At 60.7% G+C, this 57,671-nt stretch carries 50 protein-coding genes and 8 pseudogenes (1 of these 58 running past the window's edge); 27 read left to right on the forward strand and 31 right to left on the reverse strand.

The window, feature by feature from the left end; all coding sequences use genetic code 11:
- Positions 1-364: pseudogene (locus X738_RS89305) on the reverse strand (TCP-1/cpn60 chaperonin family protein); the annotation flags it as partial.
- Positions 365-426: 62 nt separating this feature from the next.
- Positions 427-723, reverse strand: coding sequence for a co-chaperone GroES (gene groES, locus X738_RS73400; RefSeq protein ID WP_023802596.1), 297 nt, complete (start codon positions 721-723; stop codon positions 427-429).
- A gap of 546 nt (positions 724-1,269) precedes the next feature.
- Between groES and X738_RS83475 the strand changes: the two are divergent.
- Together X738_RS83475 and X738_RS73405 are read left to right on the forward strand one after the other, a co-directional pair.
- Positions 1,270-1,396 (forward strand): annotated as a pseudogene (locus X738_RS83475) (transposase); the annotation flags it as partial.
- A gap of 321 nt (positions 1,397-1,717) precedes the next feature.
- Positions 1,718-3,358: an MFS transporter gene (locus X738_RS73405; protein ID WP_023802598.1), complete on the forward strand. Its 1,641-nt coding sequence runs from the start codon at positions 1,718-1,720 to the stop codon at positions 3,356-3,358.
- Positions 3,359-3,401: 43 nt separating this feature from the next.
- On the opposite strand, the gene X738_RS85330 is transcribed toward X738_RS73405, so the two are convergent.
- The 8 genes and pseudogenes from X738_RS85330 to X738_RS73440 form a co-directional block, all read right to left on the reverse strand.
- Entirely contained in the window at positions 3,402-4,241 is an 840-nt protein-coding gene (locus X738_RS85330) for an ISKra4 family transposase (protein ID WP_245277803.1), read from the reverse strand.
- Positions 4,133-4,795 carry a hypothetical protein gene (locus tag X738_RS87595; protein WP_245277804.1) on the reverse strand — a complete coding sequence of 221 codons (663 nt, stop codon included), beginning with the start codon at positions 4,793-4,795 and terminating at the stop codon, positions 4,133-4,135. The genes X738_RS85330 and X738_RS87595 overlap by 109 nt, the downstream gene beginning before the upstream one ends.
- A gap of 168 nt (positions 4,796-4,963) precedes the next feature.
- A pseudogene (locus X738_RS87600) lies at positions 4,964-5,683 on the reverse strand (plasmid pRiA4b ORF-3 family protein).
- Positions 5,684-5,779: 96 nt separating this feature from the next.
- Positions 5,780-6,793 (reverse strand): zinc-binding dehydrogenase, encoded by a 1,014-nt coding sequence (locus tag X738_RS73420; RefSeq protein WP_023802603.1) that lies wholly within the window; start codon positions 6,791-6,793, stop codon positions 5,780-5,782.
- A 13-nt stretch (positions 6,794-6,806) separates the two neighbouring features.
- Positions 6,807-7,880, reverse strand: a complete 1,074-nt coding sequence (locus X738_RS73425) for an ABC transporter ATP-binding protein (RefSeq protein ID WP_023802604.1) — start codon at positions 7,878-7,880, stop codon at positions 6,807-6,809.
- A gap of 10 nt (positions 7,881-7,890) precedes the next feature.
- On the reverse strand, positions 7,891-8,715 hold the full coding sequence (locus tag X738_RS73430; protein ID WP_023802605.1) for a carbohydrate ABC transporter permease: 825 nt from the start codon (positions 8,713-8,715) through the stop codon (positions 7,891-7,893).
- Positions 8,716-8,719: 4 nt separating this feature from the next.
- A complete protein-coding gene (locus X738_RS73435; protein WP_023802606.1) occupies positions 8,720-9,610 on the reverse strand; it encodes a carbohydrate ABC transporter permease in 891 nt (296 codons plus the stop codon).
- Between the two features lie 66 nt (positions 9,611-9,676).
- The gene (locus X738_RS73440; protein WP_245277805.1) at positions 9,677-10,909 is read right to left on the reverse strand and encodes an extracellular solute-binding protein; all 1,233 of its coding nucleotides are present in this window, start codon (positions 10,907-10,909) and stop codon (positions 9,677-9,679) included.
- Between X738_RS73440 and X738_RS87605 the strand changes: the two genes are divergently transcribed.
- Positions 10,896-11,108 (forward strand): hypothetical protein, encoded by a 213-nt coding sequence (locus tag X738_RS87605; RefSeq protein WP_245277806.1) that lies wholly within the window; start codon positions 10,896-10,898, stop codon positions 11,106-11,108. The two genes, X738_RS73440 and X738_RS87605, sit on opposite strands and share 14 nt — an antisense overlap.
- A gap of 51 nt (positions 11,109-11,159) precedes the next feature.
- Here the strand turns inward: X738_RS87605 and X738_RS73445 are convergent, their stop codons facing one another.
- Positions 11,160-11,678: a VOC family protein gene (locus tag X738_RS73445; protein WP_023802608.1), complete on the reverse strand. Its 519-nt coding sequence runs from the start codon at positions 11,676-11,678 to the stop codon at positions 11,160-11,162.
- A 24-nt stretch (positions 11,679-11,702) separates the two neighbouring features.
- Positions 11,703-13,328 carry a GMC family oxidoreductase gene (locus X738_RS73450; protein ID WP_023802609.1) on the reverse strand — a complete coding sequence of 542 codons (1,626 nt, stop codon included), beginning with the start codon at positions 13,326-13,328 and terminating at the stop codon, positions 11,703-11,705.
- Positions 13,329-13,676: 348 nt separating this feature from the next.
- On the opposite strand from X738_RS73450, the gene X738_RS89810 reads away from it, so the two are divergent.
- On the forward strand, positions 13,677-14,048 hold the full coding sequence (locus X738_RS89810) for a hypothetical protein (RefSeq protein WP_023802610.1): 372 nt from the start codon (positions 13,677-13,679) through the stop codon (positions 14,046-14,048).
- A 76-nt stretch (positions 14,049-14,124) separates the two neighbouring features.
- Here X738_RS89810 and X738_RS73455 read toward each other — a convergent pair whose 3' ends face one another.
- Positions 14,125-14,778: a TetR family transcriptional regulator gene (locus X738_RS73455; RefSeq protein WP_023802611.1), complete on the reverse strand. Its 654-nt coding sequence runs from the start codon at positions 14,776-14,778 to the stop codon at positions 14,125-14,127.
- Positions 14,779-15,047: 269 nt separating this feature from the next.
- Between X738_RS73455 and X738_RS73460 the strand changes: the two genes are divergently transcribed.
- The 7 genes from X738_RS73460 (at position 15,048) to X738_RS73490 (ending at position 23,880) form a co-directional block, all read left to right on the forward strand.
- Positions 15,048-16,163 (forward strand): sugar ABC transporter substrate-binding protein, encoded by a 1,116-nt coding sequence (locus X738_RS73460; protein ID WP_023802612.1) that lies wholly within the window; start codon positions 15,048-15,050, stop codon positions 16,161-16,163.
- Between the two features lie 71 nt (positions 16,164-16,234).
- The gene (locus tag X738_RS73465; RefSeq protein ID WP_023802613.1) at positions 16,235-17,200 is read left to right on the forward strand and encodes an ABC transporter permease; all 966 of its coding nucleotides are present in this window, start codon (positions 16,235-16,237) and stop codon (positions 17,198-17,200) included.
- 8 nt (positions 17,201-17,208) lie between these two features.
- Complete coding sequence (locus X738_RS73470) at positions 17,209-18,714, forward strand: sugar ABC transporter ATP-binding protein (protein WP_023802614.1); 1,506 nt, start codon at positions 17,209-17,211, stop codon at positions 18,712-18,714.
- Positions 18,715-18,722: 8 nt separating this feature from the next.
- Positions 18,723-19,664 carry an ABC transporter permease gene (locus tag X738_RS73475; RefSeq protein ID WP_023802615.1) on the forward strand — a complete coding sequence of 314 codons (942 nt, stop codon included), beginning with the start codon at positions 18,723-18,725 and terminating at the stop codon, positions 19,662-19,664.
- Between the two features lie 9 nt (positions 19,665-19,673).
- Entirely contained in the window at positions 19,674-20,708 is a 1,035-nt protein-coding gene (locus X738_RS73480; protein ID WP_023802616.1) for a zinc-dependent alcohol dehydrogenase, read from the forward strand.
- A 23-nt stretch (positions 20,709-20,731) separates the two neighbouring features.
- The gene (locus X738_RS73485; protein ID WP_023802617.1) at positions 20,732-22,228 is read left to right on the forward strand and encodes an aldehyde dehydrogenase family protein; all 1,497 of its coding nucleotides are present in this window, start codon (positions 20,732-20,734) and stop codon (positions 22,226-22,228) included.
- Entirely contained in the window at positions 22,228-23,880 is a 1,653-nt protein-coding gene (locus X738_RS73490) for a GMC family oxidoreductase (protein WP_031256402.1), read from the forward strand. Before X738_RS73485 ends, X738_RS73490 begins: the two co-directional genes overlap by 1 nt.
- Positions 23,881-23,931: 51 nt before the next feature.
- Here the strand turns inward: X738_RS73490 and X738_RS73495 are convergent, their stop codons facing one another.
- Positions 23,932-24,750 carry an aldo/keto reductase gene (locus X738_RS73495; protein WP_023802619.1) on the reverse strand — a complete coding sequence of 273 codons (819 nt, stop codon included), beginning with the start codon at positions 24,748-24,750 and terminating at the stop codon, positions 23,932-23,934.
- Between the two features lie 140 nt (positions 24,751-24,890).
- On the opposite strand from X738_RS73495, the gene X738_RS73500 reads away from it, so the two are divergent.
- Genes X738_RS73500 through X738_RS73510 form a run of 3 tightly spaced genes read left to right on the forward strand, consistent with a single transcriptional unit; the run spans position 24,891 to position 28,529 of the window.
- A complete protein-coding gene (locus tag X738_RS73500) occupies positions 24,891-26,462 on the forward strand; it encodes an acyl CoA:acetate/3-ketoacid CoA transferase (RefSeq protein WP_023802620.1) in 1,572 nt (523 codons plus the stop codon).
- Positions 26,459-27,232 carry an enoyl-CoA hydratase/isomerase family protein gene (locus X738_RS73505; RefSeq protein ID WP_023802621.1) on the forward strand — a complete coding sequence of 258 codons (774 nt, stop codon included), beginning with the start codon at positions 26,459-26,461 and terminating at the stop codon, positions 27,230-27,232. The genes X738_RS73500 and X738_RS73505 overlap by 4 nt, the downstream gene beginning before the upstream one ends.
- Positions 27,233-27,269: 37 nt before the next feature.
- Positions 27,270-28,529, forward strand: a complete 1,260-nt coding sequence (locus tag X738_RS73510; RefSeq protein WP_023802622.1) for a glycerate kinase type-2 family protein — start codon at positions 27,270-27,272, stop codon at positions 28,527-28,529.
- Between the two features lie 42 nt (positions 28,530-28,571).
- Here the strand turns inward: X738_RS73510 and X738_RS73515 are convergent, their stop codons facing one another.
- Positions 28,572-29,588 (reverse strand): aldo/keto reductase, encoded by a 1,017-nt coding sequence (locus X738_RS73515; protein ID WP_023802623.1) that lies wholly within the window; start codon positions 29,586-29,588, stop codon positions 28,572-28,574.
- 156 nt (positions 29,589-29,744) lie between these two features.
- On the opposite strand from X738_RS73515, the gene X738_RS73520 reads away from it, so the two are divergent.
- The 11 genes and pseudogenes from X738_RS73520 to X738_RS89315 all read left to right on the forward strand — a co-directional run bounded on the left by X738_RS73520 (position 29,745) and on the right by X738_RS89315 (position 39,879).
- A complete protein-coding gene (locus X738_RS73520; RefSeq protein ID WP_023802624.1) occupies positions 29,745-30,887 on the forward strand; it encodes an acyl-CoA dehydrogenase family protein in 1,143 nt (380 codons plus the stop codon).
- On the forward strand, positions 30,884-31,663 hold the full coding sequence (locus X738_RS73525) for a 3-ketoacyl-ACP reductase (protein ID WP_023802625.1): 780 nt from the start codon (positions 30,884-30,886) through the stop codon (positions 31,661-31,663). The genes X738_RS73520 and X738_RS73525 overlap by 4 nt, the downstream gene beginning before the upstream one ends.
- 11 nt (positions 31,664-31,674) lie before the next feature.
- Entirely contained in the window at positions 31,675-32,823 is a 1,149-nt protein-coding gene (locus X738_RS73530; RefSeq protein WP_023802626.1) for a dihydrodipicolinate synthase family protein, read from the forward strand.
- A 2-nt stretch (positions 32,824-32,825) separates the two neighbouring features.
- Complete coding sequence (locus X738_RS73535) at positions 32,826-33,683, forward strand: sugar phosphate isomerase/epimerase family protein (RefSeq protein WP_031256405.1); 858 nt, start codon at positions 32,826-32,828, stop codon at positions 33,681-33,683.
- Positions 33,684-33,703: 20 nt separating this feature from the next.
- Positions 33,704-34,453, forward strand: coding sequence for an electron transfer flavoprotein subunit beta/FixA family protein (locus X738_RS73540; RefSeq protein ID WP_023802628.1), 750 nt, complete (start codon positions 33,704-33,706; stop codon positions 34,451-34,453).
- Between the two features lie 23 nt (positions 34,454-34,476).
- Complete coding sequence (locus X738_RS73545; protein ID WP_023802629.1) at positions 34,477-35,406, forward strand: electron transfer flavoprotein subunit alpha/FixB family protein; 930 nt, start codon at positions 34,477-34,479, stop codon at positions 35,404-35,406.
- A 5-nt stretch (positions 35,407-35,411) separates the two neighbouring features.
- A pseudogene (locus X738_RS83490) lies at positions 35,412-35,948 on the forward strand (NAD(P)/FAD-dependent oxidoreductase); the annotation flags it as partial.
- A gap of 581 nt (positions 35,949-36,529) precedes the next feature.
- Complete coding sequence (gene wecB / locus X738_RS0143575) at positions 36,530-37,672, forward strand: non-hydrolyzing UDP-N-acetylglucosamine 2-epimerase (protein ID WP_051407947.1); 1,143 nt, start codon at positions 36,530-36,532, stop codon at positions 37,670-37,672.
- A 131-nt stretch (positions 37,673-37,803) separates the two neighbouring features.
- Positions 37,804-38,535: a hypothetical protein gene (locus X738_RS73555; RefSeq protein WP_023802632.1), complete on the forward strand. Its 732-nt coding sequence runs from the start codon at positions 37,804-37,806 to the stop codon at positions 38,533-38,535.
- A gap of 183 nt (positions 38,536-38,718) precedes the next feature.
- Positions 38,719-39,537: an aldo/keto reductase gene (locus X738_RS73560; RefSeq protein ID WP_023802633.1), complete on the forward strand. Its 819-nt coding sequence runs from the start codon at positions 38,719-38,721 to the stop codon at positions 39,535-39,537.
- A gap of 135 nt (positions 39,538-39,672) precedes the next feature.
- Positions 39,673-39,879 carry an oxidoreductase gene (locus X738_RS89315; RefSeq protein WP_373420482.1) on the forward strand — a complete coding sequence of 69 codons (207 nt, stop codon included), beginning with the start codon at positions 39,673-39,675 and terminating at the stop codon, positions 39,877-39,879.
- A 230-nt stretch (positions 39,880-40,109) separates the two neighbouring features.
- On the opposite strand, the pseudogene X738_RS73565 reads toward X738_RS89315, so the two are convergent.
- Positions 40,110-40,510 (reverse strand): annotated as a pseudogene (locus tag X738_RS73565) (aspartate 1-decarboxylase); the annotation flags it as partial.
- A 1-nt stretch (position 40,511) separates the two neighbouring features.
- Between X738_RS73565 and X738_RS0143590 the strand changes: the two are divergent.
- Positions 40,512-40,787 (forward strand): annotated as a pseudogene (locus X738_RS0143590) (integrase core domain-containing protein); the annotation flags it as partial.
- A gap of 33 nt (positions 40,788-40,820) precedes the next feature.
- On the opposite strand, the pseudogene X738_RS73570 reads toward X738_RS0143590, so the two are convergent.
- The 6 genes and pseudogenes from X738_RS73570 to X738_RS73595 form a co-directional block, all read right to left on the reverse strand.
- A pseudogene (locus tag X738_RS73570) lies at positions 40,821-41,689 on the reverse strand (IS3 family transposase); the annotation flags it as partial.
- Between the two features lie 333 nt (positions 41,690-42,022).
- Positions 42,023-42,538, reverse strand: a complete 516-nt coding sequence (locus X738_RS73580) for a hypothetical protein (protein WP_023802638.1) — start codon at positions 42,536-42,538, stop codon at positions 42,023-42,025.
- Positions 42,535-43,215 carry a methyltransferase gene (locus tag X738_RS73585; protein ID WP_023802639.1) on the reverse strand — a complete coding sequence of 227 codons (681 nt, stop codon included), beginning with the start codon at positions 43,213-43,215 and terminating at the stop codon, positions 42,535-42,537. The genes X738_RS73580 and X738_RS73585 overlap by 4 nt, the downstream gene beginning before the upstream one ends.
- Positions 43,212-44,795: an amino acid kinase family protein gene (locus X738_RS87615; RefSeq protein ID WP_023802640.1), complete on the reverse strand. Its 1,584-nt coding sequence runs from the start codon at positions 44,793-44,795 to the stop codon at positions 43,212-43,214. Before X738_RS87615 ends, X738_RS73585 begins: the two co-directional genes overlap by 4 nt.
- A gap of 35 nt (positions 44,796-44,830) precedes the next feature.
- A complete protein-coding gene (locus X738_RS73590) occupies positions 44,831-46,099 on the reverse strand; it encodes a DegT/DnrJ/EryC1/StrS family aminotransferase (RefSeq protein ID WP_023802641.1) in 1,269 nt (422 codons plus the stop codon).
- 1,414 nt (positions 46,100-47,513) lie between these two features.
- Positions 47,514-48,231, reverse strand: a pseudogene (locus tag X738_RS73595) (IS3 family transposase); the annotation flags it as partial.
- Positions 48,232-48,863: 632 nt separating this feature from the next.
- Between X738_RS73595 and X738_RS73600 the strand changes: the two are divergent.
- Positions 48,864-49,721 carry a sulfotransferase domain-containing protein gene (locus X738_RS73600; RefSeq protein ID WP_023802644.1) on the forward strand — a complete coding sequence of 286 codons (858 nt, stop codon included), beginning with the start codon at positions 48,864-48,866 and terminating at the stop codon, positions 49,719-49,721.
- 584 nt (positions 49,722-50,305) lie between these two features.
- On the opposite strand, the gene X738_RS73605 is transcribed toward X738_RS73600, so the two are convergent.
- From X738_RS73605 to X738_RS0143620, 9 genes are all read right to left on the reverse strand, one after another.
- A complete protein-coding gene (locus X738_RS73605) occupies positions 50,306-51,124 on the reverse strand; it encodes an HAD family hydrolase (RefSeq protein WP_023802646.1) in 819 nt (272 codons plus the stop codon).
- Positions 51,121-51,576, reverse strand: coding sequence for a hypothetical protein (locus X738_RS87620; RefSeq protein ID WP_245277808.1), 456 nt, complete (start codon positions 51,574-51,576; stop codon positions 51,121-51,123). Before X738_RS87620 ends, X738_RS73605 begins: the two co-directional genes overlap by 4 nt.
- Positions 51,549-51,926 (reverse strand): metallophosphoesterase, encoded by a 378-nt coding sequence (locus tag X738_RS87625; RefSeq protein ID WP_023802648.1) that lies wholly within the window; start codon positions 51,924-51,926, stop codon positions 51,549-51,551. Before X738_RS87625 ends, X738_RS87620 begins: the two co-directional genes overlap by 28 nt.
- A gap of 59 nt (positions 51,927-51,985) precedes the next feature.
- Entirely contained in the window at positions 51,986-53,242 is a 1,257-nt protein-coding gene (locus X738_RS73615) for an ABC transporter substrate-binding protein (protein WP_031256416.1), read from the reverse strand.
- 38 nt (positions 53,243-53,280) lie between these two features.
- Positions 53,281-54,063: a carbohydrate ABC transporter permease gene (locus tag X738_RS73620; protein WP_245277809.1), complete on the reverse strand. Its 783-nt coding sequence runs from the start codon at positions 54,061-54,063 to the stop codon at positions 53,281-53,283.
- Positions 54,064-54,110: 47 nt separating this feature from the next.
- Positions 54,111-55,064 (reverse strand): carbohydrate ABC transporter permease, encoded by a 954-nt coding sequence (locus X738_RS73625; RefSeq protein WP_023802651.1) that lies wholly within the window; start codon positions 55,062-55,064, stop codon positions 54,111-54,113.
- A gap of 1 nt (position 55,065) precedes the next feature.
- Positions 55,066-56,214 carry an ABC transporter ATP-binding protein gene (locus tag X738_RS73630; protein ID WP_023802652.1) on the reverse strand — a complete coding sequence of 383 codons (1,149 nt, stop codon included), beginning with the start codon at positions 56,212-56,214 and terminating at the stop codon, positions 55,066-55,068.
- A 30-nt stretch (positions 56,215-56,244) separates the two neighbouring features.
- On the reverse strand, positions 56,245-57,111 hold the full coding sequence (locus X738_RS73635; RefSeq protein ID WP_051407949.1) for a MurR/RpiR family transcriptional regulator: 867 nt from the start codon (positions 57,109-57,111) through the stop codon (positions 56,245-56,247).
- 346 nt (positions 57,112-57,457) lie between these two features.
- Positions 57,458-57,671, reverse strand: partial view of a sulfatase family protein gene (locus X738_RS0143620; RefSeq protein WP_063830569.1) — the 3' portion only. 1,265 nt of this gene lie beyond the right edge of the window; only the last 214 of its 1,479 coding nucleotides appear in the window; its start codon lies off the right edge, out of view; its stop codon occupies positions 57,458-57,460.

The following is a 57,671-nucleotide window of genomic DNA, read 5'->3' on the forward strand; positions in this document are numbered from 1 at the left end:
CGCCAGAACGGTCGCGGTCGTGGTGCCGTCGCCGGCGATGTCGTTGGTCTTCGAAGCAACTTCGCGGACCATCTGCGCGCCCATGTTCTCGAACTTGTCTTCAAGCTCGATTTCCTTGGCGACGGTGACGCCGTCCTTGGTGATGCGCGGGGCGCCGAACGACTTGTCGATGACCNTCAAGCTCGATTTCCTTGGCGACGGTGACGCCGTCCTTGGTGATGCGCGGGGCGCCGAACGACTTGTCGATGACCACGTTGCGGCCCTTGGGGCCGAGCGTGACCTTCACTGCGTCGGCGAGGATGTTGACGCCGCGCAGCATGCGCTCACGGGCATCGCGGGAAAATTTTACGTCTTTGGCAGCCATTTTTAGCTCCTGGCAGGGGCTTGAATTGAGCCCGAAGATTTAAGTGACGGTGAGGCCGATATTCAGCCGATGATGCCCATGATGTCGGATTCCTTCATGATCAGAAGGTCTTCGCCATTGAGCTTGACTTCGGTGCCCGACCACTTGCCGAACAGGATGCGGTCGCCGGCCTTGACGTCCAGCGGGACGAGCTTGCCGGCTTCGTCGCGGGCGCCGGAACCAACGGCGATGATCTCGCCTTCCTGCGGCTTTTCCTTCGCCGTATCGGGGATGATGATTCCGCCGGCGGTCTTCGCTTCGGACTCGACGCGGCGAACGACCACGCGGTCATGCAGCGGCCGGAAATTCGACTTTGCCATTTTTGGATTTCCCTGGTGCGGATGTTGAACGGTTCTCCGTTGCCGGAGCGTGGTTAGCACTCACCAGAAGCGAGTGCTAACGCGGCAGTGAGATAGGCCGTAGGCTCCTGCTAGTCAAGACGGANGTGGTTAGCACTCACCAGAAGCGAGTGCTAACGCGGCAGTGAGATAGGCCGTAGGCTCCTGCTAGTCAAGACGGAGGAGGGCGGGCGAAGAGCAAGATTTTAGAATCGGCGCGGAAGCACCGAGCTCCTTCACGTGAGGAGAAAGCACTTTCTGCATCTGTGCTGCCACTCGCTCGTCCCCTCCGGCTCAAGACATCTCCGGCAGCGGCGCCTGCCTGGTGTGGCCGGAGGGGTGTGGCCGGAGGGGAAGGGCCTGAATGGCAGTTCGCCCGTGACTTTTCGGCGAAGAGCGCCGCGCGGATATCCTCCGGGTCGGCGCGCATCAGGAAGCAAATCGTGCTGCTCTGACCTGTGAAAACTGGACTGTTCGAAAGTGGAGCTTTCCGCGGTAACGTCCCTTGGCTGGGAGGAGCGGAGAACGATGAAGGCATCGAAGTTTTCGGACGCGCAGAAGGCGTTTATTTTGAAGTAGGGGAGCGGACGGGATTCCTGTCGCGGAGATCTGTCGGCGGGCGGGAATCAGCCAGGCGACCTACTTCAACTGGCGAGGTTGGCCGGACACGCCGCAGCCGGGGCGCGCGGCCGCAAAGGAGGCAGGAAATTCGCGCTCACCAAGACGGAGATTCACCTGCGCCGTCCGTTTAGCTCGATCCGACACTGCCGGTCCGAGTTCCTGGCTGAAGAACTCAGGATTGAGCGGGTCACCGGTAACCGATATGTCGACACCAAAGGATGACCTTGGAGCATGCGGAAGCGGGGTGCTGGGTCATGCCCTGGAAGTACTGACCGATTACACATCATCGTAAAGACAAAAAGTCAGTCGTGGCAGCCGTGAAATAGAGAATCGGCTCCTCGAAGGTAAAAAACGTATGCAGCACGAACATCCTCACCCGTCCGTCCTAACGACGTTTGCCCCGCTTCGGAACCAGATGTTTCGTTCGATCTGGATATCTACACAGATATCCAGCCTGGGATGGCTCGTGCAAACAGTCGCCATCAGTTGGCTCATGGTCACCATTTCGGCTTCGGATCTGATGGTCGCGCTCGTGCAGGCCGCATCCACATTACCGGTATTCTTCCTCTCAATCCTCGCGGGAGCCATCGCCGACAACTTCAGCCGCCGATGGGTGATGTTTGCGGGGCACTGCTTGATAGCATTGGCATCAACGACGCTGATGGTTTCAGTGGGTCTGGGATTTGTCCATCCTTGGCTGATACTCGGATTGGGTTTCCTGGCTGGCTGCGGCTTCGCGCTAACTGATCCGGCCTGGCATGCGTCCGTGGGCGATATCCTCCACAAGCGCGACATTCCGGCTGCGGTGACGCTTATGTCGGTCGGATACAACATCGTGCGCAGCGTTGGCCCGGCTTTGGGCGGCGTGATCATGGCATTCTTTGGGCCGCTGGCCGCTTTCGCCTTGGCCGCGCTGAGTGATCTAGCGCCTCTAAGCGCAATATGGCGCACCAAATGGAAAGTTCGCTCTTCGCCTCTTCCCCGTGAGAGAATGACGATGGCGATTCATGACGGAGTGCGCTTCACGGTGATCTCCCTGGAGATCAGGTCGGCGATCGCCCGTGCAACCCTTTTCGGGTTGGCAAGCATCTCCATCCTCGCGCTGCTGCCTCTCGTCGTCCGGGACAAGCTGGCAAGCGGGCCGATCGTCTACGGTATTCTGTTGGCCGGCTTCGGCATAGGCGCTTTCATCGCGGGCATGAGCAACGGCTTCCTGAGGCGGATCACGTCTCAAAACAGGCTGGTGGCCTTCGCCTCTGTCGCTTGCGCAGCATGTTGCCTTTCACTGGCACTGACCTCGTCGGTCGCTGTGGCAGCAATTTTTATGGCGCTCGGGGGCGCGGGTTGGCTGATCACCTGGACGGGCATTGACGTGTCGGTGCAGCTGGCAAGCCCAAGGTGGGTAGTCGGCCGCACGCTCTCGATCTACTACGCCTTGAGCGCTGGCGGTATGGCCGCGGGCAGCTGGATCTGGGGGTCCGTCGCGCAGAACTACTCCTTGACCTGGGCTTTGGAGGGTGCCGCGGGGGCTCTGGTGCTGGTTGCAGCAGCGGGGATACTGTTGCCGATACGTCCATGGGAAGAAACGCATCAGGAAAGTTCGGATTTTCCCGCCCCGGAGCTGGCACTCGACCTGAAGCCCAGGAGTGGCCCGATCGTTGCCAAGGTCGACTATTCCATATCCGAGAAGAATATCGACGCCTTTCTCGGCTGTATGCGCGCAAAGCGGCACGCTCTTAGCCGTGCCGGTGCACGAAACTGGACGCTCCAACGGAACCTTCAAACGCCTTCGGTTTGGACAGAGACATTCCGCACGCCAACCTGGATGGACTTTCTGCGTCTCAACCATCGGCTCACGGCCGCGGATAAGGAAGCAGACGAACATCTTCTCGCGCTGCATGATGGCGAACTTCCTCCACGCACTGTGCTTTCGATCGAGCGAACGACCGAGGCAGCTCGTACCCGCTCAACAGTCTTTTCTCGTCCTCCGAGGTGACGTCGTGATGAGCTGTTAGGGAAGCATAACATTTGTGGGGCAGTCATGCTGCGTGCGGATGATTGCCGCGCTCGGTGTTGTCGTTTGCCATGCCGGGATACCAGGTCTCGAAGGTGTCGCACAGTGTGCCGTCGAGGGCTTGTGCGCGCATTTGCAGAAGCAGGTGAGCGCCGCGCGGGCTCCACTGCATTTGCTGCTTCTTGGCGAAGCGCTTGCTGATGACGGCGTTCACGGTCGCTTCGGCGAAGGCCGATGAAATCCGCTCGCCACAACGGTAGCGTTCCCCGTAATTGATCAGGCTGGCTTCATTGCTGGCGATATAGAATTGGAACTCACTGACAACGGTCACGAACTTGCGCATGTTGGGATAGCCCGTATCCAGCGCCTCGACATCGAAATTCAGGTCGTCGATTACCTCGCGCGCCCGAAAGCTGTTGCCGTGCCAGAGCAGCCATTTGATCCGGCCGAGATTGTCGAGTATTTCCGTTCCGGCTTCCCTGTCGTGATGCACCAGTCCTTGGGGGTATTGGCGCAGGACAGTGACACGCATAGTGATGTGGAACCAGTCGAGCACATGTTCGCTGCACGGGCTGATCAATTCAGCGAGCGAGCGCACTTCTTCGCCGCCATCGGTGATGAAGGTCAAATCCTGATTGGCCTGCATGCCCTGGCGTTTGAGGTGATCGACAATGCGGCGTTGTGGCTTGCGATCGTAGCCATGAACGAAGCCGATATAGCTTGGATTGCCATCTTCGGGCAGGGAGCGGCCGACGATCAGCTCGAAATTCCGTTTCTTTTCCCGCCAGTCACGGACATAGCCGCCGTCCAGCGCCAAGACGATGCGGCCGTCAGGACCGGCAAGGCTTCCCAGTCGCGCGGGCACGGATTCTCCATGAATGAAATACGCTCTTCGGCCAGTTCGCTTTCGACGCGATTGGCGACCTCCAAAGTATGCCGACGCAGTGTCATGGCATTGGCGCCGTCATCAACGGGAAGCACATCGGCCAGGAGTTCGGCGGCCGCGGCATAGGGGACGAGCGAGGACCATTTGGTCTCCAGATAGAGGCGTTCGGGCGCGATGTGGCCCGGGATCAGTTTCGTCAGCGGCGAAACGGTCGCTGGTCCGTCTGTCTGCTGATCTTTCGGGAGATAATAGCGTGGGCTTTTCAGCCGAACGTCGCCGAACAGGGTGCGAAACGTGATCGGGTAACTGCCCTTGCTGCGCAGGCGCCGGCCGTCAACCTTGCGGTGCTGATCGAGCCAGCAATCGACCTGCCTCTCGACGATGCGTTGCTGGGCGGCGGCGAGCAGCGCCTTGCCTTCGGCCAGCGTTAGGCCAAGATCCTCCGCACCGCTCGTCGTCTTGGTCAATGTCGCGATTTCCGCGATTGGAGCCGGCGTCTCGTCGTCGCTGATGATTTGCAGAAGCATCCTCACGCATCACAATTCCTGGTGTTGGGGGTTTTCAGAACGAACGGAGTGGAAAACCCGGTGCTGTTTACGGCCTCGATTGGCCGGGCCTTACCGCCACACCGGCATGCAACATCGCCAGGGCGAAATTGCAGCCCTCTTGCCGATCATTGTCCGGCAAGAGGCAAGGCGATCTCACCATTGCTGATGCATGAGGCTCAAATGATCGCCCTTTTTCAGCCGGGTGTTGACCGTCCTGCGCAAGAAGGGCGTGCCTTGCCATGACCGCCGGATTTCGAGCCGCTCCAGAACATCTCTCATCTCCTCCGCCAAATCTGAATCCTCGAGGTGTTCCGTGTGATCCTTCAGCACGACCTCATCGACAAACTCCGCCATCACAGCCAGATCGTCGAGCCCCTCATCGGAGTGCCAGGCGGTGCGCTGCACGAGATAGGCGGCCGGACCTCCGCAACCTTCCGCCGGACAAGCTCCGTTGCCGGCGACGCAACGAGGATAGGTCCTGCCGGACTGCCGATGAAGCTGCTCTTCAAGCCGCACCTCGTGCTCCCACGAAATGTTGAGATCGTATTCTTAGGTGAAGCGGGCGCCCTTTCGCAGGCGAAGCTCCTTCAATGCGACATCCGGCGACCGCGCCGAGAGCTCAAGGGAGCCAAACCGAGCGGCCCGCAGGTTGAACTGGAATAGGTGAATGCCTTCCCAGCCCATCGCCACCTGAATGACGCCGTGCAATTCGCGCAGCGTCATGTCCGCCGACACCTGCACCCGTCGCCAGATCATCGGGCTGATGCCCCTAAGCCAGATTTTGAATTGGAAGACTTCGTTGCCGTCGGCGGCCGGAGACGTCTCCAATTTCAATTGCATGCGTGCCAGAGGACCCGCTCCTTCTGTGGCCATATTCCCGCGCTGTCATAACCTCCAGGAGCCAGCACGTCAGCAGTTGCCCCACAAAATGTTATCCTCCCCAACTACACGGTCTGCGTTCGACTTCTTTCAATCCCATGGATTGGTCGATGTTCGCGACCAGTCCACGACGATGAATGGCTCGGCGATCCGACGACCCATGATGCCAGCGTAGAGCGTTGCCGGGTCCTCCGGCGCTGCGCGATGCACTAGCCCGTCAAGAGGGATCATACCGTTGGCGAGCCAGTCGAGAGCACGGGCGAACCCGCCGAAGATCGATTGTGGTGCATTATTGTAGCCTTCCAACAGTTCGTCCCACAGGAAGGTCCGCCCGTGCATGGGCAGTTCCCATTCCCAGCCAGACCGCAGCGTGACGTGATTAATAAAGACGGCGCTCAGAACATCGTGGGCAGACAACTCGGTCAGCTTTCTCCAAGGGACGCCGACGAGGACCACTTCGCCGAGGCGGCGAACGATGCGGCAGCCGTCGAGAACGGCGCCCTCATGCCCGGAGCAATCCACCACCAGCGCGACCTGACCCTGAAGGTTGGGGTCCTCCAAGGGCATCGCTGCGCGCACGTCAGCAATGCCGCTTCTCGTCAGCTGTTCCCGCCGCGTGGCGTCTGGATCCACCACCGTCACGCGATAGCCGCCGATGCGGAAAAGGTGGGCCGCCAGAAAACCGACTGGACCTGCGCCGGCGACCACGACGCGATCACCGGGGCGAGCCTTCGTCGTCATCAGCGTCGTCATCGAGACGCCCATCAGCCGTGCGATGACGGCCGTTTCGGATGGCAGCCCTTCGGGGAGCGGCAGGGTGTTTTCGGCGGCGTGCGTCTGGGTCGACCTGTGGCATCCCATGGCGAAGCGCCGCTCGCCCCTCTTTACGCCGACCACGCTTTCGCCAAGCTCCTCGACCTGGAAGACCGCGGCATAGCCTGGTCGTATCGGGAAGGTCTCGCCATTGGCCCAGCCGATCTCTGTCCCTTGGCTGATCAGCGTGCAGAGCGTTGGTCCCCGGATTTCACCCGATTGCAGGGGCAGATCCTCGTAGGGCGTAAGTTCGAAGGTTTGACGGGAGGGGATAACGATTTCTATCGGCATGGGAACCAGACTTTCAAGCGAGAAGCGAAGCGCCGGTGGCGGCATCAAAGAGATGGAGTCCGGCGGTGCTGAAGGTGACGCTGATCGATGCGTCGTTTGCCGGTCGGTTCGCCGCGGGAACCTGGGCGATCAGTTCATGCGGGCCGACCCTGATGTCTAAGAGCGCGTCGTCGCCCAGATACTCGGTCACCTCGACCGTGGCCCCCATGGCGCCGGGTGCGTCGACCGGCGTCAACGCGATGTCCGACGGCCGCACGCCGATCAGCAGCGCCTGTCCCTCGACGGTGCGGCCGGCAAAGCGGTCAGGCAGGGGGAGGGTAAAGGGTTCGGCCTGTAGGCGTCCGCCCATGAGGCGAGCGGGAATGAGGTTCATCGCCGGGCTGCCGATGAAGGTGGCCACGAAGGTGTTCGATGGCCGGGTGTAGACGTCTTCCGGACTGCCGACCTGCGCGACATGGCCGTCGCGCATGATCACGATCTTGTCGGCCAGCGTCATGGCCTCCACCTGGTCGTGGGTGACGTAGAGAATGGTAGTGCCCAGGCGCTTGTGCAGCTTGCCGATCTCCCACCGCACCTGCGTTCGCAGCTTGGCGTCGAGGTTCGACAGAGGCTCGTCGAAGAGGAAGACATCGGGCGTGCGCACCATTGCCCGGCCCATCGCCACGCGCTGACGCTGGCCGCCGGAAAGCGCGGAAGGCCGGCGCGCTAGAAGCGCATCGAGGCCGAGAATGGCAGCGGTTTCCCGGACGCGACGGTCGACCTCGGCTGGGGTAAGCTTCAGCGGGCGCAGGGCGAACTCCATGTTCTGCCGCACGGACATGTGCGGGTAGAGCGCGTAATTCTGGAAAACCATGGCGACGCCCCGGTCCTTGGGCGCCACGTCGTTCACGACCCTGCCGCCGATCGAGAGCCGGCCGTCGGACACATCCTCGAGCCCCGCCACCATGCGCAGCGTCGTCGTCTTGCCGCAGCCCGACGGTCCAAGCAGAACGACGAATTCTCCCTTTTTGATGCTTAGGTCGATGCTGTGGACGACTTCGATCGCGCCATAGCGCTTGACCACTTTTTCCAATGCAATGGACGACATGCGCCCCTCCTTACCTGACAGAGCCCATCGTCAATCCGCGGACCAGCCAGCGCTGGCAGGTCAGCACGAAGACGACGCCGGGAATGAGGATGATGAATGAACCCGCCATGATGCGGCCCCACTGGACGGCATCCGAGGACCAGAAGGACATGACAGCGACGGTCGCGGTCTGCGCCTTCGACCCCGTTAGCATCAAGGCGAAGAGGAACTCGTTCCACGAGAAGATGAAGCAGAACACCGCCGAGACGGCGAGGCCGGGTGCGGCGAGCGGCAGTGTCACCCGCCAGAAGGTTTCCAGGATGCTATAGCCGTCCACCATCGCCGCCTCTTCGAGGGCAGGCGGCACCTCGTCGAAGAAGCCCTTCATCAGCCAGACGACCAGGGGAATGTTGGCGGTCGAATAGACGATGATCAGCGCGATCGGCGTGTCCAGCAGTCCGGCGGTCTTGAAGATGATGTAGTAGGGCACGACGACGGTGATCGGCGGAAACATGCGCAGGGAAAGTATCCAGAACGCCACGTCGTTCATGCGCCGGTGCTTGATGCGGCTGATCGCATAGGCGGCGGGCGATCCGAAGAACAGGCTGATGGCCGTCGAGCCGAGAGCCACGACCAGGCTGTTGCCGATGAACTTGAGGAACGGCCGTTCGGTAAACAGCACGTGGTAGTGGTCCCAGGTCGGCGTGAAGAAGAAGGCCGGCGGCTTCTGGAACATGATCGGCGCGGGTTTCACCGAGGAGGACGCGACCAGATAGATCGGTGTCAGGAAGATGATCAGCACCACCGCCAGGAGCAGATAGACGAGGACGGCCTGGCGGGTCGAAGGCTTGTTCATGGGACTACTCCGCTGTTGCACGGTCGCGGTTTAGCGACTTGAAGAAGAAGGTGACGAGGACTGTGATGATCGCGAGCGACACGAAGGATGCCGCAGCACCCATGCCCATGCGCCAGAAGGTGAAGGACTCCCTGTAGATGAACATGGAGATCACTTCGGTGGAGTCGCCCGGCCCGCCCTTGGTCAGAACGAAGATGATGTCGTAGATCTTGAAGGCATCGATCGCGCGCAGGAACATCAGGCTGATCAGCACCGGCTTCAGTTGCGGCAACGTCACGCGCCAGAACACGTCCGATCGCGAATTGCCGTCGATCATCGCCGCCTCGTACGGCTCGGGCGACAGCGAATGCAGCGCGGCGGCGGTGCCCATCATGATGAAGGGCGTCCATTGCCAGATGTCGCCGATGGCGATCGCCCAGAGAGCCCAGTTGGTGGTGGTGATCCAGCCCACCGCGGGAAAGCCGACGAGGCTGAGGAAGTAGTTGAGATAGCCGAGTTCCGGGAAATAGACGAACAGCCAGACGAGCCCCACGATGACCGGCGAGATCATCATCGGGATGAGGAGAAGCGTCCGCGCGATGCCCATGCCGGGCAGGCGCTGAGTCACGAGAAGTGCAACGCCGACCCCGAGCACGAGCTGTACGGATAGAGTCATCGCCATGAGCTTGAGCGTCGTCAGCAGCGCGTGGAGGAACGAACCCGAAGTCAAGATCTCGGCATAGTTGGCCCAGCCGACGAAAATGCGCGGGATGAAGGGTTTGGCGAGGTCGTAATTGCGGAAAGACAACCAGCCCGCATAGAGCATCGGGTAGATTGTGGTGAGGAACAGGACGGCCACCACCGGCAGCAGGAAGAGAAGAAAGACGTGCCTGTTACGCTTTGCTTGATAGGCCATGGCGGAGCTCCGGCTGTCGGGAGCGCCGCCCCAGGGAGGCAGGGGCGGCGCGGACGGACGTGCGCATCAGTCGGCAAGGACGTTTGCAGGCACGTCCGCGATCCAGCGCAGGCGCGTTTCCAGCGGGAACATCTTCAGGCGCGAGTTCACCGCGTTGCAGGCCGTGGTCAGGGCTTCTTCCGCCGTTGCGGTTTCGCCCGCCATGAACTTGTTCAACTCGACGCCAAAGGTTTCCTCGGCGTCCTGGTAGAACGGGTGGAAAATCCTGCGTTTCGCGTTGACCTGGCTTTCGAGCAGAACCTTGTAATACGGATATTTCTGCTGCAGCGCCGGGTCGGAGAGGATCGCCTTGCGGAACTGGCTTACGCCGTTGCCTTCCTCGGCGAAGCGCCGCATGATCTCTTCGCTGGTGGACCACTTGATGAAGGCCCAGGCGGCTTCCTTTTCCTTGTCCGAGACCTTCGCATTGATCGCGAAGGAGAGGGCGCCCGTATAGGTCGGCTGCGGCTTGCCGCCGTCCGTCGGATTGGCTGCGAAGCCCGCCTTGCCGATTTCCGCGAGCTTGGCTTCGGCGGGGTTGGTCAGGCGCACCGAACGGACCGACCAGTAGGCGGCCTGCGCGGCCTCGCCCCGCTCCATGTAGCCGGACTGGATATCCCACATGAGGCCTAGGTAGTCCGGCGGATTAAAGGGGATGAGCGACTTCATGTACTCAGCCGCCCTGATGTGCGGTTCGCCGGTCATGGCGCAAAGGCCCGTGGCCGGATTCCAATAGTCGCCGCCGAACGAGCGCATGAACGGGAAGTAGTCATGCGTGATGGCGCCCTGCACGCGGCTGTAGGACTGGCTGGCACCGTAGAGGTCCGTTTCGAGCGGCTTGCCGCCCGCCATCTCACCTTTCTTGCGGGTGTAGAACTCGGCGATGTCGAGGTACTGATCCCACGTCGTCGGCGCGGCCAGTTCGTAGCCGTACTTCGCCTTGAACGCGGCCTGCTCCGCGGAATTCTCGAAGAGGTCCGCCCGATACTGGATGAGCCATGTCATGCCGGATGCGGGAAATGCGAGAAGCTGACCCTGCCAGGTATTTTCCTGCAACTGGATCGGGATGATGTCGTCGAGCTTGATTTCCGCGGCGTCGCGCTTGGCGAGATCCGTCAGGTCAACGAGCGCGCCGGCTTCTCCGAGCATGCCGACCCAGGGGCTGTCGACCCAGAGCAGCTGGTAGGACGGCGAGTTCGAGCTTGCTTCTATAATAATCTTGTCGACAAGCCCCGGATACGGGAACATGTCGATCTGCACCTTGGCGCCGGTCAGCGCCTCGAATTCGCCGACGATCGGCGCAAGGCGCGTCACCGATGTGTCGCCGATTCCGAGCATTTTCAGTTCGACGCCCTCGAAAGGCTTCTCGGCGGCGGCCGAGCTGGCCGTGGCTGCTAGTGCCGCAGCGCAAGCCCAAGACCTAAATTTTTTCATTCCTTCTCCTCCTAATCCCCGATGATGAAACGCTTAACCAAAACGCCACGCGTTACGGGGTCCGCATGTTCGGATATCAATTGTTCGTCACGGGCGACCACTGCGCGGGACTGCCGGCGCGTTCTGCGCCGAGGGGGCCGTCCATGCTGACGATTTCAAGAAACTGGCCCCAGGGCGTCTGGAGATAGCACCAGGTCAGGCCCTCCATCGGTCCCTGGTCCACATAGGTGGGGCCGTCGAGAACAGCGACGCCAGCCTCCCGGAGCCGCACGGCCGCGGCCGTGCAGTCGTCCACCTGGAATGCCAGGTGGAAACCGCCTGGCTGGCTGTTGCGCTTCAACGAGGCGTCGGGCTCGGCATCACCGGAGTAACGGAAGATTTCGAGATTGGTGCCTTTACCCACACGCAGGACCTTTATGTCCTCGATCCGGGTGTTGCCCGGAACGCCGAGACGCCGGCGCATGAACTCGTCATCGGCCTCGACCCGTCCCGTGGACAGGCACTCCACCGCGCCGAACAGCGTGGTGAAGAACGCCACGGCCTCATGGAGATCGGGCACCGTAAAGCCGACATGCTGCATTCCATAGACTTTCATCGAAGCCTCCCTCTTCCTCAAAAATCAGGCCAGTGCGCGCCGGTTGTTGTTGGTGTCGGCGAGATCCGCGGCCGAAAGAGGCGGGCGGCCCCGAATGAGGTCGCTGGCCTTTTCACCGATCATCACTGTTGGCGCATTGGTGTTCGACGAGTTGATCCGCGGCATGATCGAGGCATCGCAGACCCGCAGGCCTTCAATCCCCCGGACGCGCAGTTCCGGATCGACGACCGCCATGTCGTCCGTCCCCATACGGCAGGTGCCCACGGGATGGTGGTCGGTTTTCGCCATGCGGCAGGCATAGTCGAACAGGGCTTCGCTATCCTTCGTCGCCTCGCCGGGCAGCACTTCCCGGCGCAGGTAGGGGCGCAGCGCCGGCTGGCGGAGGATCTCGCGGGCCATCTCCAGACCGCGCAGCGACATTTCACGATCGTGCGGATCGGACCAGTAATTCGGGTCGATCAGCGGCGCTGCGGCAGGATCGGAGGACGCCAAGCGCACTGTGCTGCGCGACTTCGGGCGCATATGGGCCGAATTGAGGGTGATGCCCCAACCCTCGATCGTGGCGACGCCCTTTTCGATGCCCGAGCCCTGGTCGAGATGGAATTGAATGTCGGGCCAGTCGGCGTCCGGATCGGCATACCAGAAGCCGCCCGTCTCAAAGAGCGAGGAGGCCACGGGCCCAGATTTCAGGGCGAGACATTGCAGGCCGGCGGCGATCATCCGGTCGGGCCGCAGGATCCCGTCATAGGAATGCGGTCCCGTGCATTCGGCGAGTACGCAGATATCGAGGTGATCCTGCAGGTTTTCTCCCACGCCCGGCAGATCGTGCAGGACCTTGACGCCGACCGCGCCGAGGTGGTTCGCCGGCCCGATCCCCGACGCCATCAGGAGGCGCGGCGAACCAATGGCGCCGGCCGTCAGGATCACCTCGCGGCGGGCATGGTGGACGGTCCCGTCCATCATCTCAACCCCCGTTGCCCGCCCTGCGGAAATGAGGATCCGACGCACCTGGGCATCGGTTCGAACGGAGAGGCTCGTCTGCGACTCCGCCTCGCGCAGACAGGCGACGGCGGCAGATGACCGCCGCACATTCCGTTGCGTTAGCTGACAGAAGCCTACGCCGGCCTGGTAGCGCCCGTTGAAATCGGGGTTGTAGGGCATTCCCCAATCCTGCGCGGCTCGAACGAAAGCGTCGCAGATCGGCAGGGTCGCCCGCGGCATCGACACGCCCAGCGGGCCATCAATCCCATGGAAAGCGTCCGAGAACCGTTCGTTGCCCTCGGCCCGCCGGAAATACGGCAGGACATCGCGGTATGCCCAGCCCGGACAACCGTGCTCCTCTGCCCAGGCGTCGTAGTCCCGACGGTTGCCCCGGGTGTAGATTTGCGCGTTGATGCTCGACCCGCCGCCGATCACACGTGCCTGTGTGAACCAGAGCACGCGATAGCGCAGGTGCCGCTGCGGCACGGTGGACCACCCCCAGCTGGCGATACCCTTTGTCATCTTGGCAAAGCCGGCCGGCCAGTGGAAGAGAACGGACTTATCACGCCCGCCGGCTTCCAGCAGCAGGACCTCCGCATCTTCTGCGAGCCGAGCGGCGATCACGCATCCGGACGAACCGCCGCCGACGATAATGTAGTCCGACCCCATCGCTGCTGCCTAGTATGTAACTAGTCCGTTACCTAGAACGATTAACCATCGTTGTCTGATAGTCAAGCGAAAAGCTCAGGCGGCAAAGAGCTTCATGCGGCGATGACGGAGTCGCGTCGAACGAGGACAGGGTCCAGCCGGTGGCGTGGGGCGGGGCGACGCTCGAAGCTGCCCTTCGCAGGGCGATTCCAGCCGATCGGCCGATCAGGGCTGATGGGAAATCGACCGTCGTCAATTCCGGATCAAGGATGCGCCCTGCAGAATGTTATCGGAGCACGAGCGGCAGGCCGTGTGCAAGGGCAGGGGCGACATCCTGCGCTATGGCTGCCGCGCACGGGGGACAGGACAATGCTGCCGACGCCCTGCGCGATCATCGACGCCAAGAGGCGCTCCTGTCGACGGCGCCGTTCTGTGCGGTTGCCAGCAGGGTCAAGCGTCCGTTTCATAGACGGTGGCTTCCAGCGACGCTACGAGCTCGCTGAAAAATGGATTGACGATGTTGTTGAGATGGCGCCGACAAGATTTGACTTGCCGGTTCGCAGCCTGGCTGCCGAAGCGTCGCGAATGAAGCCGATGGCCACAGCCGCTTCGAGCACGCGCTTCTTTGTTGCCGCTGAGACCCGCCCAGTTCCTGACAACATACAGGACACCGTTGCGACCAATAAGCCGGCCGCAGCTGCGACGTCCTTGATCCTGTCGCTTCATGTCTTGAGCTGCTGAAATCTTTAAGCGCAGGCAACAGAATTGGTCCGTCGTGCCAAGGCTTGCCGGGGCTCGTGTCAGGCCTCTTGCTTGCCTACCGGGCGACAAGCCGCATGATCGTATCGATGTTGAACTGTATGCGCTGCTCCAGGGCGTCCTTGGCCATCAGGTCTCGCTCATAAATGATTGAGCCGGTAAAGCGGTTCGTTAGATAGTAATAGCCCACGGCGGCGATGGTGATATTGAGTTGCACGGGATCAACGCCGTCGCGGAACACGCCAGCCTTAACGCCACGCTCGAGAATACTCGAGACCATGTTGACGAGCTTACGGCTGGAAACCTTTACGATCTCCGACTTCTTGAGATGCCGGCCCCGATGCAAGTTTTCGCTATTAACGAGCGTAAGGAATTCAGGATTCTTCAGATAATATTGCCAGGTGAAACGCACCAATTTTTCGAGCGCTGCCTTAGGGTCTAGCTCCTCGAGCTGCAGCTTCTGCTCGGCTCTGCGAATGTCGAGGTACGCCTCTTCGAGAATGGTCTGGAACAGACCCTCCTTACTCTCGAAATAGTGGTAGATCATGCGCTTGTTGGCCTTCGCCTTTTCCGCGATGTCATCGACACGCGCTCCACCTAAGCCATTCTTCGCAAATTCTTTTTTTGCCGCCTCGAGAATGCGGGCTCTGGTCGCTTCCGCGTCGCGAATGCGTAGTTTTCGTCCCGGCTTTTCCTTTTCTTCGCCCGTCATGTTCTGCCGTCTGCCCTCTACCGCGGTCACGATTTCTTTTCTGCAACTCATACACGCACGTCGTCGTCCGTCAAAAGGCGTTTAACGCGATTGCTTGTCGTGATCATACTGAAACCGCTTGACTTGGGCAAACTAAAAGAAGTAACTAGTTAGTGCGTTAAATGGCGTGGTCATGCCGGAGCGCTTCGCCCGAAGGCGAGGCTCTCCTCGTCGGCGGTAGCGCTAGTCGTGACGCGGAAAGCGTTTCAATCGAGGATTGGGAGGAATCAATGTCGACCTTTATCAAGGATTTCATCGAGCGCGAGACGATCAGCCGTCGCAATTTCCTGTTCGCCGCGGCGGCAGGTATGGGTGCGGCTGCCGTTCCGGGGCCTTGGGGCGGTGGTGTGGCCCGCGCCGCTCTGACGGACCCGGCGATTGCCTGGAGCTACCGCGACCGCGCGTCGGCATACTGGAACTCTGTCGTCTCCGGCGGCGAGGCCTTCTTGGAATCGCTCGGCAAGCCGAAAAGTGCACTCATCAGCCTTATCAACGAGGGCTCCTCGGAAAAGTCGCTTGCCGACATCAAGGCGTTCCTTGCCAAGAATAACGGCAATTGCGCGATCGCTTGCGATGCCAATGACAGTCCGAACGCCCGTCCTGTCGTTGAAGCCGTTCAAGCTGCCGGCGCCTATGTGTCAACGATCTGGAACAAGACCGACGACCTGCATCCCTGGGATTTTGGCGACAACTACGTCTCGCATATGACCTGGTCGGACGAAAAACCTGCGGAAGAAATCGCCCGCATTCTCTTCAAAGCAATGGGCGGTGAGGGTGGCGTGGTCCATCTCGGCGGCATCGCGGCCAACAATCCGGCCGTCGAGCGCCTCAACGGTCTCAAGAACGCCCTGAAGGACTTCCCCAAGATCGAGCTGCTCGATGCCCAGCCGGCCGACTGGGACACCCAGAAGGGCGCTGCCCTGATGGCGTCGTTCCTGACGCGCTACGGTGACAAGATCAAGGGCGTGCATTGCGCCAATGATAACATCGCCTACGGCGTCATCGAGGCGCTGCGTGCCGAGGGCATCGAGAACATGCCGATCGTCGCTTACGACGGCAATCCCGAGGCCGTGCAGATGGTCTTGGATGGCCAGTTGCTCGCAACCGTGTTTACAAATCCGCATTGGGGCGGCGGCATCAGCGCTGCGCTTGCCTACCACGCGGCTATCGGTACCTTCAAACCTTCCGAGGAGCCGAAGGAGCATCGTGAATTCTATGGGCCGACGGTCCTCGTTACGGCGAAGGACGCGGCCGAATTCAAGGCGAAGTACCTCGATTCCGTGCCGACCTACGACTGGAAGGACTTCTGGGGCCCGTCCAACGGCCAGATCCAGTATAAGTCCTGATGATGGGTACGGCGGCAGCCCTACGCGCTGCCGCCACGTCTCCTACGAAATTCATTAGAGGGGTGTCTGACGTGACACGTCGCCTTTCGCGCGAAACCTTGATTAAATGGGCGCCGCTCCTGGTGCTGATTGCGCTGGTGATTTTCTTCACTGCGCTCAACCCCACTTTCTTTTCCTTGCGGAACTTTGCCCGTATCGCGATCGCGGCAGCCCCGGCACTGATGGTTGCCGTAGGCGTAACCTTCATCATCGTCATGGGTTCGATTGACCTTTCCATGGAAGGAACAGTCTCACTTACGGCGGTCTGCTTCGCCTTCATCTTCGCCCAACTGGGCGGCTCGCTTGGAGGTCTTGGGTGGATTGCTATCCCGTTGGTACTCCTTCTCGGCGGTGCAATCGGGCTTCTGAACGGGCTGGTGCATGTGAAACTAAAAATTCCATCCTTCATGGCAAGCCTCGCCATGGGCTTCGTCGGCACGGGTGCTGCGATCCTGCTGACCGGTGGCGACATCGTGAAGGTCAGCGATGCGGCCTTCCGCGGCCTGCTGACGGTGCGCTGGCTCGGCTTCCCGCTGATGGTCTATGTCGCCGCCTTCTTCCTTTTTGTCGGCTGGTTCATACAAACTTACACGACGCTCGGCCGCAATTTCTACGCTGTCGGAGGCGGCGAGGACCTCGCTCACGCCTCGGGCCTCAACGTCAATCGCGTCCGCGTCACCGGCTTTGCGCTCGCCGGCGTCTTCTACGCCATCGGCGCGATCCTCGTGGTCGCCCGCATCGGTCAGGCGGAATCCGTGACCGGCGCAAACTTCATGTTTGTTTCCATCACCTCTGTGGTGGTCGGCGGCGTGGCGCTCTGGGGCGGCATCGGCGGCGTGTGGAACGCGCTTGTCGGCGTGCTTATCGTCAACGTCATCGACAATGGCATGGTCGTCATCGGTCTGCCCGATTTCCTTCAGGACGGAGTGCTGGGCCTCCTCGTCATTCTTGCTGTCGTACTTTCCACCGACCGCAAGATGGTATCCTTTGTGAAGTGAGGCGCGCCATGTACGAACTCAAAGCTGTCGACAAAAAATTCCCCGGCGTCCACGCGCTGAAATCCATCAACTTCCATATCAAGCGTGGCGAGATCGTCGGCCTCGTCGGGGAAAACGGCGCCGGCAAATCCACGCTGATGAAGGTCATCTACGGTGCCTATCAGCCGGATGGAGGGCAAGTACTCATTGACGGTACGGCCGTGCGCTTCGCCAATCCGCGCCAAGCCATGGAAAAGGGCATTGGGATGGTGTTCCAGGAACAGTCCTTGATTCCGAACCTGACCGTCATGGAGAACATCTTCCTCGGCTACGAACGTCAGTTTGTCCGCTTCGGCGTCGTTGACTGGAAGTCGATGGCAGCTGCGGCAAAGGCGCAGCTCGCCAAGGTCAAGCTCGACATCGACCCTGCCATGGTGACGTCCAAACTCTCGTTCGCCCAGCGCCAGCTCGTGGAACTCGCAAAGGTTCTGACGCTGGAGGAGCGGGTTCAGGGCGATCTCGTCATCCTGCTCGACGAGCCGACCTCAGTTCTGTCGAAGGAAGAAGTTGAGCTGCTCTTCAAACTTGTCCGCGAGCTGACGACGCGGGCCTCCTTCATCTTCGTTTCGCACCGCATGGATGAGGTGATGGAGCTTTCCGACCGCATCTATGTCATGAAGGACGGTGGTGTGGTTGATGTGGTGACCCGCGGCGGCGCGACTGCCGAGGCGATCCAGCACAAGATGGTTGGCCGTAACGTCGACAAGCAATATTACCGCGAGCATCTGCAGAAGCCCTTTAACAGTGGAAAGGTGCTGGTCGAGTTGGCGTGTGTGGGCCTGCCCGGCCGCATCGAGGACATCTCGTTTAAAGTTCATGCCGGTGAAGTCCTGTGTCTCGTCGGTACGGAAGGCTCTGGGCGCGAGGCGATCCTGCGCACGATCTACGGCATGCTCACACCAGCGACTGGGCGTCTCAAGATCAAGGGCGCTGACGCCAATGACTATTCCCCGCGCCAGTCGGTTGCCCATGGCGTCGGCTATGTGCCCCGCGAACGCAAGATTGAAGGCATCGTCGCAGGCATGAACGTCTACGAGAACATGACGCTTTCGCAGATGCGAAACCATTCGAGCGGTGGGGTCTTGCGCGTTAGCGAGGAGCGGGCGCTGGCCCGCGACTGGATCAAGAAACTGTCGATCAAGGCACATTCGGAATTGGCTGATTGCGGCAATCTCTCGGGCGGCAATCAGCAAAAAGTCGTGCTCGCCAAATGGCGCTCGGGCGGCTCCGATATCATGCTGCTAGACCACCCGACCCGCGGTCTCGACATCGGGGCCAAGGAAGATGTCTACGATATGATCCGTGCCATGAGCGCCGCGGGCGTCGGCATCGTGCTGGTCGCTGATACGCTCGAAGAGGCGATCGGGCTGTCGCACACCATCATCGTGGTAAAGGACGGGCGAATCCAAAAGCAATTCGCCGGCGAGCCGGGCGCGAAGCCCACGCCCTATGATCTGCTGCACTACATGATCTGAGGGACAACATGGATATTCAGCGACTCAAACCGCACCTGCCCTGGATCACGCTCGTCGTGCTCGTCGCGATCGTCGGCATCACCGACCTGGGTTTCCTGCGGCCGTCGAACCTCCTCGGCCTTGCCGGCGATATCGTACCGCTCTTCATCATGGCACTCGGCCTTACTTTCGCGATCTATATCGGCGGGATCGATCTGTCGGCCCAGTCGATAGCCAACATGGTTACCGTCATTGCCTCGGTTTACCTCGCGTCGATGGGCGCCTGGGTCGCCGTGGTCTGCGTTCTCGCCGGCTTCCTGCTCGGCATGCTCTCAGGCTACGTTACCACACGGCTTTTCGTGCCGTCCTTTATCTCCACACTCGCCGTCGGCGGTGTCGCCTTTTCGATCGCGCAATGGCTCTCCGGCCAGCGCGCACTCAATATGGACGCCGTTCAGCGCAACGAGACCTTCGGCTGGATGATCACCCGTACCTGGGGCGTGCCGCATGAATTGCTGATCGCCGCCGTGCTCGTCGCGATCTGCCTCTTCATCGAGCGTCGCACGACGCTTGGCCGTGCCCTAAAGGCCGTCGGTGCCGGCGAACTCGCGGCCACGGCCTCAGGCCTCAATGTCGCCCGCTACAAGATTCTTGCTTTCGCGATCTCGGGCGCACTCGCCGCCATCGCCGGCCTGCTCTTCGCGGTCAAACTTTCGGGCGGTGCGCCGACGATCGCCAATGGTTTTCTCCTGCCGGCTATCGTTGCTGTGCTCGTCGGCGGTACCCCGCTGACGGGTGGCGTCGGCGGCATTGTCAACACGGTCGTCGGCACGCTCATTGTCGCCGTCATCCGTGCTTCGATGCTCTATCTCGAGATCGACGCGACGCGCCAGCAGATGGTGTTCGGCATCGTGCTGATCGTCGCCATCGCGCTGACGATCGACCGCGCCAAGCTGCGCACCGTGAAGTGAGGGGCGGCTATGAGGACCATGCGCGCCGCCGTCTTGACCGCCCCGAAATGCTTCGATGTCCGCGAGGTCCCCTTGCCGCCTATCAGCCCGGAGGATGTTCTGGTGCGCGTACAACGCACCGGCATCTGCGGCACAGATATTCATATCTTCAACGGCCACTATGCCGCCGATCGGCTGCCGCTGATCCCCGGCCATGAGTTCTGCGGGACGATTGCTGAGATCGGCACCAATGTGCGCCATCTGGCGCCTGGTACGCGCGTGGTCGTCGACATTAATATCGGTTGCGGCACATGCTTCTGGTGCCGGCGTAATGAGGTGTTGAACTGCGCCGAGGTCACCCAGGTCGGCATCGGCAGGGATGGGGCTTTCGCCGAATTCGTCGCCGTGCCCGCGCGCCTCGCGATCCCCGTTGAGGCTGACATCACTGACGAAGTTCTCGTCCTCACCGAGCCGGTCGCCTGCGTCGTTCGCGCGGCGCGCAAGGCAAAGGTCAGTTTCGGCCAGTCGGTCGTCATCTTCGGCGCCGGGCCGATCGGCAACCTGCATGTCCAGATGATGCGTCTCGTCGGCGCAGCGCCGATCATCGTCGCCGATCTCTCGGCCGACCGCTGCCGGATGGCGATCGAGGCAGGCGCGGATGCGGCCGTCTCCGATCCTGCTCTTGTCAAGCAGACGGTGCTGGAGATGACCGGCGGGCGCGGCGCCGATTTGGTGATCGAAAGCGTCGGCAACGGGAAACTCTACGAGCAGGCGTTTGATCTGACGCGGCGCGGCGGGCATGTCGCCTTCTTCGGCATCACGCCACCCGGCGAAACGGTGACCATCGACATCCTTCGCACCGTTCTGGAAGAAGGCAGCCTGAAGGGGTCCGTCGCCGGCATGGGCGAGGATGTGCACGACGCGCTGACCCTGTTGTCGCACGGCCGGTTCCGCACGGACGATTTCACGAGGGCGAGCTATCCGCTGGAGCGGATCCAGGAGGCCTTCGCGACGCTGAGTGAACGGCCACAACACCTGAAGACGCAGATCGCCATCGCGACGTAAAAAATATCAAAGCGGAGCATCAAATGGACCAGAAAAACACGTTCCTTTCTCCCCCGACTGCAGCGCGCGACTTCGGCTTCTTCGTCGACGGGCAGTGGAAGGACGGGGCCGATCACTTCGAGCGTGCCTCGCCGGGCCACGGCACGCCGGTCACGCGCACGGTTCGCTGCACGGTCGATGATCTGAACGTCGCCGTTGCCGCCGCACGCCGTGCCTTCGAGGATCGCCGCTGGGCAGGTCTTTCGGGGGCCGCGCGTGGGAGCGTCCTGCTCCGCGTTGCTGAAATCCTGCGCCGCCGCCGCGACGAGATCGCCTATTGGGAAGCACTGGAAAACGGCAAGCCGATCTCTCAAGCGCGCGGTGAAATCGATCATTGCATCGCCTGCTTCGAAGTCGGCGCCGGTGCGGCGCGCATGCTGCATGGCGATAGCTTCAATTCTCTCGGCGACGACCTGTTCGGCATGGTGCTGCGCGAGGCGATCGGCGTCGTCGGCCTCATCACGCCTTGGAACTTCCCGTTCCTCATCTTGTGCGAGCGTGTACCCTTCATCCTCGCCTCGGGCTGCACGATGGTGGTGAAGCCCTCGGAAGTCACGGCGGCGACCACGCTGTTGCTCGCCGAGGTATTCGCCGAAGCAGGCCTTCCGGCGGGTGTCTACAATGTCATCACCGGTTCCGGCCGCACGATTGGCCAGGCCCTGTCAGAGCATCCCGACGTCGACATGCTGTCCTTCACCGGCTCGACGGCGGTCGGTCGGTCCTGCGTCCACGCTGCTGCCGACAGCAACTTCAAGAAGCTCGGCCTCGAGCTTGGCGGCAAGAACCCGATCATCGTCTTCGCCGATTCCGATCTGGAAGACGCCGCCGACGGCGCGGCCTTCGGCATCAGCTTTAACACCGGGCAATGCTGCGTCTCCTCCTCGCGCCTGATCGTCGAGCGCTCCATCGCCGCCGAATTCGAAAAGCTGCTCGTCGAAAAAATGAAGAAGATCCGCGTCGGCGATCCGCTGGACGAGGCTACTCAGGTCGGGGCCATTACGACAGAGGCGCAGAACGCCACGATCCTCGACTATATCGCCAAGGGCAAGGCGGCAGGCGCTAAGCTACTGACGGGTGGCGAGGCGATCGATCTTGGTCGCGGGCAGTACATCGCGCCGACGCTGTTCTCCGGGGTTTCCCGGGACATGGCGATTGCCCGCGACGAGATTTTCGGCCCCGTTCTGTGCGCCATGCATTTCGATACCTTGGAAGAAGCCGTTCAGCTCGCCAATGACACCGTCTACGGACTAGCGGCGAGTGTCTGGACGAAGAATATCGACAAGGCACTAACGGTGAGCCGCCGCGTTCGCGCGGGACGCTTCTGGGTCAACACGATCATGGCGGGCGGCCCGGAAATGCCGCTCGGAGGCTTCAAGCAGTCCGGCTGGGGCCGGGAGGCCGGCATGTACGGCGTGGAGGAATATACGCAGGTGAAGTCCGTTCACGTCGAGATCGGCAAGCGCACGCATTGGATCGCATGATGTCCGCGGGCTATGACTATGTGATCGTCGGTGGCGGCACCTCCGGGTGCGTGCTGGCGGCGCGTTTGTCGGAAAATCCTTCGGCGCGGGTCTGCCTTATCGAAGCAGGCGGGCGGGACACCAATCCGCTCATCCACATGCCAGTCGGCTTCGCCAAGATGACGACGGGGCCGCTCACCTGGGGCCTGAAGACCGCGCCCCAGAAGCATGCCAATAACCGTGAGATCCTTTACGCGCAGGCCAAGGTGCTCGGGGGCGGGTCGTCGATCAATGCCGAGGTTTTCACGCGCGGTGTGCCCGCCGATTATGACCGCTGGGTCGAGGAAGGCGCGGAAGGGTGGGGCTTCAAGGACGTCCAGAAATATTTCCTGCGATCGGAGGGCAATTCGATCCTCTCCGGTGCCTGGCATGGAACGGATGGCCCGCTCGGCGTCTCCAACATCCCCGAGCCGCAACGCATGACGCGCGCCTTCGTGCAGAGCTGCCAGGAGTTCGGCATTCCCTACAATCCGGATTTCAATGGCCCGGTGCAGGAGGGGGCGGGCGTCTACCAGACGACGACGCGCGACAACCGGCGCTGCTCGGCGGCCGTCGGCTATCTGCGTCCGGCCCTGAAGCGTCCGAACCTGACGGTCGTCACCGGTGCGCTTGTCATGCGCATCGTCTTCGAGGGACGCCGTGCGGTGGGCGTCGACTACGAGGCCGGCGGCAACCGCACGACGGCGCGGGCGGAAAGCGAAGTGCTTCTTACTTCAGGCGCCATCGGCACGCCGAAGCTGATGATGCTCTCCGGCGTCGGGCCGGCCGATGCGCTCAAAAGCCACGGCATCGAGGTGGTGCAGGACATGGCCGGCGTAGGGCAGAACCTCCAGGACCATTTCGGCGTCGACATCGTCGCGGAACTGAAGAACCACGATAGCCTCGACAAATACAACAAGTTGCACTGGTCGATCTGGGCAGGCATTCAGTACACGCTCTTCAAGTCCGGCCCCATCACCTCCAACCTCGTGGAGGGTGGGGCGTTCTGGTATGGCGACAAGGCGAGCCGCATCACCTCCAACGTCGTGCAGGGTGGGGCGTTCTGGTATGGCGACGAGGCGAGCCCGACCCCGGACCTGCAGTTCCACTTCCTTGCGGGCGCGGGGGCGGAGGCAGGCGTACCGAGCGTGCCGAAGGGCGCGTCCGGCATCACGCTCAACTCCTATACGCTTCGGCCGAAGTCGCGCGGAACCGTGACCTTGCGCTCGGCCGATCCGCGCGCTTTGCCCGTTATCGATCCGAACTTCCTCGGCGACCCCGACGATGTAAGGATTTCCGCTGAAGGCGTGAAGATCAGCCAGGAAATCTTTGGCCAGCCTTCCCTGCAGAAATACATCAAGACGTTGCGTTTTCCCGATACAAACGTGCGCACGCCGGAAGACTATGTCGCCTATGCGCGCCAATACGGGCGTACCTCCTATCACCCCACCTGCACCTGCAAGATGGGGAGGGACGAGATGTCGGTGGTCGACCCGCAACTGCGCGTCCACGGCCTCGATGGCATCCGCATCTGCGACAGTTCCACCATGCCGAGCCTCGTCGGTTCCAATACCAATGCGGTGACGATCATGATCGGCGAAAAGGCATCGGACATGATCCGCGGCAATGCCTGATCGATCGAGGCGTCTCAAGCAAAAGGGCGGCCTTGCGGCCGCCCTTTTGCGTCAGTCCCATTGGGGGACCCAGGGCAGTTGCCCCGGCTTGACAATGCGGTAACCGGTCGCGTTCAGGGCGTCGATCCTGTCCATGTCGATGGACGACAGCGTGAAATCCATGATGTCGAAATTCCCCCGGATGTTTTCCGGCTTCGTCGACATCGTGTTGAGCGGCACACCCTTCTGGAGAGTCCAGCGCAGCACAACCTGTGCAGCAGATTTTCCGTAGGTTTTGCCGATCTCGGCGAACAGACGGTGCTTGAACACTTCGCCGCGGGCGATGGACGCGTAGGAGGAAAGCGGGATGCCCGTCTCCGATGCGGCGGCGAGGAGCTTCTGCTGGTTGACCAGCGGGTGAAACTCCACTTGGTTGGTGACGAGCGGTCCTTCGACCACGGCGCGCGCCACATTCATCATGCGTGCGGTATAGTTCGAGACGCCGATGGCATCCGTAAGACCTCTGTCCCGGGCGGATTGCAGGAGGCGCAGGGATGGCGCGACGTCACCGTCTGCCGGCGGCCAGTGCAGGAGAAGCGCATCGACGCGATCGATCTGCAATGCCTTCAGGCTGGCCTCGACCGAGGGCAGGAATTTTTCTTCTGAATAGTTGTCCGGATGCACCTTCGTGGTAATGCAGAGCTCTTCCCGCGCGACGCCGCAGACTGCGAGTGCCGCACCCGTATCGGCCTCGTTGCCGTACATCTGCGCCGTATCGAACGCTCGGTAACCGGCGCCGATGGCGGCATCGATCACGTGTCTGAGGTCGTCTCCGTTCAGCGGAAAGGTGCCGAAGCCGCGCTGAAAGCTCTTCTGGAAATAGATGTTCATGCCTCCTCCTTGGCTGTCTGGGAGCATCGATGGCGCCATGCGGGTCGACGCGAAAAAATCCTGCTTGTCTGATTGCCCAGGCCGTGTTTAATCTATAACTAGTTAGTTACTTAATGCAATGCGGAACGGAGGTGAAGTCGATGAAGAAGGTGAAGACCGCGGAGGAGGCGGCCCAACTCGTCAGGGATGGTGCGGTCGTTGCAGTCAACTCTTCGTCGGGCCTGTGTTGCCCTGACGCCGTTCTCAAGGCGCTAGGCGAACGCTTTGATCGCGAAGGCCATCCGCGCGGCCTCACCTCCATTCACCCGATCGCGGCCGGCGATTTCTTCGGTACCCGCGGCGTCGACCACATCGCCAAGCCGGGCATGCTGGTGAAGATCATCGGCGGCTCCTATCCCTCGGGGCCAAGTAATGCCGAGCCGCCGCTGGTCTGGCAGATGATCCTGAATGAGGAGCTCGCCGCCTGGAACGTGCCCTCCGGCATCGTCTTCGACATGCTCCGGGAGGGCGCCGCCAAGCGCCCGGGCGTGCTCACCAAGGTCGGCATGGAGACCTTCGTCGATCCCGATCAGGAAGGCTGCGCGATGAATGCGAGTGCGCGCGCCGAGCCGCTCGTTCAGCGGGTTTCGTTCGCGGGAGAGGACTGGCTGCATTTCCCGGCGCTTCGCCCCGATGTTGCGATCATCCGCGCGACGACCTCCGACGAGAAGGGCAACCTGACCTTCGAACAGGAGGGCGCGACGCTAGGCGCTATGGAAATGGCGCTGGCCGCCCGCAATTCCGGCGGTCTGGTCATAGCGCAGGTCAAGCGGGTGGCGGCCAGCGGCACCCTGCGGCCCCATGACGTGCGCGTCCCCGGCATCCTCGTCGACGTCATCGTCGAGGCGCCCGATCAGTTGCAGACGACGGCGACGCCCTATGACCCGGCGATTTCCGGCGAGCTCTTCCGGCCGCTCGAAACCTTCCGCCTGCCGGCCCTCGATGTTGGCAAGGTCATCGCCCGCCGCGTGGCGCGGGAACTGCAGGATGGCTGGGCCGTCAATATCGGCTTCGGCATTTCGGCCAACGTGCCGCGCATCCTCATCGAGGAAGGGCATCACGGCAAAATCACATGGGTAATCGAGCAGGGCGCCGTCGGCGGCATCCCGCTTCTTGATTTCAAATTCGGCTGCGCTTCCAATGCCGAGGCCTTCGTCGCATCGCCGCACCAGTTCTGTTATTTCCAGGCTGGCGGCTTCGACTGCTCGCTACTGTCCTTCCTGGAAATCGACGCCGAGGGCTCGGTCAATGTCAGCCGCCTGGCGGCAACGCCACACCGCACCGCTGGCGCCGGCGGTTTCGTCGACATCACGTCGCGTGCCAAAAAAATCGTCTTCTCCGGCAATTTCAATGCAGGCGCCAAGATGCACATCGAGGACGGCCGGTTGGTGATCGACATGGAGGGCCGCATCGCCAAGTTCGTGCCAAAAGTTGATCAGGTCAGTTTTTCCGGAAAACGTGCGCGCGCGCAGGGCCAGGACATCACCTATATCACGGAACGCTGCGTGATCCGCCTGGAGCAGGACGGACTGGTCGTCACCGAGATCGCCCCCGGGCTTCATCTCCAGCGCGATGTCCTCGACCGGGCGGCGACGCCGCTGCGTGTCTCCGAGACGCTCAAGACCATGGACGATGCGCTTTTCCGGCCGGAAGCCATGGGGCTCGCGCTGTGAGCGACCCGCGGATCGACCTCGTCATCGAGGGCCGCATCGCCCGGTTGACACTCCGCCGTCCGGAAAAGCTGAACGCGATCGACAGCGAGATGATCCACGCTCTTTTGCAGGCTTGCCGCACTATCGAGGGCTCGGATGCGCGCGTCGCCATCCTGTCGGGCGAGGGGGCGCGGTCCTTCTGCGCGGGCGGCGACATCGAGGCGTGGAGCAGCCTTGATGCGGATGTTTTCTCGCGGCGCTGGCTCCGCGATGGGCATGATGCCTTCGATGCACTGGCACGTCTCACCGTGCCGCTGATCGCCGTTCTGAACGGACATGCGCTCGGCGGCGGGCTCGAGCTTGCGGCCTGCGCCGACCTTCGCATTGCCGAGGCGCATGTGAAGATCGGCCAGCCGGAGGCCGGCCTCGGGGTCATTCCCGGCTGGTCCGGCACGCAGCGGGCCTCGCGCCGCTTCGGCACGCAGCTTGTCCGCCGCATGGCGCTTTTTGGCGAAGTCTACTCTGCTAAGCAGGCTTTCGCGCTCGGGCTCGTCGATCAGGTCGTGGCGACGGGCGAGGGTGGCGCCGCCGCAGAGGACGCCGCAGCCCGCGTGCTGAAGCGATCTCCGCGAGCAACGGAGCTGACGAAGATGCTGATCAACGCGGCCGAAGGCGAGGAAAGCGAGCGGGTCGTTGAGGCGCTGGCCGGCGCCGTGGCGGCAAAGTCCGACGATCTGGCCGAGGGGCTTGCCGCATACCGGCAGAGGCGACCGGCCCGTTTCGGCAAATAGCGCCCGATTGCCCGAAATCCTGAACTATGGCGGTCTAATGAAGCCCGAAGACAAAGACTTTCTCTCAGAGCTCTTTCGTGCCGCGGTTGAGGCTGCCGATCCGGAAAAGGCCTTGAGCGCATATCTGCCGGCGCTTCCCAAGGGAAGAACGGTCGTTATCGGCGCGGGCAAGGGCGCCGCGCAGCTTGCCGCGGCTTTCGAAAGGCTGTGGCAAGGCCCGCTGGAAGGCGTTGTGGTGACACGTTACGGCTACGCCGCGCCCTGCCGGAAGATCCGTGTGCTCGAAGCGGCCCATCCCGTTCCGGATGCTGCGGGACTTGAAGCCTCTCAAGCGCTTTTCGATGCTGTAAAAGGGCTGGCCGAGGATGATCTCGTGGTTGCTCTGATGTGTGGCGGCGGCTCGGCGCTTCTGCCTGCCCCGCCCGGGCCTCTGACGCTGGAGGATGAGGCGGCCCTGAACAGCGCGCTTCTTGCAAGCGGCGCGCCGATTTCCGTCATGAACGCCATCCGCAAACAGGTCTCCGGCATCAAGGGCGGACGGCTTGCCGCCGCCTGCCATCCCGCGAAGGTCGTGACGCTCGTCGTCTCCGATGTGCCGGGCGACGACCCGGCACAGGTCGCCAGTGGGCCGACCGTGCCGGATGGGAGCAATCGAGAAGAGGCGCGCGCGCTCGTCAAGACATGGGGCATCAAGCTGCCGGATCGGATCGAGTCCTGGCTTGGTGGAGATGAGGGGCAGTCGCCGTCGCCGGATGACCCGGTCTTTGCCGGTCATGACGTCCACGTCATCGCTTCCGCGCGTCTCTCCCTGGAGGCTGCGGCACGACGGGCGAAAGCGCTTGGCGTGCCCGCCGTCATCCTGTCGGATAGCATCGAGGGCGAGGCGCGCGACGTCGCGCGTGTTCACGCCGCCATCGCCCGCGAGGTCGCCAGCCGTGACCGCCCGTTCGTGCGCCCGGTCGCCATTCTCTCCGGCGGCGAAACGACCGTGACGATCAAGCGAGGTGGCAAGGGCGGGCGCAATACGGAGTTTTTGCTGTCGCTCGCGCTCGCTGGCGAAGGGGTTCCCTTCGCGGCACTTGCTGCCGATACGGATGGCATCGATGGCTCAGAGGACAATGCGGGTGCCTTTGCCGATGGCGCAAGCACGCAGCGGTTGCGTGAGCAAGGGGCCGATCCGGCCGTCTTGCTTGCCGGCAATGACGCCTGGACGGCTTTCCACCGTCTCGGCGACCTGTTCGTGCCCGGCCCGACGGGAACCAATATCAATGACTTCAGGGCAATCCTGATCCGTTAGAGGTTGCCCGCGCCGCTTGTTGCAGCGCGGGCTGATGCGAGCTCAGCCCGGAACGGGTGCGTCCTCGCGCAATAGGCCCTTCGTCTTGAGATCCGCCCAGAACTCTGCCGGGATCGGATGGGAGAACCAGGCAAGGTTGTGGTCAAGCTGTTCGACCGTGCGCGTGCCCGCCATGAAAGAGGGTACGGCAGGATGGGCGAGCACGAATTGCAGTGCGGCGGCGGCCAGCGGCACGCCATGCGCCGCACAGACCACCTCGATCTTCGCGACCTTTTCCAGGATGTCGCGCGGCGCCGGCGCGTAATTGTACTTCGCCCCTTCCTTCGCGCCGGTGGCAAGGATTCCCGAATTGAAGCCGCCGCCCACGACGACCGCCGCGCCACGTGCCTCGCACAGCGGAAGGAACGCGTCGAGCGCGTCCTGTTCGAGGAGGGTGTAGCGGCCGGCCAGCAGGAAGCAGTCGAAATCGTGACGGCGGAGGGCCTCATGGCAGACCTGCCATTCGTTGACGCCGACGCCGATCGCCTTCACGACCTTTTCCGAGCGCAGCCGCTCCAGCGCCCGCCAGGCGCCGTCCATCGCCTGCTCGAAAACTTCCGGCTGCTCGCTCCCGTGTGTGAAAACGTCGATGTCATGTATGAAGCACATGTCCATCCGCTCCAACCCCAGACGCTGGAGGCTGTCCTCGAAGGCGCGCATCGTGCCATCGTAGCTGTAGTCGAAATGCATGGTGAAGGGCGCAGCATTCGTCCACGGCGCAAAGTTGATGGTGTCGCGCCGTGCCGGGCGCAGCAGGCGGCCGACCTTGGAGGACATTACGAAATCGTCGCGGTTTTTCCAGCGCAGGGCATGGCCGGTGCGCAGTTCGGCAAGGCCGTGGCCATACATCGGCGCGGTGTCGAAGAACCGCACGCCGGCGGCCCATGCGCGTTCGAACATAGCCCCGGATGTGGCTTCGTCGATCTCGCGGAAAATGTTGCCGAGGGGCGCGGTCCCAAAGCCGAACGTCGTGACGTCAAGTTCTGTTCGGCCGAATTTCCTTTTTTCGCCAGGGTGCATGGTTCTCCTCCCTAAGTAACCAGATGGTGAATAAATAAGCACGGACCAAACGACTGTGCAAGCAGCTTCCTTCTCGGTCACAGATTTTTCCGCCTTGACGTCTTGCGGCCGGGGAATGTATATAACCAGATAGTTACTAGACGAGAGGCGAGGGCCATGTATCTCACTGAAACGCAGGAGCAGGTGCGAGAGATGGCGCGCGCCTTTGCCGACGAAATGATCCGGCCCGTGGCTGAGGAACTGGATCGCGAGGAGCGCTTCCCGGCGGTTCTTTATGACGAAATGGCAAAGCTTGGCCTCTTCGGCATAGGCGTGCCGGAAGCCCTCGGCGGGCCAGGCTTCGACACGCTGACCTATGCCCTGGTGATGGAGGAGTTGAGCCGCGGCTATGCTTCCGTCGCCGACCAATGCGGCCTGATCGAACTTATATCGACCCTGCTGGTCCGCCATGGAACGGAACGCCAGCAGACGATGCTGCCGGATATTCTCGGCATGCGCTCGAAGGTCGCCTATTGCATCACGGAGCCGGAAGCCGGCACCGACGTTTCGGGCATCCGCACAACGGCCGAGAGCGACGGAAACGGCTGGCGGCTCAACGGCGGCAAGATCTGGATCCACAATGCGCCGGTGGCCGATTACGGCTTCGTGCTCGCAAGGACCGACAAGGAAGCCGGCAATCGCGGCATGTCCATCTTCGTCGTCGACCTTCATTCGGCTGGCGTCGAGAGGGGCCCCAAGGAACATAAGATGGGTCAGCGCGCCAGCCAGGTCGGCGCACTGAACTTCACCGATGTGCGCCTTCGGGCAGATGCCCTGCTCGGCACCGAGGGGCGCGGTTTCCACATGATGATGTCGGTCCTCGACAAGGGGCGCGTCGGCATTGCGTCACTCGCCGTCGGTATCGCGCAGGCTGGCTTGGAGGCCGCCCTTGACTATGCCGGCACACGCAAGCAGTTCGGCAAGGCGATCGCCGACTTCCAAGGCGTGCAATGGCTTCTGGCCGACATGGCGAAGGACATCGAGGCCGCACGCCTGCTCGTCCACTCTGCCGCTTCTAAAATCGACAGCGGCGCGGATGCGACCAAGGCCTGCTCCATCGCCAAGTGCTTTGCCGGCGACATGGCCGTCCAGCGTACCGCCGATGCAGTGCAGGTCTTCGGCGGCTCCGGTTATATCCGCGGCTTCGAGGTGGAGCGGCTCTACCGCGATGCCAAGATAACGCAAATCTACGAGGGCACCAACCAGATCCAGCGCATGATCATAGCGCGCGAACTGCTGAAGAAGGGAGCGCGGGCATGAGCGCCGCGTCCGCCCGGCCGGTCGCGCTCGTCACCGGCTCCTCGCGCGGCATCGGCCTTGCCGTTGCTGAAGCTTTGGCGAAGGAAGGATTTGCGGTCGCCGTCAACGGGCCGGCTGAGGACGCCGAACTTGCCGCCGCGGTCGAGCGCGTCGCCGCCCATGGCGTCCCCGTCGCCGCCGCCGCGTTCGATGTCGCTGCGATCGGCGGTCACGGTGCGGCGATCGATGCGGTCGAGGAAAAACTCGGACCGCTTACCACCCTCGTCAACAATGCCGGTGTCGGCGCGCTCAAGCGCGGAGACATGATGGAGGTCTCGGAAGAGAGCTGGGACCGGTGCTTTGCCGTCAACACGAAGGCCATGTTCTTTCTGAGCCAGGCCTTCGCGCGTCGTCTTCTTGCACGCGCGCGGCCGCCGCTCTTCCATTCGATCGTCAATGTCACCTCCTCGAATGCCGTTGCTGTGGCGGAGCATCGTTCTGAGTATTGTGCCTCGAAGGCCGCTGCCGCCATGGTGTCAAAAACGCTTGCCGTCCGGCTCGGGCGGGAGAACATCGCCGTCTACGACGTCCAGCCCGGCCTGATCGCCACCGAGATGACCGCACCTGTGATCGAGGAATATCGCGAACGGGCAGCCCAGGGACTCACGCTCTTCCCGCGTGTTGGTGAACCGGACGAGGTTGGCACATTGATCGCGTCGCTGGCGACAGGCCGGCTTCCCTACACAACCGGACTGTCGATCCCGGCCGATGCCGGCATGCTCGTCCCGCGTTTCTGAGGTTACTTTCCATGAAAATCGCCCTTCCCGATGCTACCGGCCATTTCACCGACTACGCCCTCTCCGGAAAGCCAATCGCCGGCGCCACACTTGGCAAGAACCCCGCCCGCGTCGTCTATTCCGCCGCTCACGTCGTGGCTGATCCTTTTACCGCGAATGATCCCTCGGGCCGCACCACGGTCGATTGGGCGAAGACGATGGAGTTTCGCCGCTACCTCGCCGGTCTCGGTCTCGGCATTGCCGAGGCGATGGATACGGCGCAGCGCGGCATGGGTCTCGATTGGCCGGGCGCGCTGGAGCTGATCCGCCGCACGCGCGAGGAGCTGCCGGACGCGCTGGTCGCCAATGGCTGCGGCACGGATCATCGCGACCCCGCGACGGTGACGAGCATTGACGACGTACGCCGGGCCTACCTGGAGCAGGCGGAGGCTATCCAGAAGCTTGGCGGCCGGCTCATCCTCATGGCCTCCCGCGCCCTGGTGCGGGTCGCCAGGAAACCGGACGACTACATCAAGGTCTATTCCGATGTGCTTTCCGCCTGTGATGAGCCGGTAATCCTGCACTGGCTCGGCGATATGTTCGATCCGCAGCTCGCCGGTTATTGGGGTAGTGCCGATTTCGATCCGGCAATGCGGAGGACGCTTGCCGTCATCGAAGAGAACGCGGCCAAGGTCGACGGCATCAAGATTTCCCTCCTCGACAAGGAGAAGGAGATCGTCATGCGCCGCCGCCTGCCGGCCAACGTGAAAATGTATACGGGCGACGACTTCAATTATCCCGAGCTCATCGAGGGCGACAGCGACGGGTTTTCGCACGCTCTGCTCGGCATCTTCGATCCGCTCGCCCCTGCCGCGGCCTATGCGGTGGAGCGGCTGGGCGAGGGCGACACGGCAGCCTTCCGTGCAACGCTCGATCCGACCGTGTCGCTGGCCCGTCTGATCTTCCGTGCTCCCACACAATACTACAAGACCGGCGTCGTCTTCCTTGCCTGGTTGAACGGTTTCCAGGATCATTTCGTGATGCTGAACGGCGCCCAGGCGATGCGCCCGCTGCCCTATTTCGTTGAGGTCTTTCGCCTTGCCGATCAATGCGGCCTGCTGCGGGATCCGGAGCTTGCGGTTCGGCGCATGAAGAAGCTGCTCGCCCTTTACAGCGCATGACGATGCGGGACTTTTCAAGCGATCATTCTGCCCTGGCGCTCAACACCGCCAGCCTCGGTCACAATCTCGAAGGCCACGGGGCAGGGTGGGAGCCGGAGCGGTTGATCGATGCCTGCGCCGCACGTGGCTTCGGCTCGATGGTCTTCTGGCGCCGCGAAATCGGTTCGCGGGCGATTGAGATCGGCGAACGAGCGCGGGCGGCCGGATTATCCGTTGCGGGGCTTTGCCGAACGCCGTTTCTCGTCGGCACGGATGCTGTGGACCGGCAAACGGTCATCGACGGGGCAAAGGCCTCCGTCGACATGGCCGCCGGTCTCGGCGCCGCCGTGCTCACGATTGTGGTCGGCGGCGTGCATCCCGGCACGAAGGGAATTTCCGAGAGCCTGAAGATCGTCGCCGACCGCATCGGTGCAATCTCGCCTTATGCATTGGAGCGGAACGTCAAGCTGGCGCTCGAGCCGCTGAATCCCGTCTATGCGGGAAACCGCTCATGCCTGGCGACATTGCGCGATGCCGTCGATCTTTGCGATGTGGTGGCGGCGTCCAATCTCGGCGTCGCCATCGATGTCTACCATGTCTGGTGGGACCGCGACCTTGACAGCCAGTTGCAGCGCGCCGGCAAGGACAGGATTTTCGGCTATCACCTTTGCGATTGGCTTGCCGACACGCGCGACGTGCTGCTGGACCGCGGCATGATGGGCGACGGTGTTGCCGATCTCAAGGCGATCCGCGCGAGTGTCGAAGGCGCCGGCTATACCGGTCCCTGCGAGGTCGAGGTTTTCTCCGCTAACAATTGGTGGAAGCGTGACCCCGGAGAGGTGCTTGACGTGATGGTCGAGCGTTTCCGCGCCCTCTGCTGACGAATCTTGGAGGTTGAGCCATGAAGATCTTGGTCCCAGTCAAGCGCGTTGTTGATTACAACGTAAAGATCCGCGTGAAGGCGGACGGCAAGGGTGTCGAGCTTGCCAATGTCAAGATGTCGATGAACCCGTTCGACGAGATCTCGGTGGAAGAGGCGCTGCGCCTGAAGGAAGCCGGCAAGGCGGAGGAAGTGGTCGTCGTGTCGATCGGTCCGGCCAAGGCCGAGGAGACGCTGAGGACGGCGCTTGCCATGGGCGCCGACCGGGCGATCCTCGTCGAGACCGACGACCAGGTCGAGCCGCTCGCCGTGGCGAAGATCCTCACGGGCGTCGCAGACGTGGAACAGCCCGGCCTCGTCATCGTCGGCAAGCAGGCGATTGACGACGATAGCAACCAGACCGGCCAAATGCTCTCGGCGCTGCTCGGCTGGGCGCAGGCGACGTTCGCCTCGAAGATCGAGATCGGCGGCGATAAGGCTCAGGTGACGCGCGAAGTCGACGGTGGTCTCCAGACGATCGACGTGAAGCTTCCGGCAGTCGTCACGACGGATCTCCGCCTCAACGAGCCGCGCTATGCGTCGCTGCCGAACATCATGAAGGCGAAGAAGAAGCCTCTCGACAAGAAGACGCCCGGTGACTTCGGCGTCGACACCGCCCCGCGCCTCAAGGTGTTGAAGACCGAGGAACCATCCGGCCGCAAGGCAGGCGTCAGGGTCAGGTCGGTCGCCGAGCTGGTCGAAAAACTCAAGACCGAAGCCGGCGTGCTCTAAGCCAGGTAAGGGAGAACAGAACCATGGCCACTCTTCTTTTGGCAGATCACGACAACGCAACCCTTTCGAACCAGACGGCCAAGGCGCTGACGGCCGCAAAGCAGATCGGTTCGGACGTGCATGTGCTCGTCGCGGGCTCCGGCGCCGAGGCTGCGGCCGATGCCGCCGCAAAACTCTCGGGCGTTTCGAAGGTGCTTCTCGCCGACGACGCCAACCTTGCCAACAACTTGGCAGAACCGCTGGCAGCGCTCATCGTCTCGCTCGCCAGCAGCTACGATGCGATCGTCTCGCCCGCGACTTCGGTAGGCAAGAACGTGCTGCCGCGCGTTGCAGCCCTTCTCGACGTCGCACAGGTCTCGGAAATCATCGAGGTCGTCAGCCCTGACACGTTCAAGCGTCCGATCTATGCGGGCAATGCCATCCAGACGGTTCAGTCGACGGACGCCAAGAAGGTGATCACCGTTCGCACGGTGTCCTTTGCCGCGGCCGGCGACGATGGCAACGCCTCGGTCGAGACCGTCTCGGCCGCTGCGAACCCGGGGCTTTCCACCCACGTCAAAGACGTGCTCTTGTCCTCCGACCGTCCGGAACTGACGTCTGCAAAAATCATCATCTCGGGCGGCCGTGCGCTCGGCTCGTCGGAGAAGTTCGAGGAAATGATACTTCCGGTTGCCGACAAGCTCGGCGCCGCCGTTGGCGCATCGCGCGCAGCCGTCGACGCCGGCTATGCGCCGAATGACTGGCAGGTCGGGCAGACGGGCAAGGTGGTTGCGCCGCAGCTCTACATCGCCTGCGGCATCTCAGGCGCCATCCAGCACCTTGCCGGCATGAAGGATTCGAAGGTCATCGTCGCGATCAACAAGGATGAGGAAGCCCCGATCTTCCAGGTGGCAGACTACGGCCTCGTTGCTGACCTCTTCGAAGCGCTGCCGGAGCTCGAAAAGGCGATTTGACGAGCATGGCATCGACGGCGTTGGAACTGCCCGAGCGCGAGAGCATGGAATTCGACGTGGTGGTCGTGGGCGCAGCGGCGATCCGGCTGAAGCAGGTCAATCCGGAGCTGTCGGTCGTCGTCCTCGAAAAGGGCACCGAAGTCGGCGCGTACATTCTCTCCGGTGCGGTCGTCGACCCGATCGGCATCGACCGGCTGTTGCCGGATTGGCGCGAGGACCCGGATCACCCCCTCAAGACAGAAGTCACCGACGACCATTTCATCTTCTTCGGTCCGGCTCGATCCGGCTGTCGAACCTCTGATGCCGCCGTTGATGAACAATCACGGCAACTACATTGTCTCGCTCGGCAATGAGCTTTGCCGCAACCGAAGTGCTCTACAATGATGAGGACGCGGTGATCGGCGTAGCCACCGGCGACATAACATAGGTGTCGAGCGAAACGGCGAACGGGGCCGCACTATGCCCGCGGCAGGGCGCTGCTCGGCAAATACACGCTGATCGGCGAGGGGGCGCGCGGCTCGCCCGCCAAGGAACTGACTGCCGGGACTGTGGTGGGCGATCAGGGAAAGAGTCAAGAGTCAGCGACGCTTTGAGGGGCGGTCCTACGCCAGCGTGGACCGACGCGTCCAATTTTTTCTCCGTTGCACCAGGTCCGCGCCGTTTGTCGGCTTTGTCGGGTCCGTGACACACAGTCTTGTTTAGCCGATCTTTTGTTCCTTTGGCTAAGTAGCTGTAAAGCAATCACAAAGTTTTTTCTTCCGCACGATCAGCCAAATTGGCACGAGTTTTGTTCTCTTCGTTGAGTAGTGGTGGCAGCAACTGCCGACCAGCATTGATGGCGAACAAAGGAAAGAGATCTGCGTCAGATCGCATTCTATGGGAAGGGCGCATCGCCAAGTCCACCAGAAAGCGACGCTCGCATCCAGTCGACCTCGGCTAGAGGATCCTCGTCCGCTGTGATTGGCCAAGACGTGGTTCGCTTCGGCCCGGATGGATGGCCCCTTATAGCCCTTATGCAATTCCTTGGCACCTGCGGTCGCCGGCGTCCAAAGCAACGCAAGGCACGGCGGATATCAATAGTGTTTAGCAGAGAGCGCCCTCAGATTAATTTGGAAAGGCGACCATGCGCAAAGTGGCATTCATTTTCGGTACTCGTCCTGAGGCGATTAAATGCGCCCCAGTCATCAACGCAATGAAGCTCGACCGCAGGTTCGAGCCACTCGTTGTTTCCACGGGGCAGCATCGCGAGATGCTTGACATCACTTTAATGGAATTCGGTATTCGACCGGACATCGAACTAAACGTCATGCAACCTCGCCAGACCTTGTCGCAGGTCACACATCGAATACTGGAAACGCTCTCCGGGCAAATAGAACAATGGGGAATGGACGCGGTGATCGTTCATGGCGATACCGCGAGCACCCTGGCAGGCGCCCTGGCCGCCTTCCAGCACCGTATCCCCATCATCCATCTCGAGGCGGGCTTACGCAGCGGCAACATTGCATCACCATTTCCAGAGGAGGCCAATCGGCGTCTCGTCGCCCAGATAACGGATCTCCACCTGGCGCCGACCATCCGGAGCAGCGAGAATCTTATCCGCGAAGGTGCCCGTGAGGATCGTATCACGGTCACCGGCAACACGGTCGTCGATGCACTTCACTGGGCGGCCGAAAATGCTCCCGCCTTCGCCGAGCCCGCACTTGCCGACCTCAAGAACGATACGCGGCGAATCGTGGTCGCCTCAGCACATCGACGCGAGTCGTGGGGTGCACCGATGCACGAGATCGCAAGAGCTCTGGTGCAGCTATCATCCCAGGAGAACGTGCGTGTCATCATCCCATTGCACAAGAACCTGGCAGTGCGCGAAGTCATGTTGCCCTATCTGACCAACCAGGCGAATATTACGGTGGTGGATCCGCTACCGTACCGGAATTTCTGCAGCCTTATGCTGCGCTCGGACATCATCATCTCCGACAGCAGCGGCGCAGAGGAAGAAGGCCCTTCACTCGGCAAACCGACTCTTGTTTTAAGGGACATCACCGAGCGGCCGGAGGCTGTCGAAGCTGGCACGGCGCGCCTTGTGGGCCGCAGCACCGCCCGCATCGTGAGTGAAGCGACCCGACTGCTGCGCGATCCGGACGAATATTCACGAATGGCCCAGCCCGTGGGCGTCTACGGCGACGGAAAGGCGACAACTCGGGTTATCGATGCAATCGCGAGGTATTTCGCTGCACAGACGGCACGCGAGGCGCGGCTGGCCAGCTGATGGGCACCAGATGTCAGCGGCGTGGCGAGCACCGATCTTTGGATTTCGCTGCGATCCACGCCCTCCCACGAACACCACCATGTCCCTGTCGGACGGACCGGACCGGGCGACGATGACAAGAGAGGAAGCTCATGGCTACGCGTAACAACCGGCGAGATCTCAATTTCTCCAACGCTGTGGTTGACGCCGAACTGATTGAGGGCGCTTCGTCATTCGCACTTCACGGGCGCAATATCGTCTTCAACATCGGTGATACCGTCGTTGAGATCGCTGGCACGCCTCGGCAAAGAATCCAGCCATTTTCATCGACCACGCTCATCGACGCGGTCATCGAGAGCGCACAGGCAATGATTGTGATCCGCGTTCGCGAGACAGAAGGCGCCAGAGACTGGGCGAGCACTCTAGGGTGGCCGCGATATGCGAAGACCATCACCGATCCGACCGCGGAAATTCTCGGACTGCCGCTCTACCGCTCATCGCAGGACGACCTTACTGAAATTCGTCTGAGCGGTGCAGCGGCAATGCTTGCCGGGAACCCGCAGACCGACGGCATGACTTTTGCCGCGAAAGCCAATCTTTGGTTTGCTCCGGAAGCGACGGACTGCCTGATCCACAATCTGCATCCATTCATCGAGACCCATGTGCAGATCATGGGAGTGGGACGGATGCAGAAGTTTCAGACGCAGCAGCGGGAAACACTGACCGAAGAAATCCTAATGGCTCCGGGCTTCGCCCAGCCATTCTTCGATTGCACAAGACATAGTATTGGCGGGTTTCTCTACCCATGGCATCAGTATTACGCAGATACGGATTGCATATGGCTAGCTTTGGAGCTTCATCCGCTCGCTGGATCGCATGATTGACGTCGGCTCCACCCACAACGGAGGTTGACCACTGCATTGATGAAAGGACGTCAGTCGGAGAATGGCCGTGGCAGTGAGGAAGGTGAGAGTCGATCGATCGCGCCGTGGGTTGGGACAGCATCCATCTATATCAGCTCAATGTGCACACGGTTCGCTACGGCTCCTGGGAAAGGAAAGGAAAAAATGTCGATCTGCTTTCGGCCGGGATATGAACGTTCGTTTGGAACATATCCGCTCAAGGGCGAGGATTTGGAGAAGGCATTTGCCGCTGCGTACGAGGTCGGCTATCGATCATTCGACACAGCTCAACTCTACGGAAACGAGGCCGACTTGGGCGCGTCCATCCGCCGGGCTAACGTCTCGACAGACGACCTTCTCATCACCACGAAAGTGCATCCTGAGAACTACACCGAGGAACAGTTCCTGAAATCGGTGCAGGCGAGTCTGAACGCTCTTGGCGTGTCGAAGGTCGCCCTTCTGCTCCTTCATTGGCCGGATCCGTCCGGGGACAATCGCAAGTCTCTCGCCCTACTTCGGGACGCGAAGCGTAAGGGACTCGCGACCGAGATCGGCGTCTCTAATTTCACGGCCTCAATGATGCGGGACGCGCAATCATTCCTCGATGGTGAAATCGCGATCAACCAGGTTGAATTCCACCCGCTTCTCGATCAGTCAATTCTGCTCGACATGTCCTTTCGGACGGGCGTTCCGCTGGCTTCGTTCGCTTCGGTCGCGAGGGGGGAGGTTTTCAAATATCCGCAATTTGGCCAGATCGGCAAAGCCTACGGAAAGTCGGCTGCGCAGGTGGTGTTGAGATGGATTCTGCAGAAAGGCGTCGCCGTCAATACAATGTCAACCAAGCTGGAAAATATGCGGTCGAACTTCGACGTCATGGACTTCGTTCTATCTAGCGTCGACATGAAGCGGATCGACGCTCTCACATGCACGAACTTCAGGTGCGTGGACAAGGACAAGGTGCCGTGGACGCCGGAATGGGATTGACCGATTGCCTGAGTATGGCATGAGCAACCGCTCTCTGCTTCCTGTCTCTCCACCGCTACGAGCGCTGGCAGACAAAGGTCAAGAGCGCGCGCCTTATCGAGCTGCGCCGCACTTAGCCGCAGCGAAATTCTCGGCCTGCCGAGTGACTTTGCGCACGCACCGGGCACGGCACAAAGGCTCGGTTTCGGCGGTGTCGAGATGCATGCGGCACATGGCTTTCTGCCCAGTCAGTTCCTTTCGCCTTTGTTCAACCGCACAACGATGACTATGGCGGCGGTATCTCTGCGCGCATGCGGATCGTGCTGGAGGTCGTGGACGAAGTCCGGCGAGTGTCGGGCCTGACTACCCGGGGAGCATAAGGTGTCAATGACCACGGAATCGGGACCCTGGTTTTCGCGCAAAAGGGACGGAGAGGTTAAACACTGAAAAGCGCTTCGTGGCTTCCTGCGCATTCCGATTGGGCACGCCAGCCAGATCGACAAACAGCTCTGGATTAGATGTTTGGTCAGCGACTGCGTCACGGTCAAACTCTTGTTCCCCTCATGGTAAGACTCGCACATCTGGAGGCCAAGTCACGCTCCGGAGACAAGCGCAGGAATTGCCAAAGCCTCATTCCTCATCAAGGATCGAGAAACTGTAACGGCCGTCGGCGTCAAGATCGACCGAGTCTCAGGCGGTCGAGTATGTGGTTGTCCAGGTCGAACGTGACGACCCGAGGCTTCAGCGAGGTGATATGCGCTTCATCCAGATAGACGGAGTTGCAGACGATGATCTCGTCGTCTGGCTGACAGGTACGGGCGGCCGCACCGTTGAGGATACAGCATCGTGAGCCGCGCTTACCAAGAATGACATAGGTCGAAATCCGCGCACCGGAATTCTTGTTCCATATCTCCACGAATTCCACAGGCAAAATTCCGGCCGCTTGGCAGTGGTCAGGGTCGAGCGTTATCGAACCGTGATAGTTGAGGTTTGCTCACTTCATCGCACCGGGCAAGCCGATGCAGAACGGCTTCTGCGAGAGCTTCAACGGCCGGACGCGGGACGAGCTCTTGAACGAGACCCTGTTCTTCGGTCTCGACCATGCCCGCACCACGATCGCCGAATGGGCGGACGACTACAACCGATCGCGCCCACATTCGGCACTCGGCTACATCACGCCGGCGGCTTATGCCGCCAATCTCACCGCAACGGGCGATCGGCTGCGCAACCCCGACCAGCTCCGCCGATCGCCCGTTGCTCAACCCGCGCCATTACGGCGTACAACCCGCCGAGGCTCTAATTTGCCAAGTCATGCCGTTCTCCTGTGCCCAGGCGAGCATGGCGTTCGAGGTGAACTCGGTGCCGTGGTCGGAGACGATCATGCTCGGCTTGCCGCGGTGGGCGATCAATTCGGTCAGTTCGCGTGCTACACGGCGGCCCGAGATCGAGGTGTCCGGGATTGCCGCCAGGCACTCGCGCGTCACGTCGTCGACGACGTTGAGGATGCGGAAGCGTCGACCGCAGGCGAACTGGTCGTGGACGAAACCCAGCGACCAGCGGGCGTTCGGCCTTGCCTCGACCAGAATCGGTGCGCGGGTGCCAACCGCGCGCCGGCGTGACCGTCACTTGCGAACCGTCAGCCCTTCCTCGCGATAGAGCCGGTAGATGCGGTTGATGCCCGACGGCTCGCCGTCTTGCCGCAGCAGGATGAACAGCCGCCGGTAGCCGAAGCGCCGGCGCGCGTTGGCAAGGTCGCGCAACTGACTTCGCAGCTCCCTGTCAGGCGGGCGCCGTGACCGGTAGCGGAACATTTTGCGATCGGCGCTGACGATGGAACAGGCCCGCCGTTCCGACAGGCCCATGGCGGCCCTCAGATGCGCGACGGCTTCGCGCTTGGCGACGGGCCCTACCATTTTTTTGACAGAAGCTCGCGCAGCGCCGAGGCTTCCAGCATCTGGTCGGCCAAAAGCTTCTTCAGCTTCGCGTTCTCCTCCTCCAGCGCCTTCAGCCGCTTGGCGTCGGACACGTCCATGCCGCCATACTTCGCTTTCCAGTTATACAGCGTCGCCTCGGAGATCCCGTGCTTGCGGGCCAGATCGCCTGCCTTCGCCCCCGCCTCGTGTTCGCGCAAAACCGCGATGATCTGCTCTTCCGTAAATCGCTTTCTCTTCATCTGTCCGTCCTTCAATCGAGGCCGGACTCTAATCAAAACCGGAGGAAATTACCCGTGGCAGGTCAGAACGGCCACAACCGTACAAGGAGTTGCGCCGTTGTGGCGTGCCAAAGCTCCGGGCCGCGGTTGCTGCCGGTTCACCGACGGGATTCTGGTGCATGTCAGGACACCCGGCGGTCGAACAGGCCCTGCGCAACCAACACTTCGAGTCGCTCGGTCTCCCCCGCCTCTATGTCTCTGTCGAAGCTTAATCCGGTCGAACCGCCGTGGTACGTGATCCGTATGCCCTGTGGTGTGGGAGGGGCGGCGCCGCGAGGCGTCCCCCTATCCCGATCAATCCTGATTCTCAACAAGCCCTAGCGCGGAAATCATAGCAACCAATTTGTCCGGGCTGATTTCATCAGCCATCAACGCGGAATGCTCCAGGAGTGCAAGCAGATCATCCCTATGCTTCGAATGATGGCCCTCCAAGTACATCTCAATCTTTCGCGCGATGACGTCCGCGAAGCTCGCCCGTGTCCCAAGAAGCGGATCATCAACTAACGCCGTTGGTCGCTCCTCTTCGAGAACCCAATTCATCGCCAAGGTCCCGTTCGACCCCAAGAACACGATCTCCAACTCCGCGCCGGCAGGTCGCTGTGAGGCGATGGAGAACCCCGCGTCTGCCAGAGCCCTTGTATCCTTGTCCACAGCTTCCGTAAATGCGACCAAATTGACATGATGAACGTCAACATCATTCGGCACACGCTGGATGAATTGCGAAAGGACGCTGCTGCCGGCCACCCAACTATCTTTGCACCGGTTGGGCGAAATAGCCACAAATCCAGTGTGCATCACGTCGGAAATCATATCCTTATATCCTTCTTGGATATTGAGAACAGCCTGTAAATCACGTTCACGTGGGGATAGGTTCCGGACCGCAGCATCACACATGTGAGATCATTCGAAGCCGCAATGTGTTCAAGGAGATCGTCACGGGCATTAGTCCCGAATCCTAGAACGATACGACCTGTTTTTGTAAGGAACTTTGGGCCCTCCGACAAAAAACGCTTGAGCAAGTTATACCCTGGATCGATCGCGCCACGTTCGATGTCATCTACATACATGTAATCTTCTGCAGCGAAGTTCGACGGGTAATTCCAAAATACAATATCGAATCTCCTGCGACGGGGGATGTTTGTGAATAAATCGCTTTCGATAGCTTCCACGTTCTTGATGCCGTTTCTTTTGGCATTCTCCAATGTGTTCGCGACCGCCCTCTGGTTGATGTCGCAAGCTACTAACGACCGCGCACCACTTTTTGCCAACAGAAGGCCGGGAAGACCGAAGCCGCAGCCGATTTCCAATATGGTCTTTCCGGCGAATGGCGGGAAATTCTCGCTAATCCAACGCCAACCCTCGAAACTCTCAGGAGGAAAAACCCCTTCCAGTACGATCAGATCAAGCCCGAATTCCTGCAAATGGCGCGGGAAAGTGCCTTGTTGGCTTGTCCGCAGCGTTGTCCTGATACTATCGAGTTCGCTCATATGTGCTCCCCCAGATCGATGCGGTAGTCGTCGCTATCTGATTCAGGCTCGACGGCATCGACGGTTCGCTTCAGCAGGCAATGCCAAAGAGGCATTGAAAACAGACCAGCCTCAAGAACGAGGCGGTCCCAAGATGAGCGGACAGATGCGTGCTGAACAACGCCTTCTAGACCGGCTCGATCCCCATGAAGGTACCGGTCGACGGCCGTTGTCAGGCCCCTCTTTGATGCGAGTAGGAGGGCTTTGCCGTAACTTGATCTCGCGTGAGCAAAGGCGCTACCATCACCCCCATTGTCCGGCATCTGCACAGATTCCCTGTCGCAAAGAACGTTTAACAACGTCTGGAAAGATGAATGGACGATGTGGCCGGTATCCAGAGAATTCCAGGCGGCCACTTCGTTGCCGAAGAATTGGCGCCGAAGTATTGTCAGCTCGGCCTGCATTACTTCTGGACTGTCGCTCACATGGAGGAGGTTCGTCACGGGATTGTCGCAAAAAAAGAGACTGCGTACGGTGCCGCTTATAGCATGGGCCGGCTGTGTATTACCCTTTAGGCCTTGCGACAGGTGCAGCGCATTAGGTCCGCTCCAGATTGTGGCGCAAACCGGACGCATGTCGAACAAGTCCAGTACCAATGGCCAATGGTTCCCCCCGGTGGAATGTGTCAGGGAATAAAACGCATCGATCGATCTACGACTGTGGATTGAAAAGAATCGCTCCGCGAGTTCCAGGCCGGTTCGCCTGCGAATAAAATCGTCGAGCAGGCACGTGATTCCGGAGCGCGCGACTTCTGGGCCATAAACTACTAGTGCCGCGGAGGGCATCATGCCGCCCCCCCCCAGATCCTCGGTTCCGATATAGGCTTTGCTGCTCCCGACGGTAATGTTGGTCGCTTTAACGCGCCTCCCTTCGAGCCAATCGGAGAGACGAGAAGAATGACGAGCGTTAATCACCACGCCGGGGAGGCGTTTCTGCGCCATAAACTGGACCGCGCACGCGTCAATCGACGTGTGGCCGAGAAGGAGAAGATCTTGAGCAGCGATCTGCTCTATAAGTGCAGCGGGATCTTCGGTTGCTCCACCACGATACACGCCATCAACATCTGTCAAAATCACCAGCCGTGGTGCCCCGGTGAGCCAAGCGACCCACGCGGCAACGGCATCGGATGTAACATCCCAACTCCATTCCACTGGATCAGCCGCAAACAGCAAACGGGAAGGTAGCAGGACTGGAATCTTTCCAACTCTCGCGAGATTTCGGCATTCACCTAGGCTGGCCGATGGAACAAGCTTGGAAGAGAAGGCGGTGTCCGCAAGCAAATACCCCGTTTGGTCCTGTGCTAGCGCACACGCATGATGCGCCGTAAACGAGTCCAATGGCTCGGCCGCATCAATTGTTTCAATTGCTTTGTCCGGGATGCCGCCGCCCGGAACAAGTAGTATTCGATGACCGTCACCGGCGAGACGCTCAAGTTCAGCCAGTGCAAGCTTACACACGGCAAGGTCCCGCATGATGCTCCCGCCGAATTTCACAACAATCGAAAAGCCATATGGCGGAAAACCCTTTATCAAGCCGTCCATCGTTTCGCCCTCCCGTCCTCCGGCCAATACACGATCTAAGGGATTTTCGAGGTTAAATTTGGAAGCGCTGCCCAGACCTTTTGAAATGCGGCCGCGTACAATTTCATCACTTCTACGCCGTTTGGCGGAGCCATCTCCGACACGCAAAACATAGTGTTCAGTAGCATCATGGTGTTTGGAAAATCGGTCCTTGACCATCTCTTACTGACATCCGGAAGATACTCAAAAACGGGCTTCGTCAGCCAAACCATGACAGGAACTCCCTCGGCTTGAAGGAGCTTAACGATGAAATCCCTGGCCGAAGGGCCACCTAGAAAACCGAGCTTTTCCGGCTCAAGACGAAGCGGGAGACTAAGGACGGATTGTTGATGAACTGCTGGATCGAAAAGAGGCAGAAGCCCTGGGAGATGGCCAATTTCCTGCCAGAGGAACATTGCGTTGCTTCGCCTTTTTTTGAGCTGCCGGTCTAGGCGCTTGAGCCTGTGGTTGGCTATAGCAGCAGAGAATACGTTGGGTCGGTAATTGTAGCCTTTCGAACTCGGGGAGAAAATTCTAGCCCCACATCGCGACGAGCTTGTCAGCGAAACCTTATCGACATGGTGAATCAGAGCAGGGTTCCTTGTCAGAACAAACCCAAGCTCACCCGCTCCGAGGTGTTTAGCCCCGTTCCCTGAGAGAGCAAGTGCGTCGGTCTCTAAGTAAGATCCATTTACAATGTTTTTCGCAACGCCAATCGATTGGCAGACATCGTCAATAATTGCCACGTCACGCGCTCGCGCAGCCAGCCTAAGATCCGGAACCAAAATGTTATTTCCGAACAGGTGAGTTATGAGCACCACCGCGTCCCCTGGCTCGATGAGGGCGGCCGCCATCTTCTGATCAACTCCCGCAAGGTTTGGCTCTACATCGACAAAGACCGGCTCGAGTCCGCTGATCGCGATGGGGCCGACGGCTCCTGGCCAGTTCAAAGCCGAGGTGACAGCTCGGCGGCCTCGATTCCGGTAGTAGTCGAGGGCCACGTGAATAGCGGCTGTGCCGCTTCCAACAGCGCGCACAGACCAGTTGCCCGACCACTCCGCTAGGCGCTTTTCGAGCTCAGTGACAATAGGGTGATTGACGCGATGATATTTGCCGCTTTTGACAACACTGGCGAGCGCCTTCAGATGCTTGCGTTTGGCAGCTGGCCAGGGGGCAACTCGCCCGGCCGGCACTGTAGGATTCCCTCCGAAAAGGGCGAGAGAAGTGTCGTTCTGGTGAAGGCGTGTTGCGCTTGCTTCCAAGACTAAGCTTCCATGCTTATTCATGTAGTCCTCCAGACGCTAGCCTGATGGTGGTGTCGACCATCGGTCACTCGTGAAGGCAGAGTCGAACCAACCCACCTTTCGTACGCTTTTACGTTTCCAAGCGCAGGCTCGGCCCCGGCGGAACGCTCAATAACAGAGAGTTCGCCCCTGAGAGGAAACCGGGTGCCGTGGCACCCTCTCGGTACGTTGAGTTCAGAAAGGCGCTTCAAACTCGCGACCGGTGTTGTGAGGCGAGAATTTTCTCACAATGATCCGTATCAGATCTGCCATGCTGTCTGCTTTCCTTCATTTCATCCGTTGCGTTTCGTACCACAGGAAGCTATTCGGCAGCTTCCGTTGCTTTGCATCAGGGATAGCTCAAAATTTGTGCCACTTGCCAAAGTTGATACGTCGGCGAAGTCCGCACTTCGGGCTCAACCGATAGAGAGGGCCCTTGAATTCCTGGGTATTCAACCCACCCGGCGGTATTGCAAGTGGTTGCGTCCAGAACTTGCGAACTTTCAGTGACGATTCCTGAGGCAACGATGCGGGTCGCCAAAGCTGCTTTTCCGCAAGCCGGCTGGCTGACGATTTGAGGCCGATCTGCCATGGCCCTCAGCGCTCGTAGCTCTTTTCTGCTCGCCGCGACGCCATCGTGCCTGACCCTCATTACCTTGCTTCAATTCGCCGAGGGTCTGTCGGATCGAGAAAGCGGCGGGATGCCGCGAGAAGCCGAGAAGCAGTATTGACTAAAATATCTGCTGGCTTTCTCGCTCACCGATTCCGACCTTGACCACACGCTTTGTGCGAATTTCGGGCGCGCCTGATTGCCGTTCGGGCTGAAGCGATACTGTCGGCGCTGTTCTCGACATAGCCGCATCGCGCCATCTGGTGTGGCCTGACGGTCGTCAGCGCATCGACCCCACAGTTTTTGTCGCGGCGGTGCGTTTGCAGCATCTTTTGTGCCGAAGTATTTGGCGTCAGGATCTTGGCCCGCGAGGGAGCGGCACCGGCCTCACCGGGCGGCCGCGCTCGACGTCAGTCGGCGTTATGACGCTTGTGGGGTAGATGTTCCTCCATTTCCGTACATCGGAAGGGGAGGTCCATGCCATCAAATGGGCAGTCCAGCGGGCCAGATATATGACTCTTGTGTGGATGCCAGCCGTTTGCAAGGAAGATTTTGACGGTCTTGTGTCAGGCCTTGAGTTGCGGCCATGACCTGCCGCGGGCCGGTATGGTGATACGCGGAGTCAGGTCCACATCTAGAAAGCGAGCGCGAGGCTTGGTGCGTCATTCTGGTTTTCCTGATCCCGATCTGATAGATCATTTGCCCATTCGGACCCGGTTCAGGTGTGCTGCTGAATGCTCATGCAGGCACCGTTGCCGGATTTCGGTAATCCTCTTCCTTCCTCAGCATTGACGTTGCCCGCAGCTTTTATCCGACCCGAAGTTCGCTCAGGCGGTCGGTCTTGCCCTGTGGGGCGGGTTGAGCGACGGGCAAAGACGTGGAGCCGATCATGGTGCGTAGCGCCGTGTCCCGTCGCGGGCTGAAGGTGTTGGCGAACTCGAAGGATGTCTGCTACCCGAGCCGCGAATGTGGGCGATGGACGTTGTAATCCGTTCGCCAACTGGGCAAGCGCAGCGCGCGGCTGCGGCAATGAAGGGAACAGCGTCTCGTTCAGGAGTTCGTCGCGGAGGCGTCCGTTGAAGCTTTCCACGAAGGCATTCTGCATTGGCTTGCCCGGTGCGATGTAATGCCATGCGACATGGCTCCCGTCTGCCCAGGCGAGGATGGCGTTGGTGGTCAGTTCACTGCCATTGTCGCTGACGACCATCTTCGGCTTGCCGCGCTCGATCATGGGGCGATCGAGTTCGCGCGCAACCCACACGCCGGAGAATGACGTGTCCCCGACCAACGCCAGGCATTCGGGCGTGCAATCGTCGACGATAGCCGGAACACGCAAGCGGCGACCGTCGGCCAGTTGATCGGAGACGAAGTCCAGCGACCATCGGTCGTTTGGCGCCACCGCAACCATCATCGGTGACCGCGCTCCAATCGCCCGCTTGCGTCTACCCCGCCGCCGCACGGCAAGCTTCTCCTCGCGATAGAGCCGGAACAGACGCTTGTGATTGACGACATAGCCTTCCCGGCGCGATGTGGCCGAGCTCATAAGGGTGCGCACGCAATGCGTTGACCAACTCAGTGCGCTGATTGACCAGCTGTTCCCGGTGCGAAACATTATGGACCGAGACTGCTGCTCCTCGGTTTTCAGTCCGACGAAGCGCATCGTCGGGCGTTGCGCTGCCTCGACGATCGCCTCCGCATCCGCTGCGTCGTTCTTCTGCCGCTTGATGAACGCTTTTGACATAGTGAGGTGCAATCAGCTTCGGCTGATGGCCAGGCCGGACCATCACGCGCGCACAATAATGGGAACCGGCGCACGCCTCCATCCGCGACACATGCCGGGTGACCCGCCATGAATTTGCAAAAGCTTCCAGCGAAATACGACTGATGCCGTCCCGTGCAGTTGAAGAGTTCTTTGCCAGATCGACCCCGATGATGGTAACCTTTTCCATGGATGCCTGCCTCTCCTTGCGTGACGCTAACACCACAAACTTGGCACATTGCGATACCGCCGGAGAAGGCTGGCATCCTTCCGTCACTCAGCGACGGCGATAACAGGGCGCGACTGCCTGGGGCCAAGCTGGCAACCTCGGAATTTATCCACAGTCCGCATTTGCTACCTTGATTGCTTAACACCCTGCAAAAGTGAGAAGATACGCAATGGTCCACCCGCTTCCAGAAGAGCTGCGCGTTATCGCGGGTCAAAATTTTCCGCTTTACCCCTGCTCAAATGGAGCATGGTCAATTAAGCCCACGGGCGGCGCCACAAGCGCGCGGGTTATGATTTGTTCCATTCCGAAGGCGGGCACCCATTTATATGCCCGTCTGCTTGCCATGCTCGGGCTTGAACAGTCCGATGTGTTCTTTAATAAAGAATATCTGGGAGACTTCCGCTTTGTGGATGTCGAAAGAGCTCGGTTCACTCATTCTGAAAACATCCTGTGGATACCGATCGAGATATCGTCGCGCTTTATCCAGCCCGGTCAGTTTGGCTATGGGCATCTACCGTGCGACATGGGCATTCGCCATAGTTTGGCGGATTTCAAAGTCATCTTTCTTTCGCGTGAAATGCGTGCGGCGATTGTGTCGCAGATGCGATATGTCGGGAATAGCGACTGGTGCCCGCCTGGGAGGGCTGAGATCAAGTGGCGCAATGAGCCGAACGGGCCCGAGAAAATGCTGAAGTACTTTGATGAGATCGCGCCTTTCATTTTCAACGAACGCTGTCATCCATTGGTGCCGTGGGCAGATGAGGAGGATGTTCTTGGATTGACCTATGAGCAGATCATAGGTGACCAAGGGCGCGAAATTCAGCTCGAGACCATTCGCAAAATTGCTGAGTTTTGCGGAATCCAGCCACCGCAGCAGCCGGAGCTGATCTTGAACCAACTAATTGGAGAGCAGACCTTTACCTTCTCCGGCAGGCGAACTTCGTGGGAGGCTTGCTGGAGTCCGGAGGTTGAGGCGCGGTTTATCGCGCTCGGTGGGTCAAGACTCAACGAGCGATTCGGATTTTGATCTGGAAATGGCCGACGAAATGGAACACCTTTCCCTCGGAGAACCATGGTGGCCTGTTGCTGCTGGTTCGGCTAATTTTTGGTCTTGATCGACGCTTGCCGAAACAATCGCCGCGCTCCTACGCCGCTCGATGGCGTCTCTCACCCTTCACGAGCCTCGACTAAAACGACGAAGGTCGACTGTGCAATATCCTCTCTGCGGCGTGCACCCGGAAGGCTGGCGGGCATGGAAGCCTGGCTTGACAGCCTCAGTGCCGCCGGTCGGAGCGTACGCATCAGGTGAAGCTTTCAATTACCCACATCGTCGGCGGGGCCTATTGCCATGAATCTGCCGTCAATCTGTCTTTGACGCCGAATCACCGAGGCGTCACGGATGCGAGATAGCTGGCTGCTCGTGTGGGATGTGCCGCTCGTCGCCGCCTCGCTCATTCTTACTAGGCTTCTCCGGCGGTGGCGAACGGGAATCAGGATATTTCCCCCCTCTGCCCTACGCTAATAGACTTGAGATCTGCGTTGCCGGGATGCTCACATGGCGCGTCAAAAACATTGCTCGGGAATGATAGAATATGGTCCAGCCTCATCCGGTCACGCTACTACATCAGCCATGTGGGGTGCGGGAATAAGCGACGAAAGGTGGACGTTCGCGGAGGCCGAGTGTGTTCCCTTGCCACGAAGGGCGTTGCAGCACATGCTATTACCGGGCCCTTCTGCGACCATTGAACTGGGCTGAACCTCGCTCGTCACCAGCAATACGCCAAGTTCTCCAGCTGATCGTGCGACGACTGCAGCACCGGCTGAGACCAATCGTTGACCGTGGTCATCGAGGCAGTGGCCGCCGGCAGTGAAACCGATCACCGTCATCCCAGCGGCCACACCGGCTCGGACGCCGGCAATGCTGTCCTCCACCACGACGCAGCGCGCCGGCTCCGTGTCCATTTGGGCGGCAGCGAACAGGAACAGGTCCGGTGCAGGCTTGCCCGCCTTTACCATGACGGAGCTGAACACGTGCGGATGGAAGTGCGGCCAAAGCTCCGTCAGTTCAAGACCCAGTCGCAGCTTGTCAGGGGCGCTGCTTGAGGCGACGCAGCGGGGTAATGGCAACTGATGCAGGAGCCGGTCAATACCGCTGATGGCTTGCAGTTCCGTGCGGTAGCTTTCCTTGATCCGGGATTGCACGATGGCGTCGAAGTCGCTGGGGAGGGGGCGGCCCCAGTCTTCTTCGATCATCTTCCGCATAGTGGCTGAGGACAAGCCGGTAAAGCGCAGAACCACCTCAGAATACGACGTGGGATAGCCGATGCGGGTAAGTTCCTCGGCATCAATGCGACTTGCCAGTGTCTCGCTGTCGATCAGAACGCCGTCGCAATCGAAGATGACCAGTTCGTAAGGGTTCTGTTGCCTCATTGCACGTCCTTCGGAATTGGGCCTGCAGCTGAGACCTCAACCACATGTCGTTCGTTGACTTCGAAACGGTGCACAAGGACGCTATCATCGTCGATCAGTGCGATGTCGAAAGCCGGGGCGTCCTCGACAAAATCCGCATCCCTGCGCGCTAAGTGTGGTATGATCTGATGCGCAATCCCACGGCTTGCGCTGAACGGAATGCCGCTCCAGGTGCCGCCGACGTCGACGTGCACATGACCATGGAAGACGTGCCGCACATTGCCGGCCCCCACGATCGCCCGCATAATCTGGCGCCAGTTCTCCGTATTCCACTGCTCAAAGTGTGGCAGGCCGATCGGCTGTAGCGGATGATGGGCGAAGAGGTACGCCGGCGCTTGCGGCCTCTCTGTCAGCCGTTCTAACAGCCATTCCAGTCGTCCCTCGTTCAGCGCGCCATGCCCAAGACCCTCCACCAGGGTGTCGAGGAAGATGAGGCGCCCGACCGAGGTCTCATGGATTGACTGGACAAAGCCCTTCCTATCGCACGGCTCGCCAGGGAAAGCGCGTAAGAAGTTAGACTGTCGTGGTTGCCGAGCAGAAGCCGGATGGGCACGCGCATCTCCTGAAGCACTTCGCGTAGCAGTTCGTAGGAAGCGAAGTCTCCCTCGTCGGTGAGGTCGCCGGTCACCACGCAAAGCTCGGCATCGGCGTGATCCCGGTTGATGCGCTCGATCGTCTTGCGCATTCGCTCGGCGGGATCGAAGCCAAAGAGCATAGCGCCGGCCGGCACAAGGTGGAGGTCAGTCAAATGGATCAGTTTCATTGGTAATTCCGCGAAAACGGAGAGACGCCGCACTGCGTGCAGCGTCCCGGACGAGACGATCAGTTGGTTTTCGGCAGGAGTGCGCGAACCTGGAACGCCATATCCGCGAGAGCTGCGTCCGGTTCCTTGGAGCCAAGGGCAATGGCCGTCATTTCGTCGCGGAGAACCTCGCCGATCTGAACACCGTTGTCGCCAGGCCAAGAGAACCACGGGCGGGCGCGCGGCATCTGCAGCACGCTGGTGTACCAATTGGGATGCTTCTCATAAAAGGCACCAAGATGATCTTTGTCCAGGGCAAGCGTATTGGTCGGCATATAGCCGGTGTTTGGCACGACAATGCTCTGGCCTCCGGGACCCGTGGCGAACCTGACGTAGTCCCAGGCGGCGGCGCGCTTGGCGGGATCGTCGGTGAGGATAACCGCAACCATGCCGCCCGTCGGCATCGTGGCGTTTTCAACACCAAGCGGCTGTTTGGCGGTGCGGAGTGTGAACCGATCTCCAATTTCACCTTCGAAACCGCTCACACTGCCGGCGGAGGCGAAGAAGAAGCCAAGGTTGCCGGAGGTGAAGAGCTGCTTGGCAGCGCGGGGGTCGATCGCCGGCTGAGCGCCGTCGGTATGGAACCGCTTGAACAGCTTGACTGCAGCCTGGCCGGCAGGACCGTCAAACGCGACGTCGCTTTCCTTGTCGTTCATCATCTGGCCGCCGAAGTTGCGCACCAGGTTCTGCGTGGCCCAGTCGTCCGAGCCAAGCTGGTAATACATGCCGGACGTTCCGTCGCCGAGCGCTCCGATCTTGGCGGCAAGCGCAACAAAGCTGTCCCACTCGGTCGGGATCTTGTCGGGATCGCCGCCAACCTTCTTCACCAGATCGGCATTGTAATAGACGACCGGCGTCGACATGGCGAAGGGAAGACCGTAGAGATGGCCGTCGATCGTTGCGAGTGACAGCACTTGGTCCGTGTAGCCGTTTTCGGCCAGGTGATCGGCGGCAACCAGATCGTCGATGGGTTTCACAAGTCCACGCGCCACGAGCGGCCGCAGCACATTGAAGCCGACGAAATGAACGTCCGGCAGCTGGCCGGCCATGCTCTGGCGGATCAGCGTCTGGACAGCTTCATCGTAGCTCGGCGCAGCAGCGCGGAAGTTGATCTTGATATCCGGATGGTCCGCCATGAAGCGATCGGCGATCGGCTTATGGATCACTTCGTGTTCGGGCCAGGCGTAATAGACGTCGAGGTTGGTTTCGGCTTGCGCCGGCATGGATGCCGCAGCGGCAGTGATACCGGCGGCAAGGATCATTGCAATTGTTTTCACATTGCTCTCCTGAGTTTTAGATTGGGTTGAGAACGGAGCTAATGTCGGCCGAGCACCAGACCCCGGATGAAGTGTTTTTGCATGAGAAGGAAAAGAGCGACCAAGGGCGCGGTCACGAGAACGCCCCCGGCCATGAGCGCACCGACATTTCCGGTGCCCTCACCCGACTGCCGGAAATAGGCAATCCCGAGGGAAGGCATCATCATGTCGGGATTGGTCGTCACCACCAGCGGCCAATAGAGATCGTTCCAGTGGGCGACGATGGAGAAGATCGAGAAGGAGGTGACCGCCGGCCAGGCTGCGGGCAGCATGATCCGCAAGGCGATCGAAAGCTCGCTGAAACCATCCAGCCGCGCCGCGTCGAGCACCTCGTCCGGGAAGGTCACAAAAAACTGCCGGAACAGGAAGATCGCAAACACCGAGATGATCCAGGGCAGAATGAGCGCGGCATAGCTATCGAGCAGGCCGGACTTTGCAAGAGCTATGTAGATCGGGATGGTCGGTATCTGCACCGGCACGAGGAGCCCGAGAAGAACGGCGCCCAGGAGGATCGGACGGCCCGGGAAGGACAGCTTGGCAAGTGCATAGCCACAGGGAACGGCGACCGCGATCTGCAGCATGAGGATCGCCGCGCAAACGACTATTCCGTTTCCCATGAACCGCAGAAGCGGAATGGCGGACAATGCATTGCCGTAATTTTCGACGGCGCCGTCTAACGTCGGCATCGGCAGAAGGCCCCCGTTGAAGATCTCGCTCTGCGGCGTCATCGAGGCGAGCAGCATCCAGAAAAACGGGAAGATCATGAAGAGCGCGCCGCTCATTAACACGACATGCGAGACAGAGCGGGACGCGGAGGATTGCGCCAGGATCACGACCGGCCTCCATTGGTTTTCCAGCGCGCCTGGTGCTCGGAAACGCGCATCTGGACGAGCGATAGGATGGTCACGAAGATGAAAAAGGAAACGGCAATTGCCGACGCATATCCCACCCGAAAGAAGCGGAAGCCTTCTTCATAGAAGGTGTAGAGGATGACCGAGGTCGATTTCATCGGCCCACCTTGGGTGAGAACCGCAACCGTCTCGAAGACGGAAAAGGCACGGATGATCGTCATGACCGTGACGAACAGGGTAACCGGCGCTAACATCGGCCAGGTCACAAGCACGAAACGTTTCAGGCCCCTGTCCGCTCCGTCGATCGCGGCAGCTTCATAAAGCTCGTCCGGAATGGTCGAGAGACCAGCCAGAAAGAGGATCATGTTGAAGCCCACGAGCTGCCAAATACCGATCGCTGCAAGCGCATAGATTGCCGTTGCCGGGTCTGCAAAGAACCTGACGGGAGAAGCGCCGAAAAGCTGCAACAGCGCGTTGGCGACGCCGAGACTAGGATGCAGGATCGCTTCCCATGCGGTTGCGAGCGCGACCAGGGTAGCAGCCACTGGCAGAAAGTAGGCAGTTCGATAGAAGGCCGCGAACCGCGATCGGGCGATCAGGAGAGCGACCAACAGCCCCCATCCAATCGTCGTCGGCACGACCACGAGCACATAAAGCGCAGTGTTGCGCAGGCTCTGAGCAAAAGCCGGGTCGGTCAGCATGCGCGTGTAGTTGGCGAGCCCGACAAATCGGGCGCCGGCCAAACCGAGGGAAGCGTCTGTGAAAGACAAGGCGAAAACGAGGATGGCAGGGCCGATCAGGAGAGCGGCAATCATCAGCGTCGCTGGCAGGGCGAGAACGATGCCGGCACGGGCCTGAGCGCGGGCCAGAGTGAGTTTTATTGAAGCCTTTGCAGGCACGGAGCTGATCGGGATATCCTCTACGACGGCCATATCAAGCTGCCCTGATGTGATCGTGGCGCCGGCGCGCGCTGTCGGTCGCGAAAAACCACGCCTTTTCCGGATCGATGGCCACCCCCAACTTCTCACCCTCGCGCAAGGACTGTGCGCGCTCAGCCGGAATCCGGACGACGAACTGAGCACCCGCCTCAGTACCGACAAAGACGTTCGCATCGGTTCCAGCATGCTCGATGCGCCCGACATGCACCGGCAGGGCGCCGGACTGGTCCGCTCCAGTCAAGGATGCATGCTCCGGCCGGAAAGCCAGCGTACCGGACTCTGCCGATCCGAGGGCATCGCGAATGATGATCCGGTTGCTGCCGATCATCAGCCCGCCACCAGTTGGTGCGGGTACCGCCAACTCGTTTAGAAAAGGCTGGGCCAGAAACCGGGCAACATCGATATCGAGGGGATCGCGGTAGAGATTGGCCGGGCTCGCGACCTGGCGGATCTCGCCGCCGAACATAACGGCGACGCGGTCCGATATTGCTGCCGCTTCCGCTTGGTCATGGGTAACGAAGATCGTCGTCGTGCCCATTTCCTTGTGCAGCCGAGCGATCTCGCCGCGCGTATGGATTCGTAGCGCGGCGTCCAGGTTTGCCAGCGGCTCGTCCATCAGGAAGATCTTCGGCTTGCGCACCATAGCGCGCCCCAGCGCCACACGCTGCCGCTGCCCGCCCGATAGAGCCGCCGGGCGCCGATCTAGGAGCGTATCGAGCTTGAGAAGTGCCGAGGTTTCCCGGACTCGCTCCTCGATCGAGCGGTACCGCTCTTTAGCTCCGGGCAGCAGACCGCCCACGACCGGAAGCCGTTCGAGACTGCTCAACTCGCGCATCACCAGCGGCGCCGCGATATTGTCGTGCACATTCAGATGCGGATAAAGCGCGTAGCTCTGGAAGACGAAGGCAAGGTCGCGATCTTTCGGCGCGACGCTATCCAGCCCCCTGCCCCCTGCGCGTATATGCCCCCGATCTGCGCGCTCGAGCCCCGCTATGATCCGCAAGAGTGTTGACTTGCCGCAGCCGGAAGGCCCGAGCAGCGTCACGAACTCGCCTGGAGCGGCCTCGAGGGAGACGTCTTGCAGGACATCCGTTTCGCCATACCGCTTACTGATTTTGTCGATGTGGAGGTCCAAGGCTGCCATTCCGAGTCCCTTTTCGGTTGCCGACAGGCCTTAATGGCGTTTTATTTCAATTTCATTACAGTTGGAGTTTAATTTCATTGCAACCGATTTCTCCAACGCCTTTCCGAGTGCCAGCATCAGGCTTTCGATCACGAAGATCTTGCCGATCATCGGGGTCAGCGTGCCGCCGATCGGGTGGTCGTCAAGACCGGAGGCCTGCAAGGTAACGTCCGCCGCCTTGCCAAGCGGGCTGCGGGCGCGGTTGGTGATGGCGACGGTCAGTGCCCCTGCGGAGCGGGCGCCCTTGAGGAACTGAATGGTATCAACTGTCAGGCCGGAGATCGAAAGGCCGATCGCCACGCATCCGGGGCCGGGTCCGTTGGCGACTTCGTGAGCCATGTTGGAGTTTCGGAACGCCCGGGCCGTAAGCCCAACTCGCAAGAGCCGATAGGCTAGCAGTTCTGCTGTCACCCCCGACATTCCGGCTTCGTAAAGATCTATCCTTCTGCTTGCCGCAATCAATTCTGCGAGCGTCTCGAGGGCCTCGAGATCGGCATTGCTGTGCGCGATCCCTAAATTCTGGGCCATCGTGTCGCGCAAGGCTAGCAGGGCGGCGTCGGGCTGCTGCGGGGCGGTGGATTGAGGCCTGGAGAGGCCAATCTCTGCCGCCAGTGCCAGCTTGAAATCGCGAAAGCCGGAAAAGCCGATCTGGCGGCAAAGCCGCAAAATGCTGGCTTCCCCACTACCCGCGAATTCACCTAGTGCCCCGACCGAGTCGTGCAGCACTTTCTCGGGGTTCTCCAGGATGTATTTGGCGATCCGAGCAAGCGCATTCGGCAGATGATCGATGTCCTCCTGCAAGCCAGATAGGATGCTCTCGCCCTCTGCCGCTGTCGTTGCAGGTGAGTTAATGCTCATTGCCACAATCCCGTACCTTATGAAGCTGAAGGAAAGAGGAGCGAGATACCAATTTCAGGCTTCCGATTTATTTTGCAACTCCAGTGCTGAGCGGTGGCCGCAATCAATGTCCTTCGCCTGCCACATGTGCCCCATCCACATATTCCTGCTCCAAAACCGAAGCCAGGACTGCGGCCACCACCGCCGAAACGCCGACCGCCAAGAAGCATACGCGTAAGCTGGTCGCTTCTTCGGCGCGAGCGAGAGCTCTAGTGAGAAACCGAGCCCGAACCGGGCGACCGGGGCCGGCTCCGAGAGTACGAGAACAACGCCTAGCTCGTGACCTTCCCATGCCGGTCTGCCAAGACTAGTAGTCCTCATTTCTCTCCGGACCGGATCCACTTCTAAGCATCATTGCGGAAAAGCTGCGCTCTAAAAGGTCGGATTTCAACACCCGATGATGGTGGCTATCCCAGAGATCATAATGCTCATTGGGGTCCTCTTGATGATCGAACAGCTCTCCTATTCCAACATCGTGATATACATTTAGTTTGTGACGTCCATCATAGTACATTGATGCG

It is taken from the genome of Mesorhizobium sp. L48C026A00 (assembly GCF_000502375.1).
GTDB lineage: Bacteria > Pseudomonadota > Alphaproteobacteria > Rhizobiales > Rhizobiaceae > Mesorhizobium > Mesorhizobium muleiense.

Bases quoted from the DNA above. Each gene is read 5' to 3' on its own strand.
- X738_RS73555 (WP_023802632.1), top strand. From the start codon at position 37,804: ATGGCTACGCGTAACAACCGGCGAGATCTCAATTTCTCCAACGCTGTG.
- X738_RS73590 (WP_023802641.1), bottom strand. From the start codon at position 46,099: ATGAATAAGCATGGAAGCTTAGTCTTGGAAGCAAGCGCAACACGCCTT.
- X738_RS73630 (WP_023802652.1), bottom strand. From the start codon at position 56,214: ATGGCAGCCTTGGACCTCCACATCGACAAAATCAGTAAGCGGTATGGC.
- X738_RS73520 (WP_023802624.1), top strand. From the start codon at position 29,745: ATGTATCTCACTGAAACGCAGGAGCAGGTGCGAGAGATGGCGCGCGCC.
- X738_RS73545 (WP_023802629.1), top strand. From the start codon at position 34,477: ATGGCCACTCTTCTTTTGGCAGATCACGACAACGCAACCCTTTCGAAC.
- X738_RS87615 (WP_023802640.1), bottom strand. From the start codon at position 44,795: ATGGACGGCTTGATAAAGGGTTTTCCGCCATATGGCTTTTCGATTGTT.
- X738_RS73445 (WP_023802608.1), bottom strand. From the start codon at position 11,678: ATGAAAGTCTATGGAATGCAGCATGTCGGCTTTACGGTGCCCGATCTC.
- X738_RS73430 (WP_023802605.1), bottom strand. From the start codon at position 8,715: ATGAACAAGCCTTCGACCCGCCAGGCCGTCCTCGTCTATCTGCTCCTG.
- X738_RS73510 (WP_023802622.1), top strand. From the start codon at position 27,270: ATGAAGCCCGAAGACAAAGACTTTCTCTCAGAGCTCTTTCGTGCCGCG.
- X738_RS73405 (WP_023802598.1), top strand. From the start codon at position 1,718: ATGCAGCACGAACATCCTCACCCGTCCGTCCTAACGACGTTTGCCCCG.
- X738_RS87625 (WP_023802648.1), bottom strand. From the start codon at position 51,926: ATGAAACTGATCCATTTGACTGACCTCCACCTTGTGCCGGCCGGCGCT.
- X738_RS73600 (WP_023802644.1), top strand. From the start codon at position 48,864: ATGGTCCACCCGCTTCCAGAAGAGCTGCGCGTTATCGCGGGTCAAAAT.
- X738_RS73525 (WP_023802625.1), top strand. From the start codon at position 30,884: ATGAGCGCCGCGTCCGCCCGGCCGGTCGCGCTCGTCACCGGCTCCTCG.
- X738_RS73515 (WP_023802623.1), bottom strand. From the start codon at position 29,588: ATGCACCCTGGCGAAAAAAGGAAATTCGGCCGAACAGAACTTGACGTC.
- X738_RS73420 (WP_023802603.1), bottom strand. From the start codon at position 6,793: ATGCCGATAGAAATCGTTATCCCCTCCCGTCAAACCTTCGAACTTACG.
- X738_RS73470 (WP_023802614.1), top strand. From the start codon at position 17,209: ATGTACGAACTCAAAGCTGTCGACAAAAAATTCCCCGGCGTCCACGCG.
- X738_RS73530 (WP_023802626.1), top strand. From the start codon at position 31,675: ATGAAAATCGCCCTTCCCGATGCTACCGGCCATTTCACCGACTACGCC.
- wecB (WP_051407947.1), top strand. From the start codon at position 36,530: ATGCGCAAAGTGGCATTCATTTTCGGTACTCGTCCTGAGGCGATTAAA.
- X738_RS73475 (WP_023802615.1), top strand. From the start codon at position 18,723: ATGGATATTCAGCGACTCAAACCGCACCTGCCCTGGATCACGCTCGTC.
- X738_RS73485 (WP_023802617.1), top strand. From the start codon at position 20,732: ATGGACCAGAAAAACACGTTCCTTTCTCCCCCGACTGCAGCGCGCGAC.
- X738_RS73580 (WP_023802638.1), bottom strand. From the start codon at position 42,538: ATGATTTCCGACGTGATGCACACTGGATTTGTGGCTATTTCGCCCAAC.
- X738_RS73620 (WP_245277809.1), bottom strand. From the start codon at position 54,063: ATGAGCGGCGCGCTCTTCATGATCTTCCCGTTTTTCTGGATGCTGCTC.
- X738_RS73455 (WP_023802611.1), bottom strand. From the start codon at position 14,778: ATGACGGGCGAAGAAAAGGAAAAGCCGGGACGAAAACTACGCATTCGC.
- X738_RS89810 (WP_023802610.1), top strand. From the start codon at position 13,677: ATGCTGCCGACGCCCTGCGCGATCATCGACGCCAAGAGGCGCTCCTGT.
- X738_RS73435 (WP_023802606.1), bottom strand. From the start codon at position 9,610: ATGGCCTATCAAGCAAAGCGTAACAGGCACGTCTTTCTTCTCTTCCTG.
- X738_RS73625 (WP_023802651.1), bottom strand. From the start codon at position 55,064: ATGGCCGTCGTAGAGGATATCCCGATCAGCTCCGTGCCTGCAAAGGCT.
- X738_RS73635 (WP_051407949.1), bottom strand. From the start codon at position 57,111: ATGAGCATTAACTCACCTGCAACGACAGCGGCAGAGGGCGAGAGCATC.
- X738_RS73460 (WP_023802612.1), top strand. From the start codon at position 15,048: ATGTCGACCTTTATCAAGGATTTCATCGAGCGCGAGACGATCAGCCGT.
- X738_RS73490 (WP_031256402.1), top strand. From the start codon at position 22,228: ATGTCCGCGGGCTATGACTATGTGATCGTCGGTGGCGGCACCTCCGGG.
- X738_RS73560 (WP_023802633.1), top strand. From the start codon at position 38,719: ATGTCGATCTGCTTTCGGCCGGGATATGAACGTTCGTTTGGAACATAT.
- X738_RS73450 (WP_023802609.1), bottom strand. From the start codon at position 13,328: ATGGGGTCGGACTACATTATCGTCGGCGGCGGTTCGTCCGGATGCGTG.
- X738_RS73495 (WP_023802619.1), bottom strand. From the start codon at position 24,750: ATGAACATCTATTTCCAGAAGAGCTTTCAGCGCGGCTTCGGCACCTTT.
- X738_RS73425 (WP_023802604.1), bottom strand. From the start codon at position 7,880: ATGTCGTCCATTGCATTGGAAAAAGTGGTCAAGCGCTATGGCGCGATC.
- X738_RS73535 (WP_031256405.1), top strand. From the start codon at position 32,826: ATGCGGGACTTTTCAAGCGATCATTCTGCCCTGGCGCTCAACACCGCC.
- X738_RS73500 (WP_023802620.1), top strand. From the start codon at position 24,891: ATGAAGAAGGTGAAGACCGCGGAGGAGGCGGCCCAACTCGTCAGGGAT.
- X738_RS73605 (WP_023802646.1), bottom strand. From the start codon at position 51,124: ATGAGGCAACAGAACCCTTACGAACTGGTCATCTTCGATTGCGACGGC.
- X738_RS87605 (WP_245277806.1), top strand. From the start codon at position 10,896: ATGTCGATCTGCACCTTGGCGCCGGTCAGCGCCTCGAATTCGCCGACG.
- X738_RS73480 (WP_023802616.1), top strand. From the start codon at position 19,674: ATGAGGACCATGCGCGCCGCCGTCTTGACCGCCCCGAAATGCTTCGAT.
- groES (WP_023802596.1), bottom strand. From the start codon at position 723: ATGGCAAAGTCGAATTTCCGGCCGCTGCATGACCGCGTGGTCGTTCGC.
- X738_RS73540 (WP_023802628.1), top strand. From the start codon at position 33,704: ATGAAGATCTTGGTCCCAGTCAAGCGCGTTGTTGATTACAACGTAAAG.
- X738_RS73585 (WP_023802639.1), bottom strand. From the start codon at position 43,215: ATGAGCGAACTCGATAGTATCAGGACAACGCTGCGGACAAGCCAACAA.